Source organism: Flavobacterium sp. (assembly GCF_044341265.1).
In the GTDB taxonomy this organism is placed as follows: Bacteria; Bacteroidota; Bacteroidia; order Flavobacteriales; family Flavobacteriaceae; genus Flavobacterium.
Map to the genome: position 1 here is coordinate 1 of NZ_JBIISA010000011.1, position 57671 is coordinate 57671.

The window sequence follows — 57671 nt, forward strand, 5'->3', positions numbered from 1 at the left end:
ATTTACTGTATGGACCAAAGCTAGTCTCATTTGGTAACCTAACTGCTACTTGTACAGAATAAATGGCTCCGTTAGGAATTAATCCTGGGAAGTTGTTTAATGTAAAACGATTTAATGTGTTATCAAAGAACGTATCATAATCTACTCCGTTGTAAACTCTAAATCTGTAGGTAGTTGCACCATTAACTCCGTCTGCAATAATTAACTCTGAGTTACTTGTAACTTGATAATTATTACATTGAACCGATCTAACTTGTGTAGTTGGATGAGCTGGCGTATTGATATCACATGGTGTACCATAAGGTAAGAAGGTACCATCGGTATTTCTTAATGAAACTTCTACTCTATAAGTACTATCAAACAAGATACCTGACAATTGAGTCATATTAAATCTATTCATACCTTGAGTAGTTTCTTGAGAAGTTCCTGTTGGAACACCTGCAATTACTCTTGTAACTCTAAATCTATAAGCAGTAACACTAGAAACTGCTCCTGCATTTATCCATTGGTTCATAGCAGTTAAAGTACTTCCACATTGTGCTCCAATTGTTGAAACTGGATTTGGTGTGTTCAAATAACATGGAGCTCCAAAAAATGGTTGCCATACATTGTTGAATCGTACTGCAATTTCAAACATATATCTTGAGTTATAAGTCGTTCCTGGAACGTTAGCCAAAGAAATGTTATTTACTGGTCTGTCAATGGTAACTGATGCAGCAATTGGTAAATTAGTGTTCATATCCACTTTAGTGATTTTGAATCGGTATCCTTGAGCAAAATTTGTCCAGTTTGCAGTAACCGTTGAGAACCATCCTGCAAGAGTTGTACCACATGTTCCTGCTGGCAATGATCCTACAATTGGTGTACAATTGTTATCAATTATACCATTACAATCGTTATCGATTCCATCGTAACATATATCAACTGCACCTGGATTGATAGCAGCACTAGCATCGTTACAATCGCCACCTAATAATACATAGGTTGCACCAGGAGAAGTACAAGAAGTGACTAATGTTGAATCAGTTCCAAATCCATCTCCATCTGCATCATTATACCAATTTACTGGCAAACATAAAGTAGATAACGTTGCAATCGCTGGTACTGAGAATTGAGCCTCTGCAATATTATATTGATACAACCAGTACGTATAATTGGTACTAGGAGTAAGTCCAGAAATAACAAATCCAAAAGGAGCAACGCTGTTTCCATCGCCTGCATTGGATCCAAAAGTATATTCAGTAGCGGTTAATGGATTTGCAGGAGCAGAGATAGTTGGAGAATAAAATAATCTATAAACGATATTTCCATCTACGTTATTAGGACCACATGCTAAGAACGAGGTGGTAGGTGTTGGATTTTGCGCTACAAATCCTACCGGCTGCGCTGGTGGAGGAGGAAATGCAAAATTTACAGTATAAGTAAATTGAACAGAAGTATCTTCAGCAGTAACAACAACAGTTGCACTACCAGGTAAAGAAGTAGCTTGGTTTATAACAGCCACAGCTGCCGCATTACTTACAGTTGCAGATGTTATCTGAGGAATAATTGTTGTTCCAAAAGGTACAGTATAGGTATACGTTTGTGTTGAAGGACTAAAACCACTTACTGTAGCAGCATCTACTTGCAAATCACTTAAAGTTGCATCCGTACTTACACCAGGGTTTTTCCAAAAATAGATATTATCTAAATAGATGTCTGCAGGTGTAGTACTTCCTGGACCATTAGCAGCAAATTTCATTTGAAAAACGCTATCCCATGTCATCCCAGTAAAAGCAGCTTTAGGTATATCCACACTAACCCATTGTCCTTGATTTTGATTTATAGTAACTAAAGTCTCTGCTGCTCCAGTACCATTGTTAATAGGGCTTACTTGAATTATTGCATAAGACGATGGAGCATTTGTCCATAGGTCAACATGCAAAAATTCCATATCAGATAGGTTAGTAGCAGTAAGTTCAGTACCCTGGTAATTAAAATTAGCATAATGTAAAATAGTATTACCCGAACCTGGAACAGCCTCAAACGCTTGATTTAAAACGCCAAAACCTGATTGTCCCCAATTTGGATTATAATTTGTTGCTACATTAGAATATGTATTACTATATACTGAAACAACATTAGCAGGATTACGCGTAGGCACTGGTGCATTAGTTGTTGGTGGTATCAGCACTGGTGGTGCAGTTAATGTTGTATTAGACGCTATAGTAGGAAGGGAATATACACTAGTTGCAGTATTAAATTGATACAGCCAAAAAGTATAAGGTGTTGCCGGAGTAAGACCACCTATATTAAATCCAAAAGCATTAGTACCATTACCATCACCAGGAGTAGTTCCAAAAGCGTATTGCGTTGCCGTTAAAGGGTTTGCTGGAGCTGTGGCTGTTGGTGAATAGAATAATCTATAAACTATAGTTCCACCCAAATTGTTAGGGCCAACAGCTAGACGTATACTCGTTGAAGTTCTTGGGTCGGTTGCAACGAAGCCAACAGGTTGCGGTACGCTAGCTGCTGATGTAGTTGTAGCTGTTACTGCAGTTGGAGGAGAATATAAACCTAAAGTAGTATTGTATTGATACAACCAAAATGTATACGGTGTTCCTGAATTCAGACCGGTTAAAACAAATCCAAATGCACTAAGACCATTTCCATCTCCTGGCGTACTCCCAAAAGTATATTGAGTGGCAGTAGTAGGGTTTGCTGGAGCTGTGGCAGTTGGGGAATAAAACAATCTATAAACAACATCACCACTACCTGCATTATTTGGCCCACAAGCCAAAAACACACTAGAAGATGTTGGACTATTTACGACAAGTCCAACTGGTTGCGGTGGACTAAGAGAAATTACTTCAAAAGTTGCTGTAGTCGATGTTGCGGCAAATGTTCCATCAGAAACTTGAGATGCAGTAATGGTGCAAGTTCCACCAATACCTACCTGTACTTCATTTCCGTTAATAATGTTTGCTATAGCATTATTGCTACTTGAATACGTGAATGGACTCGTATTATTAGAAGTTGGAGGTGTTAAGAAAAAATTAGGGTCTCCAGCATTCTTAGTGGGTACGCTAAAAGTACCAACTGTTGCAGGAGGAAGTAAAGAAGGCTCTCGTATATTATCGACAAAAAATGTTCTTGGTGGAGTAGGACAAGTTGTTGGAGAAAAGAACTGTGTTCTGCCAACTTCCCAATAAGCATGAATCACAAAACCTGAGTAGGTACCAGAAGGACTAGCCGCTTGATTGTCTAATGAGGTATTAAATGTAAATGAAAGGGTTTGCCAAGTACCATCACCGTTGTGGGTAACAGGAGCTGCAGCTATAGCACCTCCAGTAGTAACTTTAGCTAAAAATGTGATAGGTGTACTTGAAAGTACGTCTATAGTCATTGTTTTGTTTACGGTCAAATTTATAGGGTTTGTTAAAAACAAATTTATCCCTTGCCATGGTTGACCTGTTGTATTACCATCAATTCTTAGGACTTGGCTGGTGTTGGATCCAGTTCCAGTTACTATTGTTGGTGCTGGCATCCCACCAAAAGGGCCGCCGTTAATCCCACCGGATTCAAATCCTTGTAGTAGGACTTGAGATTGTCCTAAAGAAAAAATCAGTAGGAATAATAATAAGAAGATTTTTTTCATAATTGTTTGATTTTGTTCAATTTCAAACTTACAAGTTAAATTTTCTCAATTAATAAAGTGTTAGTGTATAAAAACTATACGAAATTTGAAATGTTAAAAAAAACTATAAAAAATTAGATTATTATTCAGTTTCAACTATCATTGTTTAGATACTTATTCTTAACAATTAACCAATTATTATTATAATGTTGTACTAATGTATAGGTAAAATATCTTTAATCTTATGTTAATACAACGTTTGAGTTGTGTATTGTCTAAAAAAATAACAATAAAAATATCAATATTATAATTATTGTTATTGGGTTTTATTAATTATATAAAAATTTAAAAGAAAATATTTTTAAAACGCACCAATCTTTAGCATGCATAAAAGTAATATGTCACAACAATTATTTTGATAAGTTTTTGTTATGCAATTTTCTGTTTCCAAAATATTATCCAGAGTTATCATCTGAGAAAATTTTGACAAATAATGGATTGATGATGAAGATTTATAATTAGAAGTAAGTTTTTGCCAATCCAAATCCAGAAAGTTTATTGATTAAGCGGCAAGACCAATATCTTTTTTAGAAAAGTAATTCTCGTTTTTTTTTTTGACTTATTTTAACTGCTTAATCTCAAAATAACTTTTCCCAATATAAGCATCAATTGTTGAAGGTGCATTTCCATTAAAAATATATATTTCTAAATAATCACCAGGAATTAAGTTGATGGTACAGTTAATGATTCTTGAAATCAACTTGTCTCCATAATGATGTGAAGAAGTTTCTTGATATTCTACACCATTTTTATAAACGGCAATACCATAATATTCAGCATCTGATTTATTGAAAGTATGAAAACCGGCATTTACTTCATAATAGCCAGCTTTTGTTGCAGTAAATCTATTGTTAGTGGTGTTAAATTCAGAGTTGGTATCAAAAGCAATAGTATTAAAAGCGATTTTTTGCCAACCAGTTGATGCAACATTTTGATTTGCAGATAAATTAGTTCTTACTAACGATAAGCTATTTACTGAATTAGCCCAACTTGTTCCACCAGCGCCATCAGTTTGAAGAACTTGACCCACAGTTCCTCTTGATGTAGGAAACGAATAACCAGATGTGGCAGGATTGCCTACCTGAATTGTACCATTAGTTCTAACAATTCTATTATTGAATTCACCATAAATTAAAGCATTATCTATACTTGAGTCAGTTCCGTTTGCAGCAGTAGACATCTCAATATATAATTTATTACTTCCGGTTTCGTTATAACCAGCTTGATGTCCAATTGCAACATTATTAGTTCCAGTTGAATTTTGACGAAGTGATGCAAAACCAAGCGCGGTATTATTATTAGCATTAGCGCTTGTTAAAGCATTTCTTCCAAGAGCTACATTTTCATTTCCTGATGAATTAGAATATAAAGCGCCAACACCAATAACCGTATTAGTATTTCCAGTCAAGTTTGAAAACATGGATTGGTCACCAATAGAAACGTTTAATTGTCCTGTAGTATTGCCAGGCATAACATTGGTTCCGATAGCTGTATTTCGTATTCCTGTTCCGGCTGCATTTAAAGAATTTGCCCCAAATGAAGTATTCTTATTACCAGAAGCTATAGTAGGGTTTCCAATAAATCCGCTACGAATGTTATTTCTTCTTATCACTAAATCTACATCATCTGTAGTACCAATAAAATTAGTTGCTGAACTTGTTCCGCTATTACCAGAAATCGTCCAATTTGTATTATTTACTGTTGCTAATTGAACCCAAAGCGAACCATTCCAGTAATAATAACCGTTTGGCGCAAACCCTGAATTATAAACTAATAATGAAGTTGTTGGAGATGCTATAGTTGTTACATCGGAAGTACTTGTTAAGGACACTCTGGGAATAAGTAAACCTTTATTACTAGAAGTAATATCCAACATAGAAGTAGCATTGGGACTAACTGTTCCAATACCGACTTGAGCTTTAGAAATAAAACTGATTAAGAAAATACAAACAAATAATATTTTTTTAATTTCCATTGTTATTCAAATTATTTTGAAAAATATACATTCAACAATTGCAAAGGTTATTAAAAGAATTGGGGCTACAAATTTCACTAAATTATCTCATTAAATAAAATATTTTTTTTTCATTTAGCTAATTATCAAAACTTTATCGCAAATGGCGTAAATCACTGATAAAATGTATCAAATAAGTTGTTATTTTTGTAAAATGCTTAGAGTTCAAGACATAATTTTTTCTTATTCGAAAGAAGTTACCATTAAAAAAAGTGCTTTTTCAATCCATAAAGGTCATAATGTTTCTATAATTGGCGAGAGTGGTTGTGGAAAAAGTACGCTTCTAAAATTAATTTATGGTTTGCATGACTTGAACGACGGAAATATTTTTTGGAATGATATAGAAGTTTTAGGACCAAAATACAATTTGATTCCAGGCATGGATTTCATGAAATATCTCGCACAAGATTTTGATTTGATGCCTTACATTACAGTAGCTGAAAATGTTGGTAAATATTTGTCAAATATCGATTCTGAAAAAAAATGGAATAGGGTAAAGGAGCTTTTAGAAATTGTAGAAATGGAAGACTTTTTCGATATAAAAGCCAAAAATCTTAGTGGTGGTCAGATGCAAAGAGTTGCAATTGCTAGAGTTTTAGCCTTAGAGCCAGAAGTTTTATTGCTTGACGAACCTTTTAGTCACATCGATAACTTTAGAAAAAACAGTTTGCGAAGAAAATTATTCGCCTATCTAAAGGAAAAACAAATTACTTGTGTAACAGCGACTCATGATAGCACTGATGTTCTTTCATTTGCCGATGAAGTTTTAATAATGAAAAATGGAGAAATCATTGAAAGTGGAACTCCAAAAGCAATTTTTGAAAATCCAAAATCTAAATATATTGCCTCACTTTTTGGAGATGTGAATGAAATTAATATTGATGGTAAATTACAATACATTTACCCACATCAAATTAAAGTTGTAGAAAATTCTGATATAAAAGTTGAGGTTTTAAACTCCTATTTCAGAGGAAGTCATTACTTGATTGAAGCAAAATTGGATAACGAAATTCTATTTTTCGAACACAATTCAGAGATTCCCAAAACAACACAAGTATATTTAAAAATAAAATAGACCTTCAAATTTACTTCAAAGGTCTATTAACTATTCACTTATTACTAATCACTCTTCACTAATTCTTCAAATACTTCTCTAAAAACTGATCTTGTTCCCAAAGTAGGTGAAAGATATTTTCTTTAGCAGCATATCCGTGTGATTCTTTTGGTAATAAAACCAATCTTGCTGGCGCACCAAGTCCTTTAAGAGCTTGAAAATAACGTTCAGATTGTAAAGTAAAAGTACCAGGATTATTATCGGCATCACCATGAACTAAAAGTAAAGGCGTTTTCATTTTATCTGCATTCATAAAAGGAGACATTCCGTTGTAAATTGTAGGTACATCCCAGTAATTACGTTGCTCACTTTGAAATCCAAAAGGCGTTAAAGTTCTGTTGTATGCTCCACTTCTTGCAATTCCACAAGCAAATAAATTAGAATGTGATAATAAATTAGCAGTCATAAAAGCTCCATATGAATGCCCGCCAACTGCAACTTTTTTACGATTGATATATCCTAAATTATCTACTGCATTTATTGCAGCTTCTGCGTCATCAACCAATTGCGTTATAAAAGTGTCATTTGGTTCTGTAGTTCCTTCACCAATGATAGGAAAAGAAGCATCATCAAGAACAGCATAACCTTTAGTTACCCAATAAACAAACGAACCATAGTTTGGAAATGTAAATTCATTTGGATTTTTATCATTTTGTCCTGCTGAGTTTTTGTCTTTAAATTCTGCTGGATAAGCCCAAATCAATAAAGGTAATTTTTCTTTTTTAGTTCTGTCGTAACCTGCTGGTAAATATAAAGTTCCAGACAAATCAACGCCATCTTTTCTTTTGTATTTAATTACTTCTTTATAAACATTTTTAATGCTTTCAAATGGATTTTTAAAAGCTGTAATTGGTGTTAGTTTACCAGATTTAATGTTTCTAAAATAGTAATTAGGATAATCATTTTTAGATTGCATCATCACTAAAACATCACCTTTTTTATAATCTTCAATAGACATCAAATCTTCTTTTTTGTCCATTATTTTTGAAGTGTAAAGACGTTTTGTTTTTAATGTTTTCAAATTCAATTCATCAATGAAAGGAAATTGACCTTCTTTAGTATGTCCGTCACCAATTAAATAAGCATTGCCATTTTCGGTTGCGATTACATATCTTCCAAATTCATTCTTTTTGGTTTCAAAATTTCCTGGATCTGAATAGATGTCTTGCGAGTTTCTATCCGAAATTACTTTTGGAGTTTCATTTGGATTAGATGGATTTAATAAATAGGTTTTAGCATTTCTTGTATCATACCAACTGTCATAAGCTATTGCAAAAGTGTCATTTCCCCAATTGATTCCGCCAAAGCGTTGTTGCGTCTTCATCATAGAAGTTGGTGCCGAATTGAAAGGCGCATTCCATTGAAAAACTTCGTCTCTATAATCTACTTTTTTAGCTTGATCACCTTCATCAAGAGCTTCTACATAAACTAAAGTTGCCGGTTTGTCTGCTCTCCAACTCATGCTTCTTTTTCCTTTTCTTACAGAAGAGAAACCTTTTGGCATAATTTCCGTTAAAGGTACTTCATTTACTTGTTTGATTTCTTTTCCATTCAAATCATAAACTACAGATTTTTGTGGAAAACGACTCAATGGGACTATATAAGAATAAGGTTTTTGAATTGTAGTAATCATCAAATAATTTCCATCAGGTGAAAAACTTTCTCCAGCATAAATGTCTGCTGGTTTGAATAAAGTTGAAGCTCCAGAAATCGTTACTTTATATAATTCTGATGTTACTAAAGCATCAAAATTAGCTTCGTCATTTTTGTTTTTCAACAAATCTTGATAGGTTCTATTTTGTGATTTTGAACCATCACTCATAGAAACGGTTGGTCCTTTTGGTAAATCTTTTTTCTCATTGATTAAAGCCGGACGATTTTTTGGCAAAACTTTCACCAATAACGTCTGATTGTCATTCATCCAACTATAAGGACTTCCTAAATTGGCATTCAAATTGTCTGATGTTATTTTTTTTGCCGAAGCTGTTGCTACATCAATTATCCAAAGTTCAACTCCAGAATTCGTAGTATTCGTAAATGCAATTTTCTTTTCGTCTGGCGACCAAGAAATGTTGGTTAGTCTCGCATTTTGAGGAAGACCTGATACTTGAGTTTCATCTTTAGCAGCAATTTTTCTGATTTTTAAATTGCTGATATACGTAACAGTACTCGAAATATTAGTTACAGGATTAATACGTAAACCACCCAAACGCATTTCTTCTTGATTTAAATCGTCAAGCGTTTTGTAAGTATTTCTGTAACTTAAAAGCATGTATTCTTTTTTAGAATCCATACTTACAGATGGTGCTCTTTCATAATCGGCAAGAGCTAAAATCTCTGCTGAAGGCTTTTGGTAACTCAGATTTTCTTGAGCAAAAGTGAAGCTAATAACTCCCAAAAACAATAATGCAATAAATCGTAATTTCATAAAGTTTAGTTTTAGTGAAAATTTATTGGACTAAAGTAAAACAAACTTGTTACATAATTGTTTTGGTTTGTGTTAAAAATATCCTTAAAAAAAGTTATCAATTTTAAGCTACAGCCAATTAATTTTATAATTTTATGCAAAATATTGATTGATGAAAAAATTCTACTTTTTATTGCTGATTTCTTCGTTTGCTTCGGCGCAATTAACATGGTCACCACTTCCAAATGCTGCTGTGAACACCAACGGACAACGATTTGATGATGTTTTCTTTTTGAATGAAAATTTAGGTTGGGCAGCTAATGGATTTTATGCTGCAGTATACAAAACAACCGATGGTGGTTTAAATTGGAATCTACAAACCAATAATGCCCTACTTGGTAGCAGTCATTATTTTAGAAATATCGAGTTTCTTGACGCCAATATTGGTTTTTTAGGAAGTTTGAATGGTAAATTTTACAAAACTCTTGATGGTGGTGCCACATGGAATTTGGTTACCATAACCCCAAATCCAGCTGCTATTTGTGGATTGGATTGTGTTGGAACTTCAACAATTTATGGCTGTGGAGCTTATTTTTCTCCGGCATACATTATAAAATCTACCGATAGTGGTGCTACGTGGCAATATATTGATATGAGTGCTCACGCAAATACACTAGTAGAAGTATTATTTTTAGATGAAAATACAGGTTATGCGGCCGGAAATAATGCTACTGGAGCAGTAATCTTAAAAACTACTAATGGGGGAACAACATGGTCAATTCTTTACAATGGCTCTATTCCAGGTGAATATGTTTGGAAATTACAAACCTTACACAATAATACCAATGTAATTTTTGGTGCTGTTTCTTCAGTCGCTCCAAATAATGGAAAATTAATAAAATCTATTGATAATGGTGCTACTTGGACAACAAAAGTTGCTCCAGAAGTAGATGTTCAAGCAGTTGGTTTTGTAGATGAAAATCATGGTTGGATGGGTGGTCAGGCCACGGGTTTTTACGAAACTATCAATGGTGGCGATACTTGGACAAACACTACGGTTGGAAGTAACTTGAATCGAATTTTTATTTTAAATAATGATTTGGCTTATGCTTGTGGAACTACAATTTACAAAATGACTAATAATTTAGCAGTCAATCAATTTCAAGAGCAAGCTAGAATACCATTAATCGTTAGGGTTGCACCAAACCCAATAAAAGACAAATTGAATTTAGAAATTGATTTTAAAGGTGTAGATCATTTAATGTTAGGATTATACTCCAATACAGGACAACTTATAAAACAACTAAAACTTGATGAAATTGAAGGCGCTATAACCAAAAAGTACACTTTTGATTTTCCTTATCCTGCAGGAATCTATTTCATCAATTTGCACACTAATACTGGAAGACAGTCGGTTAAAGTAGTGAAGTAGTAAAAAGATTGCAGATTTATTTGTTTTTAAATATAGTTATTCCGCAAAGTCGGGTTTTAAATTATTTACATGCTCTAACTATCAATACAATACCCCACATTATTAGTATAAAACCTGCATTCTGAATTCGAGAAAAATATAAGCCTTGCTTTTTTATTTTAATTGATTGTTGATAGTATACTATCAACAAAATCCCTAGAATAGTAAGACTTAAGCCTAAAACAATGTTATAAAAATCCATTTTTTTTCTTTTCTTCTATAGTACTTTTTGTACCAGTAAATACAGTATTAATAATTTATTTTTTGCTTTTATGATTAATTGCGCTGAGGTTTTTTCTCGTAATAAGGAATAAATTCTTGAATATAGCAAGCCTTATCTGTCCTAAAAAGACCTCTTTCAAAGGCTAATTTGTGTAATTTTTGCAATTTTTTAAATCTTTTTTTTCGAAGTCTATCCACTTTTCTTAGACTTATAAAATCATGAGTTCCGCTTGAAATCATAATAATTTCAACTTCTTTACAATTATCTGTAAGTTCTATATTTGAAGGCTCCAAACCAATAAATCTAAATGATAATTTATTTTCGGAATCAGGAATTACAATTTCAAAAAAACCATTCATATCTGTTTTACCAATTTCAACATTAAGATTATTCAAAATTGAGGTCATTGGCATAAACTCAAATTGTTCATTAATTATTCTTCCTTTAATTGTTTTACTCTGACAATGGAGATTACAAATTGAAAAATAGAGTACAATACATTTGATTAATATTTTTTTCATTTTGCTTTTTTCATTTTGAATTTTACTAACCAAGCTCCACAAAGAGTTCTTTCTAACACTGCGCTGCGAAATGTCGCTGGGATTTATTTGTTAAATACTTTACATTACAATTTTACTGAATAGATTTTTTTAATTTGAAATTGCTAGAATAAAAAAAATTATCGCCATTAAAATAATTCCTAAACCTATAGCTATAAAAAATTTAGGATAATCATATGTTAATATTTTAAATGCATCAGAAAAATACTCCAAGGTATTACCTCTTTTTATGCCATATTCAGGTCTTTTCTTATTCTTATTTATTTTATTATACATGATTAGACCGATTAACAAAAATGATAATCCTATTGGTAAGCCATATATAACTCTTTCAAAGTATTCAGTTGTACTCATTTAATGGTTTATTTGCCTTTTTATATGCTACATCAAATATATTAAAAAAAATAGCAAAGTCAGGAGATATTTATGACTCTTTAAAACAAGAACTTTTGATAAATCATTTATTTCTGTTGGACTTTTTAAGGAGTTTGTTTTTTAATATCAAATGAATCTATTTCATCAATCTGTACACTAATACTGGAAGACAGTCGGTTAAAGTAGTGAAGTAGTAAAAATAAGACAGATGTTATTTGTTTATTTTAAAAAAAACTTTTAATTTTATTAAAATTTTAAATAAAAAACTAAAACATAAATCATGGGAAAATTTGTAATCACAACAAGAAAAAATGGTGAGTTTCAATTCAATTTAAAAGCAGGAAATGGGCAAACTATTCTTGCAAGTGAAGGTTATACTACAAAAGCAGCATGCTTAAATGGTATAGAATCGGTTAGAAAAAATTCGCAAGACGATGGCCGTTTTGATAGATTGGAAGCTAAAAGCGGACAACCTTATTTCAATTTGAAAGCTGGTAATGGTCAAATCATTGGAAACAGTGAAATGTACGAAAGTGTAGCTTCAAGAGATAACGGAATTGAATCAGTAAAGAAAAATGCACCAGATGCAACTGTTGATGATCAATCGGCATAATCAATTTTGAAAAATAAATAAAAAACCAGTTTTACGACTGGTTTTTTTGTTTTATAATGGTTTATTAAACTATTAAATTCAAAATTTATAGCGATAAATGATGTGCTTTTTTAAAAGATGACTAAATTTGTGTTACTAAAATTGATAAAACGATAATACATGTATAATTCCAAAATAATAGGTTTAGGATATTATGTTCCTGATAATGTGGTTACTAATGATGATTTGTCTAAAATTATGGACACCACAGACGAGTGGATTCAAGAACGCACTGGTATAAAAGAACGTCGTCACATAGTAAGAGGTGAGGATACGACAACTTCTATGGGAGTAAAAGCTGCAAAGATTGCTATTGAACGTTCTGGTGTTGCCAATGATGACATTGATTTCATAGTTTTTGCAACAATTTCACCAGATTATTATTTTCCTGGACCAGGAGTTGCATTGCAACAAGAATTAGGATTGAAAACAGTTGGAGCTTTAGATATTAGAAATCAATGTTCTGGATTTATCTATGCACTTTCTGTTGCCGATCAATTTATTAAAACTGGAATGTATAAAAATATCCTTGTGGTAGCTTCAGAAGTACAATCACTTGGTTTAGACATGACCGATAGAGGTCGTGGTGTTTCAGTTATTTTTGGAGATGGAGCAGGAGCAGCAATGGTATCAAGAGAGGTAGATACTACCAAAGGAATTCTTTCTACACATTTACATTCTGAAGGTCAACATGCAAAGGAATTGGCAGTTTTAGCACCAGGAATGGGCGGAAGATGGATTACAGATATCATTGCCGATAACAATCCAGATGACGAAAGTTACTTTCCACATATGAACGGTCAATTTGTGTTTAAAAATGCTGTAGTTCGTTTTAGCGAAGTTATCAATGAAGGTTTGCAAGCCAATAATCTTCAAGTTTCTGATATAGATATGTTGATTCCGCATCAAGCTAATTTGAGAATTTCTCAATTCATTCAGCAAAAGTTTAAATTGACTGACGACCAAGTGTTTAACAACATTCAGAAATACGGAAATACAACCGCTGCGTCTATTCCAATTGCGCTTACTGAAGCATGGGAATTAGGTAAAATAAAAGATGGTGATACTGTTGTTTTAGCAGCTTTTGGTAGCGGATTTACTTGGGCAAGTGCCATAATTAAATGGTAGAAAATGATTTTTTTACTGATATTAATCTGCCCAATACTTCTAGGTTATTACATTGATAAATTATTTTTTTCAGAAAAAAACGAAGAATCAAATATTTCGTATTGGATTTTATTAGTTATCAATTTTTCGGCAATTTGCTATGCAATTTATGAGTTAGGTTACTCTGTTGAAGGAGCTATTGCTAGAGGTATAGTAGGATTATTAAGTTTTATAATTTTTCTTGTTGGAATTCCAAAAATTTTCAAATTAAAAAATAGTTCTACAGAAACTAAATTAAAAATAGCTATTACATTAATAGTTTTATTAATTATTGGTTTTGGATTGTGTACATCAGAAGGATTATTCTAAATGATTTTGAAATAAAATAAAAACCCCGATTTGCACTTCGGGGTTTTTTAGTTCAAATGCATTACAATTTGAATCATAAAAGCTGTTTTCTGTTGGGGCAAAAAAGGCGCTTAATTTATTAATGTATTTAGTTAGGTTTTTGTTTCAATAAAAGTAACATCATTAGATGAATTTTATTTAGCCCGATAAATATTATACAAAAAACGATAAAAAGCAAATAAAATCGTTTAAATATATATTTTTTATTTATTTGTATTTATATTCTTATATTTTATGTAAATTTAATTCTACAATAAAACAATTCAAAAAATAGTTATCCTACTCAAATTTTATAAAAACTTTTTCCAATTATATTCTATCTTTGCAACCTCAAAAAATAATAAAAATGACTTTACAACAAATCTTAACTCCAGCCATTATTGAAGCCGTTCAAAAACAGTTTGATATCACTATCGACAAAATTGAATTTCAGGCTACGAGGAAAGATTTTGAAGGCGATATTACTATGGTAATTTTTCCGCTATTGAAAGTTATTAAAGGCAATCCTGTAGAAATTGGAACCAAAATTGGAACTCATTTAGTTGAAAATTTAGCCGAAGTTGAAAAGTTCAATGTAGTTGCCGGATTTTTAAATATTGTAATTTCTGATGCATTCTATCTTACTTTTTTTAACGGAATAAAAGATAATAGTTCTTATGGATTTGTTGAAGCTTCATCAAGTTCAAAAGCGGTTATGGTGGAATATTCTTCGCCAAATACCAACAAGCCTTTGCACCTTGGTCACGTTCGTAATAATTTATTAGGATATTCAGTTGCCGAAATCATTAAAGCTTCAGGAAAGAAGGTATACAAAACTCAAATCATCAACGATAGAGGAATTCACATTTGTAAATCGATGTTGGCTTGGCAGAAATATGGTAACGGACAAACTCCAGAAACTTCAGGTTTAAAAGGAGATAAGTTGGTTGGAAATTTTTATGTTGCTTTTGATAAAGAGTATAAAGTTCAAATCAATGAGCTAATGGCTCAAGGAAAGACAGAAGAAGAAGCTAAAAAACAAGCACCAATTATTTTAGAGGCACAACAAATGCTTTTAGATTGGGAAGCAGGAAAACCAGAAGTTATTGAGCTTTGGAAAACTATGAACCAATGGGTTTATGATGGTTTTGCTCAAACGTATAAAAGTTTAGGTGTTGATTTTGATAGTTATTATTATGAATCAAATACCTATTTGTTAGGAAAAGAAGTAGTTCAATTTGGTTTAGAAAAAGGAATTTTCGAAAAAGATCCTGATGGTTCGGTTTGGATTGATTTAACACCAGATGGATTGGACAGAAAAATCGTGCTTCGTTCAGACGGAACTGCAGTGTATATGACTCAAGATATTGGAACTGCAATTCAGCGTGTAAAAGATTTTCCAGATGTTGGAGGTATGGTTTACACTGTTGGAAATGAGCAAGATTATCATTTTAAAGTCTTGTTCTTAATCCTTAAAAAACTTGGTTTTGATTGGGCTGATAGTTTGTATCATTTATCTTATGGAATGGTAGAATTGCCTTCTGGAAAAATGAAATCTAGAGAAGGAACTGTAGTTGATGCCGATGATTTAATGGAAGAAATGACTACAACAGCCAAATCAATTTCGGAAGAATTAGGAAAATTAGCTGGTTATTCTGAGGAAGAGAAAGCTAAATTGTATAGAACAATTGGTCTTGGAGCCTTAAAATATTACATGCTAAAAGTAGATCCGAAAAAGCAAATGATGTTCAATCCAGAAGAATCAGTTGATTTTGCAGGAAATACTGGTCCATTTATTCAATATACTTATGCTCGTATTCAATCGATTTTGCGTAAAGCAGAATTTGATACAACGATGTCTGTTTCAATTGAATTGCATCCAAAAGAAAAAGAGCTACTTAAACAAATTGCACTTTTCCCAGAAACTATTCAAGATGCAGCTCGTAATCATAGTCCGGCTTTAATAGCCAATTATACTTATGAATTGGTAAAAGAATTCAATTCGTTTTATCAAAATGTATCTATACTTGGAGAAGAAAATCAAGATAAAAAAGTATTCAGAGTTCAACTATCTAAGAAAGTTGCCGATACTATAAAATCAGCCTTTCAATTATTAGGAATTGAAGTTCCTGAGAGAATGTAATCAATTTTATTAGAAATTCAGTCTAACTAACAAATTTGGAGTTCTTTCAATTGAAAAAATATTTACTTTTTCAATAGAATTACTGTTTTGATTAATTCTGAAGTATTCATTGATTACGTTTCTATTATTTAGAATGTTTTGTATAGAAGCACCAACTACAAGATTGATTTTTTTGTTTATTGTAATGCTATAATTTGATGATATATTTAGTTGTAAATAATCATTTAATCTACTAGAATTTGGTGAATCAAAAACGATTTCGCCATTTTTTATAGTATTATTGGTTGGTAAAGTTGTTGGTTTCCCTGAATGCCATCGACCACCAAAAGCTACTTTTATTTTTTTATAGTCATAAATTATGCCACCATTAAGTTGATGTCTGTTCTCAAAATTGTTTGAAAATGTTGGTGGAACATAATCATTAAAAGTATAATCATTGATGGTATAGCAATAGGTAAGCCATGAAACTAAATGATTAAATTGTTTTTGAATCAATACTTCGCTTCCAATCGCATTGTATTCGCCATTTATTTTTATAAATTCTAATTGATTTTGAAAGCTTTGACCTTGTGAAGTGATTCCTGTGGCTTTTTTATAAAAATTTTCAATTGATAGTAACCAATTTTTCTTTTTGAAAGTCAATCCTATAGAAACTTGATTACTCTTGATGATTGGTACATCTTCATTATTTGATAATATCCATCTTCTTTTTTCAATTCCTAAAAAATCTTGATGTAAGTCAATTATTTGAGAGCTAGTTTGGTTTTTAATTTCTGCTAAAAAATCAATTTGAAACGTCGTATTTATTGGATAATTTACCTGAACTCTAGGTTCAAAAATAAACTTACTAAATTGAGAAATGTAATTCTGACGAAAACCTAAAGAGGAATTAAAGCCACTGTTTTTTGATTTATAATTTAGTTCACCAATTAATGCATGAATGTGTAATACATCTTTTATTCTTCTGGAAAATAAAGGTGAATTTACTTTGTCATAGTTACCAATTCCAATTTCATTAAATTGATAACCATTGTTAAATGTAATTTTATCGTTTATTGTATGTGTATTTCGTAGTTGTATTTTAAAATCTAGGACACTATTTTCTTGATTAGAAATCTGGTTGCTACTTATAGACTGATTTTCAGATTTGATATCATAATAAGATACATATGAAACTATTTTTGAACTATTTTTTTTATTCCATTTAGTTTCCAATTCAACACTTCCAGCGTAAGAATGTTGATTTAAAACATTATTTCTAATAGTTTTAATATTGTTTTGAAATCTATCTTGATCTACATCCAATTGATTAGAGATGGCAATAAGATTTACTCTAAGATTTGTTTTTTTCTTTATCTTTTGATTAAATGAAACAGTTCCATCAAAAAAGTAAAAATTCACATTCGACTTATAGTCAACATTTTGGTTTTCTGAAAGATTGGTTACAACTGTGTTTTGAAAAATTCTATTATAATAACTTTTGTATGTTGGAGAGTTAAATAAATCAGTAAATGAGCGTCTTCCACTTATTTGTAACGATGAATTTTTAGATGTTTTTAATGTTGTGTTAAAATCAAAATTTATCATGTTTGATCCAAATGATGAATTGCTTTCTTTTGAATTTGTCGATGTAGATATATCAACTACACTTGAAACACTTTCACTATAAAATGCTGAAGTACCATTTTTACTGATACTTATTTTTTGTCCTAAGTTTGGATTTAAAACCGAAATTAAACCATAAAAATGACCAGTTTGAAATAAGCGGATTCCATTCCAAAGAAATAGATTTTGGTCATGAGTTCCACCTCTCACATTAATATTAGAAACCGTTTCATCAACGCTTAATATTCCTGGTAATTGTTGCATAGTTTGAAAAACGTCTGCTTCAACTAAGCCAGGCAATAATCCAAATTTCTGTGGTTTTATTTCAAAAGTACCATTTGTTTTTTTTGAAATTCCTTTGGTTAAATATATAGGAGTTATAACTTCATCAAGCTGATTTATAACATTTTTTAGTTTTATTTTTGGACAATTCTCTTTATACAACTCTAAAGCAGTAATAACAATTTTCTCATAATTTACATGAGTGATTTCTATTTGATTTGGAGATTTTTGATTGAGTTCAAAATATCCTTTTTCATCACTTGTTGTATTGTAAGGTGTGTCTTTTATATGAATATTTGCATAAGCAATAGGCTGATTATCATTATAATCGATTAGATAACCGCACAATGGTTTGTCAAGATTTTTATTGTTAATAACTGATATTTGTGTTGCAGTAATTATTTTGAATTCTAATTTTGTTTTAGATTCTAGGTAATCAAGTTTTTCAATTAAAGTAAGTTTTTTATCAGGTGGAATTATTTTAAAAATTGAAATTTCATCTTCAAGGTAATTAAAATTTACAAAATGCTGTTTTGCTATCTTTTCTAAAACTGTTTTAAGCAAAACTGTTTTGTCTTTGTTCTGAGCATTTAAGTTCAAAGCAAAGACAAAAAATAAGATTAAAGAGTAAATACCTTTTTTTAATTTCACTTTATTTCTTCAAAAGTATAATTCGATTTTTCTGTTTTTGAATATTTTAAATGATAGATTGAGGTAATGGTTTGTAAAGCAACATCTAGATTGTTAGTAGGTAATTTTCCAGTAAATAGTTGCTTGTTTTCAATTTCTTTTTGGTTAATTGAAATGTTATATTGTCTTTGTATTTCGTCTAAAACATTTGACAAACTTTCTTTATTAAAATTAATTTCAGAAGAAGTCCATGATGGTTTTGTTTCAGAAACATTTTCAAAAAGAATTTTGTTGTTATTTTCAAAGGCAACAGTTTGTCCTTTGGTTAAAATCACTTCTTGTTTATTGTAATTTACTTTTACTCTTCCTTCAAAACAAGTAACATCAAAACGATTTTTTCGAGCTTTTACATCAAATTGAGTTCCAAGAACACTTACAGTTCCTAAATCGGTTTTAACTTCAAATTTTTTGCCTTTTGCAACCTTGAAATATGCTTCTCCTTTTAGATTTAAATTTCTATTGGAATCCCAGTTCCATTTTTTATAACTTATTTCCGATCCAGAATTTAAAACAACTTCTGAATTATCAGGTAAAGAAAATGTTGTTTTTAAACCATTAGCTGCAATTTCATTAGTTGCAGAAAAAGTATTGTAGCTAAAATATAATCCCAATCCAATTACCAATACTGCAGCAATTCTTAAAAACCAATTTTGTTTCAAAGGAATTACTTTTGGCGCTTGATTCTTAGATGCAATAACCTTAGATAGTAGCTTCTCTTCATCAAAGTTAGTGGTTTCTAAATCTGATGAATAAAGTTTAATTTTTTGGTACAAATGGTAATCCGATTCTGATTGAAATTCTTTCAACTCTTCATCAGTCATCTCATCATTCAACCACTTCGCTAATTTGTAATTTTCTTCCATAATCTTCTTTCACTTATGTAAAAACAAAATAAAGTTATTTTACCCTACTTAAAATTTTTAAATTCTTTTCTTAATTCTAACAAAGCAATGTGAATACGTTTTTCAACTGCTTTAACACTTATATTTAATTCTTCAGCAATTTCAGCATATTTCTTTCCGTCAATGCGGTGCATCAAAAAAGCTACTCTTTGAGTTTCATTTAAATTTTCAATTGCAGTAAGAAGTTTATCTTTAAATTGTTTTTCTTCTAATAAAAATTCAGGACTTTCATTAGAACGGTCGTTTGAAGTATTAGTTTTTTGGTAATTAAGTTTTACTTTTTGATGTGCAATTACATTCAATGATGAATTATTAGCAATTGTGTATATGTATGATTTTGCTTTTTCTAGAGGAACATCTTTACAATTTTGCCATAATTTAATAAAAGCTTCTTGAGCAATATCTTCGGCTTGTTCTTCATTACCATATTTATAAGTCAGAAAATTGCGTAACGATTTTATATGATTTTTAAAAAAATGTGAAAATACATTTTCCTGGCAAGTTTCTGAAATTGTATAATTAGACATGATTGTTTTAATGTTTTTTTGTAAAAATAAAATAATTTTTTTAATGTGGTAGGGTAAATTTGTTTTACTTTGTTATTACATTATTAGGAATCAAAAAAAGCATAAGGTTTATGAAAGAATTTAAAATTTTAATTTTGTTTCTCTTCATTTCTTTGTTTACCTCTTGTCAAAAAGAAGAAGAAGAAATAATAGATGATTCTCAGAATCCTGCTCCGGCCAATTTGGTTGTGGGAACTCCGTTAGTAAATTTGTTAGCTAGGACTTCTCAATTTCCTACAGGAATTGATAATGTTTTAGATAACTCAAGTTGCTTTTATGTACAATTACCAGTTACTATAACTGTAAATTCGCAAAATGTTACTGTTTCAAATCAAAGTGATTATCAAACGGTTCAAAACATCAAAGACGCAAGCTCATTGGATAATGATATTGTTTTTTTTACATATCCAATCACTATAAAATTTCAAGATTTTACTTCCAAAGTTATTAATTCTTTGGGTGAATTAAATAATGAAATTAATGATTGTGATGATGATGATGATCTTGACGAAATCGATTGTATTACAATAAATTATCCTATTTCAATAAACATTTACAATACTGATAATCAAATTGCAAACACAATTACTCTTCAAAATAATTCACAATTTTTTAATTTTATTGATAACTTGTCTTCTTCTGTTATTGCAGCAATAGTCTATCCAATATCAGTTACAGATTCAAATGGGAATAATGTAGTTGTAAATAGTAATTCTCAATTAGAAACCTTGATTGATGATTCTATAGATGATTGTAACTCTGGTTCTGGTGGCCCAAATCTTGTTTTTTCATCTGTTGTAAGTTCTGGCACATGGAGAATAACTTATTTCTATGATGATGGAGATGAAACTTCTGATTATGCCGGATATAATTTTACTTTCAATACCAATGGAACATCGATAGCTACAAAAAATTCAACTTCAATAAATGGAACTTGGTCAACTTATCTTGATAGTGGAAATACAATATTCGACTTGTTGTTTAATGGAGATACTTTAGATGAAATTGAAGATGATTGGAGAGTTGTAGAATTTTCTTCAACTATCATAAGACTTAAAGATTCAAGCGGAGGAAGTAACGATACTGATTACTTGAATTTTACTAAAAATTAACCAAATAAATATTTAAAAAAGAACTTTATGAAAACACTAAAATTAATACCAATCCTACTTTGCATTTTTATGCTAAACGTTGCTTCTATGTGCAGTAACGATGACAATAATTCAAATTCACCTGCTGATCCAACTCCTGTAATAAATACAGTTAATCAAGGAACATGGAGAATAACTCTTTACAACGATTCTGGAACAATTAAGACCTCAAATTTTACTGGATATAACTTCACTTTTGGAACAGGAAGTGCTTTAACAGCATCTAATGGTTCTAATACTTACAACGGAACTTGGTCAGTAACTTCAGGTGATAGTAATAATGATAATCCAAGTAATGATTTAGATTTTAATATCGGATTTTCTACTCCAGCCAATTTTGCAGACCTTACTGATGATTGGGATATTGTAACCTACACTGCTTCAAAAATCGAATTAAGAGATGTTAGCGGTGGAAATGGAGGAACTGATTTATTAACTTTTGAAAAAAATTAATACTATCTAAATAGAATCCTAAATATTGTTTAAAAACCCATTTTGGAAACAGAATGGGTTTTTTTATGTTAAATTTTAAATGGAGCTTCCATTTTTTATGTGAGTAAATATAATTAGTTGGATTTTTAAAGATTAACAGTAGATTGGATTTAATTTAATTGATTATTTAATTTAAATATGGAGATGAAGTTTTTATGAACAGAACTATAAGTTTTAATTTAGTTCATTAAATGAATAACAAAGTGATTACCTACTTTGTAATAAGCAGTTTCTTTTTTTGAGTTCCTATTATTGTATATTCAATACATTACTTGTGCATAGAACATTGGTTTTATACTATTTAATGATTTAAAAATCAGGGTTATGTATTATGTTTAGTTGCATTATAAATACTAAAAAGTTATGCATAAAAAAAAACTGCCCAGTTATCTGGGCAGTTTTGTAGGTTAAAAATTTGGGTCTTTTTTTAAATTTAATTAATCATCTAAATCGCAAGAATCTTTAATTTTATCTTTAATTAAATTGGCTAAACTTTGATTACCATCAGTATCATTAGGATTAATTTCTATAATTCCGTCTCCATCGTTATCTGTAGCAGAACTAAGATCAACACTATTTAATGCTGAGGTCAAATCGAAATCAAAAATTATTGAAGTGGAGTTATTAGATACAACAATGTTTTGATTTGTGTCGTCATAGTCAATTTCAAAATCTTCCTCAACATTATGCCAAAATTCAAATGGTACTCCATTTATAGTTCCTTTTATTTCAATTGATTTGTTATACATATCACTACCAATGGTTCTATTTTTTGCCATCTTAAATTCAACCTCTTTATAAACTCCACTTGGAACATTTAACGATGTTATCTCATAGGTACCATTTAGTAAATTTAATTCAAAAGGTCCTTTTAATTCGATATCATCATCATCACCATAAAACCCATCACCTGAAGAAGAATCCTCCATTTCAAATTCAATTTCTTTTAAATTGATTTTAAATGAAGTTAAATTAACGTTGCTGTTGGTTTTTTGTTCTAATGATCTATTGGCCAAGTAGCTAGATCTCGCTTTGATAGTTAAGTTGTCTGAATTTTGTTCATCATCTTTACTGCATGATACACTTATTAAAGAAATGCAAAATAAACCGATTAATAATCCTTTGTTTTTCATAGTTTATAAATTTAAAGTTATTTAATTTTAATACTAAACAAGTAATTCAATATTTACCCTACCAAACTTTTATTTTGATTAAATCTTAATTTGAAACTTTATAACTTTAAGTTATATTTGCACTTCTAAAAACACCATTATGTTCAATAATTTAAGCGATAAATTAGATAAAGCATTCCATATCCTAAAAGGACATGGAAAAATTACAGAAGTAAACGTTGCAGAAACTCTTAAAGAAGTTCGTCGTGCCTTACTTGATGCCGATGTTAACTTTAAAATTGCTAAAGATTTTACTACATCAGTAAAAGAAAAAGCAATGGGACAAAATGTATTAACTACATTAGAGCCTGGACAATTAATGGTGAAATTGGTTAAAGATGAATTAACCGAATTAATGGGTGGTGATGCTGCAGGAATCAATCTTTCAGGAAATCCTACTGTTATTTTAATGTCTGGTTTGCAAGGTTCTGGTAAAACAACTTTCTCTGGTAAATTAGCCAATTATCTTAAAACTAAAAAGAACAAAAAACCACTTTTGGTTGCTTGTGATATTTATCGTCCTGCGGCTATCAATCAGTTGCATGTTGTTGGTGATCAAATAGGTGTTGAGGTTTATTCTGAACCAGAAAACAAAAATCCTGTTGATATTTCATTAAAAGCTATTGCTTACGCTAAAGCAAATGGTTTTAATGTAGTAATTGTCGATACTGCTGGTCGTTTAGCTGTTGACGAAGAAATGATGACTGAAATTGCAAATGTTCACAAAGCTATTCAGCCACAAGAAACGTTATTTGTTGTTGACGCAATGACAGGACAAGATGCTGTGAATACTGCAAAAGCCTTCAACGATAGATTAAATTTTGACGGAGTTATCCTTACAAAGTTAGATGGTGATACTCGTGGTGGAGCAGCGATTACAATTAAATCGGTTGTAAATAAACCAATCAAATTTATTGGTACTGGTGAAAAAATGGATGCAATCGATGTTTTCTATCCATCACGTATGGCTGATAGAATTCTTGGAATGGGAGACGTTGTTTCGCTTGTAGAAAGAGCTCAAGAGCAATATGATGAGGAAGAAGCAAGAAAAATTCAGAAGAAGATTGCTAAAAATGAATTTGGTTTTGATGATTTCTTAGCTCAAATTCAACAAATTAAAAAAATGGGTAGCATGAAAGACTTGGTTGGAATGATACCAGGTGCTGGAAAAGCACTTAAAGATGTTGAAATTGAAGATGATGCATTCAAACATATTGAAGCAATAATCCATTCTATGACACCAATAGAAAGAACAAAACCTTCAATAATTGATATGAAAAGAAAAACTAGAATCGCAAAAGGTTCTGGTAGAAAGATAGAAGAAGTAAATCAATTGATGAAGCAGTTTGACCAAATGAGCAAAATGATGAAAATGATGCAAGGTCCTGGAGGAAAAAACATGATGCGCATGATGGGCGGAATGAAAGGTATGAAATAATGGAAAGACGCGATTTATCGCGTCTTTTTTGTAACTATAACAACAACACAACACACAACTACAATGACCATTTTAGACGGAAAAAAAGTATCTGAAGATATTAAGAATGAAATAGCAGCTGAAGTTCAAAAGATGAAAGACAAAGGCGAAAAAGTTCCTCATTTAGCAGCAATAATTGTTGGAAATGATGGAGCAAGTTTGACTTATGTTGGAAGCAAAGTAAAAGCATGCGAAAGAGTTGGTTTTGAATCTACATTGATAAAATTACCAAGCACAACATCTGAAACAGAACTGCTTAAGAAGATTAATGAATTAAATCAAAATGATGATATTGATGGTTTTATAGTGCAACTACCACTGCCAAAACAAATTGATACACAACAAATCATTAATTGTATTGATCCAAGTAAGGATGTTGACGGTTTTCACCCGGAAAATTTTGGAAAAATGGCTTTAGATATGAGTACATTTATTCCGGCAACTCCTTTTGGGATTTTGGAATTGTTAGAACGATATAATGTTCCAACAGATGGAAAACATACCGTAATTATTGGAAGAAGTCATATCGTTGGGCGTCCAATGAGTATTTTGATGGGAAGAAATCACTTTCCAGGAAATTCAACAGTTACATTGACACACAGTCACACTAAAAATATAAACCAAATTACAACACAAGCTGATATTATTATCACAGCCCTGGGAGTTCCAAATTATTTAAAAGCCGAAATGGTTAAAGATGATGTAGTTGTAATTGATGTTGGTATCACTCGTGTTGTTGACGAAACTTCTGAAAAAGGATACAAAATTGTAGGTGATGTTGACTTTGAAAATGTTTCTAAAAAAGCATCATTTATAACTCCAGTTCCAGGTGGAGTTGGACCAATGACTATTGCTATGTTATTGAAAAATACACTTTTAGCAAGAGAACAAAAACGCCTAAAAAAATAATATGAATATTGTTGTTGCCACTAAAGAACAATTAGCAATAGTTAAAAATTTGGCATATATAATTTGGCCTAATGCTTACGAAACTATTCTTTCAAAAGCGCAATTAGACTATATGTTAGAGATGATTTATTCTATCGATTCTTTAGAAAAACAATTTGATAATGGACATATTTTTCTATTGATTGAGGATGATCAAAATTTTATAGGTTTCGCATCTTATGAATTAAATTGTAACAATTCAAATAAAACTAAGCTTCAAAAATTATACGTCTTACCTGAAATCCAAGGAAAAGGAATCGGTAAGCAAGTAATAGGTTATATTAAAGAAAAAGTTGTTCTATCGAATAATTTAGCTTTGTTTTTGAATGTGAATAAATTCAATAAAGCCAAAGACTTTTACCAAAAATATGGTTTCCAAATTACAAAAGAAGAAGTAATCGAAATAGGGAATAACTACATTATGGACGATTATGTTATGGAAATTAAATGCTAAAAAAAACTCCAACTGAAAAGTTGGAGTTTTTTTATTGTCTTTTTCTAAAATCTCTACGAGGTTGAGATGAAATTTTCGGAGTTACTTTCGGCAAACTTGCTTCTTCAGTTTTACTTGAAGGCTCTATCAATTGATTTAATTGTGTAATTTCTGCTTCAGTAAGTTCACGATACCTTCCTAATGGAACATCCAATGAAATATTAATAATTCGAGTTCTTTTTAGAGCAGTTACTTCATAATCAAGATATTCACACATTCTACGAATTTGTCTATTTAGTCCTTGCGTAAGTACAATTCTAAATACGTATTTGCTAACTTGTTCAACTTTACATTTTCTGGTAACCGTTTCAAGAATTGGAATTCCATTAGCCATTCTATCTATAAACCTATCAGTTATAGGTCTATTTACAGTTACTATATATTCTTTTTCGTGATTGTTTCTAGCTCGAAGAATCTTGTTTACAATGTCGCCATCATTGGTCATAAATATCAATCCTTCACTGGCTTTATCTAATCTACCAATTGGAAAAATACGTTCGTGATAATTGATGTAATCTACAATATTATCTCTTACTTCAAGATTGGTTGTACATTCAATTCCGGGTGGCTTATTGAAAGCAAGATAAACGCGTTTTTTATTATTTTCTCTAACCAGTTTTCCATCAACACGAACTTCATCTGTTGGTGCAATTTTAGTACCCATTTCTGGCACAGTTCCATTAATGGTAACTCTTCCTTGCTCAATTAACTTATCTGCTTCACGACGTGAGCAAAATCCAGTTTCTGATAGAAATTTGTTGATGCGAGTTAGATTTTCTTCCATAATGCAAAGATAGATTTATTTTTCAGATTTCAGTCCCGAGTCTTCGGGATTAGAATGTTTGATAAAATAATTTGTAGAAAAATTACTTCTGAACAAAATCTACAATAGTTTGATACAAATAGGCATCATGCATGCTGTGTCCAAGTCCTCTTGTTTCAATAAATTGTGCTTTTTCCCAAGCTTTTGAAATCTTTTTTCCTTCTTCAAATAGTACTACTGTATCTTGAAGATCATGAGCTACAATTCCTTCAATTGTACTATTCTTTAAGAATTTAGAAGCCGAAAAGTCATCTATAGTTAGATTGAATCTTTTCTTAGTGTAATCAATTAAAGATTGATGAATACGTTTGTTAAGGCTCAACATTTTAATGTAATTATTTAAAATCACTTTAAAATCAGAAGGAGCACCAAGTAAAACTATCTTTTCAAAATTATGATTGTAGTGCGCTTGGAAATAGGCAATTGCATTTCCGCCAATAGAATGTCCAATAGCAATTTTTGGATTGTATTTTTGAACAACAACATCAATGAATTCGGCATAAGTAGGAACATTAAATTCTTTTCCGCTACTTTTTCCGTGAGCTGGACCATCAATTGCAATAATGGTTTTTCCAGTTTTCTTTAAATGTGATAGTAATTTCTTCCAACGTGATGCATTACTTTCCCAACCGTGAATCAGTAAAATGATATCTTCATTACCTTTCCAAATGTAAGTCTGAAATTCATGTTCATTGTGCTTGTGGCTAACATGTTCTGCTTTAAGTAATGTTTTTGGAGTTTTGTGTTCCGTAATTCTGCCTTTTCTAGGTTGACTAAAGAGTTTATACGCTAATGCGAATGCTTTTTTTGGAGCAATATAACTAAGTGTATTGATGTACAATCCAACACTTTTTACAAGAATAAATTGAATAGTTTTGTCCATAAAAAAATCCCGACGTTAATCGGGATTCAAGATATTACATTTTTGCGAATATTTTTTCCATTTTTTCTCTTTCTTCATCTGCCAACGATGCATCAACTAAAATTCTTCCTGAATGTTCATCAGTGATGATTTTTTTTCTTGAAGCAATTTCAACTTGCGTTTGTGGTGGAATAGTAAAGAATGAACCTGCAGATGCTCCACGCTCAATAGAAACTACAGCCAAACCATTTCTAACGCTAGAACGGATTCTTTTGTAAGCAGCTAATAAACGCTCTTCAATTTGTTGCTCATATTCAGCTGATTTTTCTGTCAAGAAAGATTCCTCTTTTTGAGTTTCAGCCATAATGTCGTTCAATTCAGCTTTTTTGTGCTTTAAGTGAGTTGTTTTTTGTTCTAATTTTTCTTTAGAATTTGAAACCACTTCTTTTTTGTGCTCAATTGAAGCTTTCAATTCTTTAATTTGCTTTTCAGCTAATTGAATCTCAAGTTCTTGAAATTCTACTTCTTTAGTTAAAGAGTTGAATTCTCTGTTGTTACGAACATCTTTTTGTTGTTCAGTATATTTTTTGATTGCTGCTTGATGATTTTCAATAGCATTCTTTTTAGCTTTAATACTATCTTCAATAGTTACTAAATCGCTTTGTAGTTTTTCTAAACGAGTAGTCAAACCTGCTACTTCATCTTCAAGATCTTCCACTTCTAAAGGCAATTCACCTCTTACATTTCTGATTTCGTCAATTCTAGTATCGATTATTTGTAAATCGTAAAGCGCTCTTAATTTTTCTTCAACGCTCAATTCTTTTGTAGTAGCCATATTTTATAAGTACTTAACTGGATTTGTATTTTCTTCTGATAAAACGATTGCAAAATTAGTAATTTTTTCTTTAAGAAAATCAACAATATAATTTTTTGTATATCTTTCGCTTTCAAAGTGTCCAATATCAGCTAAAACTATCTGATTTTCAGCTTCATAAAAGTTGTGATATTTCAAATCAGATGTTAAAAAAACGTCAACATTGGCTTGAATTGCGTTTTTTATAGCAAAACTACCCGAACCACCAAGAACCGCAATCTTTTTAACTTGTTTTCCAAGTAATTGCGAATGACGAATTCCTCCACATTGCATTTTGTCTTTTACAAATTCCAAAAAGTCAATTTCAGACATTGGATTTTCGAGTTCACCAATCATTCCTAAACCAATATTTTGATGGGAATTTTGTAAATCGTAAATTTCATAAGCTACTTCTTCATAAACATGATTAGAAAAAAGAGCTTTCAGAATTTTACTTTGCAAATGTTTTTCAAAAGTAACTTCGATTTTAATTTCTTGTGCTTCGACAAATTCAAATCGTTCTCCAATTTCGGGATTGCTATTTTCATTTCCCATGTAAGTTCCAATTCCTTGAGAGTTGAAACTGCAATCTTCATAGTTGCCAATTTTTCCAGCACCAGCATCAAATAAAGCATTGCGTACTTTTTCAACATTCTCTGGAATAGTATAAGTTACCAACTTTTGAATGAAATTTTGCTTAGGAACTAACACTTTAGTATTCTTCAAACCCAAAGCATTACAGAAAATTTTGTTGACACCATTCTTATGATTATCCAAAGCAGTGTGAACGGCATAAATGGCTATATCATTTTTTATGGCTTTTAAAACAGCACGTTCTACATAATTTTTTCCAGTAATTTTCTTCAAACCACTGAAAAGAATAGGATGGAAGCAAACTACCAAATTACATTTTTTCGCAATGGCTTCATCAATAACGCTTTCAAGAGCATCATGACAAACTAAAACTCCAGTAGCTTCATCGTTTTGATTTCCAACCAATAATCCTACGTTGTCAAAATCTTCAGCATAAGCCAAAGGAGCCATTTCTTCAAGAATTGTGAGTATTTCTTTTATTTTCATAATCTTATTGTATCTTCTTAAATCTGCAATCTAAATCAAGTTGCCCATTCATTTAAAACTTCTTTTATATTCCAAACTCCATTGGTATTTTCAAATAAGAAAAAGCTTCCTGAATTATGCTCAATACTTCTATAAAAAGCCACTTTTACTAAACAATATTTTTGAGCAAAATACATGGGTTTGCTAACTATCATTAATCTTTGATTGTTGTCGTGAAACCTATCGGAAACTTTCTGAAACTCTTCCAAACTCAAACAATTATTGACTTTACTTTTCAAATACTGATTTTGATTTGTAAAAAGTAAATCAAATTCCTTTGACCAATTTTCGTTTAGTTTTATATTAATTTGATTTTTAATTTCTTGAGCATTTTTCTTTAGTAAATCGTTTTTAGCAATTACTTCTAAAGTTTCTTCATTATTGGGTGCTTTGTTGCAATAAAAACTCAATAATTGCAATCTGTTTTTTACTATAACTTTTTCGTTGGCGTAATATTTTGATAAAAGCACTTTTAAAATTGCAACATCGTTGTTTTCTTGGCTAAATCCAATTTGAAAACAAAAGATAAAAGCAAATAATAATTTAATTCTAAAGTTCATTTTGTAAAATTAATTTCAATTCAAAGATAAAAAATTATACTTTCGTACTATGATTATTTTAAGGTATTTACTTTTTCCTTTTTCAATTCTTTATGGTTGGATAACTTCCATCAGAAACTTTGTTTTTGATAAAGGAATTTTGAAATCCTATTCGTTTGATATTCCTATAATTGCTGTCGGAAACCTTAGTGTCGGTGGAACTGGTAAAACACCTCAAATTGAATATTTAATTCGTTTGCTTTCTCCAAATTATAAAATTGCTACCTTAAGTCGCGGTTATAAAAGAAAATCGGATGGTTTTGTTTTGGCAGATTCAAATTCAAATGCAGAAATTTTGGGTGATGAACCATTTCAAATTCATCAAAAATTTCCAAATATTCATGTAGCAGTTGATGCTCAAAGAAAAAATGGAATCGAGCAATTATTAAAATTAGATAATAAACCAGAAGTTATTTTATTAGATGACGCTTTTCAGCATAGAAAAGTCAAAGCTGGATTTTACATTTTACTTTCTTCATTTGATGATTTGTATTTTAATGATTTTATGCTACCAACAGGTAATTTAAGAGAGAGTAGAACCGGTGCGAAAAGAGCCAATGTGATAATTATCACTAAATGTCCCAAAGATTTATCGGAACTTGCACAACAAAATATAATTAGAAAGATAGGATTAAATGTTCCAATCTTTTTTAGTTTTATAGATTATGATTCAGAAGTTTATAATGAATTTGAATCTGAAAAAGTTGAGGAAATAATTGATGTTGATAAATTACTTTTAGCAGGAATAGCAAAACCCGAACCCTTTTTTGCATATTTGCAGGCTGAAAAAAATGTAAAACTAGTTTATCCAGATCATCATCATTTTTCAGAAAAAGATATTGAAGAAATTAAAAATAAAGCAAACAATAAGTTAATTATCACAACAGAAAAGGATTACGTTAGATTGAAAAATCAGAATTTGAAATCACTTTTTTATTTACCTATTAAAAGTAGTTTCATTTCTAAAGGTGATGATTTTAACCAAACAATTTTAAATTATGTGGGAACAAGTACAAGAAACCGTTAATTACATCAAAGAAAAAACAGGTTTCACACCAGAATATGGAGTAATCTTAGGTTCAGGATTGGGAAGCTTTACAGATGATATTGCAATTGAATTTACGTTACCTTATTCTGAAATCCCTAATTTTCCTGTTTCAACCGTTCAGGGTCATAAAGGAGCTTTAGTTTTTGGAACAATTGGTGATAAAAAAGTTGTTGCAATGCAAGGAAGATTTCATTTCTACGAAGGTTATGATATGAAGCAAGTAACTTTTCCTGTGAGAGTTATGAAATATTTAGGTGTTACTAAATTGGTAGTATCTAATGCTTCAGGTGGCGTTAATCCTAATTATGAAGTTGGCTCAATAGTTTTGATAAAAGATCATATCAACATGATGCCAGAACATCCATTACGTGGAAAAAATGATGAACGTTTCGGACCAAGATTTGTGAACATGAGCGAACCTTATAGTTTGAAAATGATTGCAAAAGCAAGAGAGATTGCAAATGAAGCCAATATAGAAGTTCATAATGGAATTTATATGGGTTTGCAAGGACCAACTTTTGAAACTTTAGCAGAATACAAGATGGTAAAAAATATTGGTGCTGATTGTGTTGGAATGTCTACTGTGCCAGAAGTTATTGTTGCACGACACATGGAATTAGAAACTTTTGGTCTTTCAGTTATTACAGATATGGGAGACGAAGAAAATATTGAAGAAGTTAACCACGAAGAGGTTCTAAAAGCTGCTCAAAAAGCAGAACCAAGTGTAAGATTACTGATAAAAGAACTAATCAAACAATATTAAAAAAGAAAGACGCTCATCAAAAGCGTCTTTTTTTTATAATAAATTTTCTGCAATGATTTTGTAAAATTGTTCTGGATCAAATGGTTTGGTGATTACATCATTCATTCCATAAGAAAGGAGCATTTCTCTATTTTCATTTAATGAAATTGCTGTAAGCGCAATAATTGGAATTTCGGTATTGAATTCTCTAATTTGTTGCGTTGCTATTGTGCCATTTATTCCAGGTAAGTGAACATCCATTAAAACTAAATCATAATTATGCTTTTGTCTTAAATAGGTAACACTATCTTCACCATTGTCTAATATTTTGCAGAACATACCTTTGTTTTCAATCATCTTCTTGGTAATCATTTGATTGATTTTATTATCTTCTACCAATAAAATTTTCTTGTTCTCAATTGCGGCATTATCTATGGCTTGTTCTTTTATTTCTACAATTTCATTTTTACCAACTTCGAATGGAAGCGAAAATGAAAAAGTGGTTCCCAATCCAACTTTACTATTAATTTGAATTCTTCCACCCAATAATTCTATTAATCGTTTTACAATGGCTAGTCCAAGTCCTGTACCACCATATTTTCTATTAATTTCTATTGAACCTTGAGAAAAGCTTTCAAAAATTTCGTTTTGCTTATCTTCGGGTATTCCAATTCCATTATCAGAAACTTTAAATTGGATTTGTATTTTTTTGTCTTCAACTTTTTCAAGTTTAGCAATTAGTTTTACATAACCATTTTTAGTAAATTTTAATGAATTACTAACAAGATTAATGAAAATTTGCGACAGTTTTGTAGGATCACAAATTAAATTATCGGGTATAGTATCTTCAATTTCTAAGATAAATGTATTATTATTTTCATGTGCAATTTCTTTGAAAGATTTTTGAATATTAGATAATTGAAGTTTTAAGTTGCAATTAATTTGTTCAATAGGTATTCTTTCTGATTCAATTCTATTAATTTCTAATATATCATTTATAAAAGTTATTAAATAATTTCCAGAAAATTTCAATGAATTAAGGTAATTCAATTGGCTATCTTTTGGATTCTCTTCTAATAATAAATGCGTAATTCCATTAATAGCATTTAAAGGAGTTCGCAATTCGTGACTTACCGTAGAAAGAAATTCTGAACGAGCTTTGGTTGCTCTTTCGGCATTTTCTTTTGCAATTTCAAGCTCTTTGTTTTTTTCTTTTAGTAAAGCATTAGATTCTGTTCTTAATACATTGTTTTTATACAAAGACAAACTTAAGAGTGACAAAATAGAGATTAGTGCAATAGCCAATATGCTTATAAGCTTAGCAAAAGTATTCGCTTTTTCTTGACTCTTGTTGTCTTTATCAATTTGTTCAATCAGTTTTAATTTTTCGGAATCTTTGAAAGAAGCAAAATCTTCATTCCCTATTTTTTTATCATTTAAATAGGTTAAACTATCTTTCAATCTTAGATATTGTTTCAATAAATAATGTGATTTTTCAATATTCAATGATTTTTCAAAACACTCACTAAGTGCCAAAATTATATTAGCTTTTTGTTCTAAATTGTTTTTGTTTATTTCAAGAGCTCTATTGAAATAATTAATAGCTAAATTATATCTCTTTTTCCCAAATTCAATTGTTCCTACTTGATATAATGCTTCAGCTTTAGTTTTATAAGTATCGCTAGTGTCTTTTTTTATAATAATATTTTCAAATAAAGGCATTGCTAAGTCAATTTTGCCTTTTTCTTTATAAACAATTCCTTTTTGAAGATTTAGCATTTCAATTGCACTAGGAATTTTAATTTTCTCATAAATTCCTCCAGCCGTATTGAAATTTTTTTCAGCCATGGCTAAATTATTTTTTTCAAGATAGCAAACACCAATGCTATAATGCGCTAGTGCTTGTTGAGAGGATAAAGGTAAAGTGGTATAAATTGCAATACTTTTTACTAAAACATCAATAGCATCATCAATTTTTTTTAATTCTAAGTATATAACTCCTAGGTTAGAATAACTATCAGCAATAGATTTTTGATTGTTGGTTTTATTCGCAAAATCCAATGCTTTTTGAGAATAAACAAGGCAATTTCTATAATTGTTTTTTTTCTGGTTAAACTTCACTAAATCAATATAATAACTAGTGCTATCGATTTTCTCATTTGGTTTTTTTTGAGAAAATGAAATTATTGGAAGTAAAAAAAATAAAACAAAAATATGCCTCATAATAGGAAAATTCCTTTTTTGTGAGGTCTAAAATAAAGAAATTATTTTTGAATAAGTAATATTAAATCAATTATTCTCGATGAATAACCAATTTCGTTGTCGTACCAACCCACAACTTTTACCATTTTATCGATTACAGAAGTTAATTGTGAATCAAAAAGACAAGAATTTCGATTGCCAAGAATGTCTACAGAAACGATAGGATCTTCTGTATAATCAAGAATTCCTTTTAAATTTGTTTTAGATGCTTTTAAGAATGCTTCATTAATTTCTTCAATAGAAACAGCTCGTTTTACATTGAAAGTTATGTCGGTCAATGAACCATCAGGAACAGGAACTCTAATGCCACAACCTCCAATTTTTCCTTCCATTTCCGGAAAAATTTTAGTCAATGCTTTTGCTGCACCAGTAGTTGTAGGTACAATGGATTGGCTTGCACCACGAGCACGACGTAAATCTTTATGTGGTTGGTCGTGAAGGCTTTGGTCAGTTGTGTAAGAGTGAACAGTTGTAATGTAGGCTTGCTCAATACCACATAAATCATTAATAACTTTCATCATTGGAGCTGCATTATTAGTAGTGCAACTTGCATTGGAAATAATTTTTTCTGTTCCGTCAAGGATGCTTTCATTAACTCCAAGAACCACAGTTTTTATTTCGGAAACTTCTGAAGGTGCAGAAAGAATTACTTTTTTCGCACCAGAAATGATGTGAGCATTAATTTCGTCAAATGTTTTATATTTTCCTGTAGATTCAATTACAATATCGATTTCATTCCAATTTAGATTTGAAATTTCTTTTTGGTGATAAAAGGCATATGATTTTCCATCAACGATTATTGATGTTTCATCAAATGAAACTTGATAAGGTAAAACACCATGAATGCTGTCATATTTTATTAAATGTGCCATAGTTCTATTATCAGCAATATCATTTATGGCAACAACTTCAATGTTTGGATGATTGATAAGTAACCTGAAAAGATTTCTTCCAATTCTTCCAAAACCATTTATGGCAATTTTTGTTTTAATCATTGGGTTCTATGTGTATTAAAACGTGACCTAATTGTGGAATTTCTTCACGCAAAGTATCTTTTAAACGATGTGAAATATCATGACCTTCTTTTACAGAAATATTTGAGTCAACAATGGCGTGTAAATCAACGTGATATTTCATTCCAGCTTTTCTTATGAAACATTTTTCAGTGTCAATTACACCTTTCACTTTATGCGAAACTGTTCTTATTTCTTCAACTAAATCATCATATAAATGCTCGTCCATTATTTCGCCCAAAGCAGGTCTGAAAATTAAATAGCTGTTGTATAAAATAAAACCTGAAGCAAAAAGCGCCGCCCAATCGTCTGCAGATTCGTATCCTTTTCCAAGAAATAGAGCAATAGAAATTCCTATAAATGCAGCAACAGATGTTATTGCGTCACTTCTATGATGCCAAGCATCTGCTTTTAGTGAAGAACTATTAGTTTCGATGCTTTTTTTCATAACTAATTGAAAAGAGATTTCTTTCCAAACAATTATTAATCCTAACACAATTAAGGTCCAAGATTTCGGCAATTCATGTGGTGTTCCAATATTTAAGATGCTTTCGTAGGCAATAATTGTTGCTGATGTTATTAGAAAACCAACTACAATAAATGTTATCAAAGGTTCTGCACGACCATGTCCATAAGGATGATTTTCGTCTGCTGGTCTACTGGAATATTTGATTCCAAATAGCACTAAAAATGAAGAAAAAATATCGGTTGTTGATTCAATTGCATCAGCAATTAAAGCATAAGAATTACCAAAAAAACCTGCCAATCCTTTAATTACAGCTAAAGATGCATTGCCTATTAAACTAAAATAGGTTGCTTTGATGGCTGCTTGTTGGTTGGCTAAATCTCTTGACATTTATTTATAAAATATGTTTTTCAGCATGATAAGAAGAACGCACTAATGCTCCACTTTCTACATGACGAAAGCCCATTTCTTTACCTAATTTTTCGTATTTTTCAAATTGTTCTGGAGTGATGAACTCTTTTACAGGTAAATGTTTTTTACTTGGTTGTAAATATTGTCCAATAGTAATGATATCTACATTTTGGTTGCGAATGTCTTGCATAGTTTCAATAACTTCTGCTTCAGTTTCACCTAAACCTAGCATAATTCCGGATTTAGTTCTTTTAATTCCTTTTTCTTTCAGATATCTTAAAACTTCTAAACTCTTATCATATTTAGCCTGAATTCTAACTTCACGAGTTAAACGACGAACCGTTTCCATGTTGTGAGAAACAACTTCTGGATTGGCTTCAATGATTCTATCGATATTTCTAGTATTTCCTTGAAAATCTGGAATTAAAGTTTCTAATGTAGTGTTCGGATTCATTCTGCGAATGGCTTGAACAGTTTCTAACCATATAATTGAACCCATATCTTTCAAGTCATCTCTGTCTACACTAGTGATAACAGCATGTTTGATGTTCATTATTTTTATAGAACGCGCTACCTTTTCTGGTTCGTCCCAATCAACATTTTCTGGACGTCCAGTTTTTACGCCACAAAATCCGCAAGAACGCGTACAAATATTACCAAGAATCATAAAAGTAGCTGTTCCTTCACCCCAACATTCACCCATATTTGGGCAACTTCCTGAGGTACAGATAGTATTTAGTTTGTATTTGTCAACTAATCCACGAAGTTCGGTATATTTTTGACCAATAGGTAACTTAACTTTTAGCCATTTTGGTTTTCCAATTGGAAGGTTATTTTCGGTAGCCGTTTCCATATTCACTTTTTTTGAAATGCAAAGATACGAATGTAGATTCTAGATTTTGAATATTCTATTTCAGATTTTTGATCATTAAGAAATATTTATACTTTGTTTCAAAAAAAAACTGCTTTGTTTTGGCAAAGCAGTTCTCACATTTATTAACTTGAATTACAAGTCAGGAATCAATAATTATAGCATTACAGTAATTGGTAGCGTAAATTGAGTTCTTACAGGTTCTCCATTTTTAATTCCAGGAGCCCATTTAGTTTTTAAAGATTTTAAAACTCTGATAGCTTCTTTATCAATTTCTGGAGTTGTTTTTCTTGTTACTTCAATATCTGTCATTGCTCCATTTTTCTCAATTACAAATGAAACTAAAACTCTAATTGATTGACCTTCTTCTTCATCATTATTTTGTTTTTCAAAATTTGTTCCAACATACTCGTAGAATTTTTTAATTCCACCAGGAAAAAAAGGTTGTTTGTCTAACTCTGCAGGAGTTACTGGACCGGTTGGAATAATTACCACTGGTTTTGGTTCTGTTCCGCCACCATCAATTCCACCTGGTGTTCCCGGAGTTCCTGTTCCTGGAGTACCAATTGGAGTGTTAATTTTTGGTAATTCAGAAGTTATTGGAATAGGCTCTTTTGCATCAACTGTAGGAGCTACAACAAAATTTTTGTTAATAGGAACTTCTTCTATAGGAGCAGTATTATTAGTAACTGGTTCTGCAGTTTTTGGCTCATCTATGATTGGCTCAATATAATTATCTACTCTGATAATTGTATCAAAAGGTTCCTCTGGTAAGATTACTGGTTTAGGTCCAAATGAACTTAAAAGCATACCCATTCCTGATACAAAACCAAGGAATAGAATTCCAGAGAAGAATGCAATAATGGTTGTTTTGGTGCTGTCTTGACGTAATTTGTATGCACCATACTCTTGGTTTTTGCCTTCAAATACAAGGTCTAACCACTTTTTTTCAAAGATACTTAAGTTTGACATAATTTATAGTTTTAATTGTTAAGTATCGATGTTACATAAGCTTTAGATATTAGATTTCAGATATTAGATTTTAGATTTCAAAAATTTTGTAAAATTATTCTAATCTGTTTCTTGTTTTAATAACGCAAAGATTATTCCAATATTGTGTGATTTTTGTAAGAAAATGTAATTTATTATAATGTATTGTTTAAAAATTGAAATTAGAGATGCGTTTTTGATAATCTGAAATCTATTCAATACATGGACTAGCTAACCCTGATTACTTCACAGCGTGTTTTTTTTATTTGAGTTCAGTGAATGCAAAGCATTTGCAATGGAAATCCTTTGTTGATAAACAAAGATTGTAATGGAAAGCAGGAAAATGGAAACCAAAAGGAACCAAGCCATTCGTTTCCAGAAATAATTATCGTTTTGTTTGGATGATTTCTGCCAAGAGTTTTTTGGCGCGAAGGAGTTTGATTTTGACGTTGCTCAAAGGTTCTTCAAGTTGTTCGGCAATTTCTTGGTAACTCATTTCTTGAAAGTAACGAAGTTGTATTACTTCTTGATAGTGAGGTTTTAATTCTTTTATAAATTGTAAGAGTTGCGATAAATTTTGCTCTGTAATCAATTCATCTTCAGCCGTTGGAGATGTGTCAGCTATATTGTAAGCTTGTTGATCTTCTTCGTCAGTAATTTCTACAAAAAGGGTTGATTTTTTTTTGCGAAGTAAATCAATGTGAACGTTTTTTGCAATGGCTATTAACCAAGTATTGAACTGAAATTCAGGATTGTAAGTGGTTAATTTGTCGAATGCTTTAGAGAACGTTTCTATGGTAATATCCTCGGCATCGGTTTCGTTTTCTGTGCGTTTTAGCATAAATCCATAGACCTCGTTCCAATAATGGTCGAGTAGGTAAGTGAAGGCTACTTGATCGCCTTTTTTAGCTTTTTCTATGTACGGATTTATTTCCACTGAACGGGTTTTGAAAAGGTATTGGTGATGAAAACGTTAAGTTGCGTGAATATTAAAACGATTTCAATAATTGGAAACCAATACATTACGTCTTTTTCTTTTAGTTTTCCGGCTGCAAATCCAAGTGATAACCATGCAAATAGATAACGGAAACCAATCAAACTTAGTACAATAATCCACTGAAATTGAAATGCTAAAAGGATTATTGGTAAAATTAGAAATAATAATTGGGTAGCATAAAAAATTGCCAATTGCGTTCTGTCAGATGCTTTGTAATGTTGTGCAGTGGCAACGTGTCTTCGTTTTTGTGTAAACCAATCTTTAAAAGTAGTTTTTGGCTTAGAAAAAGTAAAACTTTCTGGTGTGTAGCAAACGGTCGTATTCTTGGCATTTGCCGCTTGATTAATGAACAAATCATCATCTCCAGAACGAATTTTCATGTGATCCATAAAACCGCGAACTTTGAAAAACTCTTCACGTTTGTAAGCCATATTTCGACCAACACCCATGTATGGTTTTCCTAATTTTGCCCATGAAAAATATTGCGTTGCCGTCAATAAGGTTTCAAAACGGATGATTTTATTTAGAAACGAATTTTTAATTTTTTCGTAAGCGCCATAACCTAACACAATCGTTTTTTGTTGGGTAAATTGGGCTGACATTTCTTTAATCCAATCGTTAGATTTTGGGTAACAATCGGCGTCTGTAAAAAGTAGGTATTCGTTTTTTGCAGCTTTGATTCCAAGTGTTAAAGCAAATTTTTTATTTCCCCAAAAAGCTTCGTTATTTTCTACTTTTACTAATTTAACATTAGGATATTGTTTTTCAAAAGCTTCAAATACTTCTAAGGTTTCATCGCTCGAAGCATCGTCAATAAGTACTATTTCGTAATCTGGATAATTTTGTTCAGCAAGTAACGGAACGAAATTTTTCACATTTTCTTCTTCGTTTTTGGCACAAACAATTACTGAAATCGGAACTCTTTTTGGTGTAGAAGTTTGTGGTTTAGCAAAAGAAAATTTACCAAAAAACACTACATAATATAGGAATTGAACAACTACAACAGCAATGAATATACAAAGTAAAGTTAGTAACATAATGGCTTTATGGTCTTATTTAAAAACGATTGCAAAAGTATGAAATTCAATTTATAGATTTCAGATTTTAAACAGTAGTTTTTAAATTTAATATCTAAAATCTAAAATTTGATGTCAAATCACATTCACTTCCGCCTCAATAGCAATTCCGTACTTATCGAAAACCGTTTTTTGAACGTATTTTGATAAATTTAAAATATCTTGTCCGGTTGCATTTCCGTAATTTACTAAAACAAGTGCTTGGTTTTTATGAACTCCGGCATCGTCTTTTCGATAACCTTTTAATCCTGAGTGTTCAATTAGCCAACCAGCTGGAACTTTAACTTCTGTTTGTGAAACTTCAAAGAATTTTACCTCTGGAAATTTTTGTTGTACTTTTTCAAATAATTCTTTTGAAATAATCGGATTTTTAAAGAAACTTCCGCTATTTCCAAGCTCTTTTGGATCAGGTAATTTACTTTGACGGATGGCTATCACAGCATTGGAAACGTCTTTTAATGTTGGAGTTGTAACGTTTTGTTTTTCCAATTCTTTTCTAATATCACCATACGAAGTATTGATTTTGTGATTGCGTTTTGTGAGTTTGAAAACCACAGAAGTTATAACATATTTATCCTTAGCTTCTTGTTTGAAAACACTTTCTCTATAGCCAAAATTGCAATCTTCTTTTGTGAAGGATTTCATTTCTTGTGATAGAATATTCATAGCTTCACACGAAACAAAAGTGTCTTTGATTTCGGTTCCGTAAGCACCAATATTTTGAACTGGAGTTGTACCAACATTTCCTGGAATCAACGACATATTTTCTAATCCACCAAAGTTTTGATTGATGGTCCAAAGTACAAATTCGTGCCAATTTTCGCCTGCTTGACTTTCAACCCAAACGAAATCGTCGTCTTCTTTAATGATTTTTTTTCCTTTCAAATCAACATGAATTACCAAAGCATCAATATCTTGAGTTAAAAGCATATTGCTTCCACCACCAAGAATGAATTTTTTATCTGAAGCGTGATTTTCTAGAATAGATTTCAAATCTTCTAAATTATGAACGGCTACAAATTGTTTGGCTTTGGCTTCAATACCAAAAGTGTTGTATTTTTTTAAGGAGAAATTATTGTGGATTTGCATTTGTTTGAAATTTTACCGCAAAGTTCGCAAAGTTTTTCGCAAAGTTCGCAAAGAGAAAATTGGAATTTGGTATTTCTTTTTTGGGATTTTAATCCGTTGTTTCTAAAGCTCTTCTCAAAAAGTCATTCATCGGTTTTAGTGCGATTAGTTTTTGAGCTACTATTTTACTAAAATCTTTATCAGTAAATAGTTTTTCATCGATTTTATGTGAAGCGGTAAAGCTTTTCAATTTTAAAAATTCAATCGCTGGATGATTTGGATCAAAATCTTTTGGTGCTTTTTTCAAAGTATTGCTTTCATCTCTAGTCAGTTCTTTAAACTCATTTTTAAACGTTTTATCAGCAACTATGGCTTCTAAATCGTCGTGAAAAAATTCAATTTCCTTACGAATTAACTTTAACTCACTAGGTTCTGGACACCAAACGCCACCTGCGATGAAGCAATTTCCTTTTTCAAAATGAATGTAATAACCAGGAGCATTTTTGCTATTTTTATTTTGAGACATCCAAACACCCATATTGGTTTTATAAGGCGATTTATCTTTAGAAAAACGAATGTCACGATTGATACGAAATGTACAATTTTTAACTTCCAAAGGTTCAAGCGATTTGTCTAATGGCTTCATTTCATTGAGAATAGACGCAATGAAGTTATGATAGTCTTTCTTGTAACTTTCATATCTTTTTTTGTTCTCATGCATCCATTCCGTATTATTGTTTGCAATTAAATCGGCTAGAAATTGAAGCGCTTCTTTTGTTATCATTTTTTATAGTTTCTAAAATCAAAAATCGTTAATCTTCAATCGTTAATTTATAGCTGTTTTCTCAAATCTTCTTCAGATAAAAAACCTAAATGTCTCCAAGTTTCTTTACCATTTTCATAAATCAAAATTACAGGTAATTCATCAAGTTTCATAGTTTCCAACAAAGTTTTGTTTTCATCGGCATCTAATCTAATTAAGGCGATTTTACCTTTTAATTCTTCTTGCATTTTGGTTAAATAAGGAGCCATTTTTTTACATGGCGCACACCATTTTGCTGAAAAATTAATGATTACTTTTTTATCGGAATTGATTAATTTTTCAAATTCTGAAACCGATAATCCTTTTGGAGTTGCAGCTACATTTGAAGTTTTCTTTCCTTGCCATTTCATGATTCCTCCATCTAAATTGTAGATTTCTTTGAATCCAAGTTCTAAAAGTTTTATGGCAGCTTGATTACTTCTTCCGCCCACTTTGCAATAAACGAAAACAGGTTTTGATTTGTCTAATTTTTCAACTTTTGCAGTAAAATCACTTCCGTTCCAATTAACGTTTGAGGCATTTTCAAGATGTTCAACTGAAAATTCTTCAGGAGTTCTAACATCTAATAATTGAGGATTTTTTGTTCCTAATAATTTTGTTTCATAATCAATTCCTGCTAGGGTTTTGATAGGTTCATTTGATTCTGCAGATTCAACAGATTTACTTGTTTGTCCTTGACAACTAATAAATAGGATGGATAACGATAGTATTGATAGAATTTTTCTCATAATATTTTTTGAAGCAAAATTAAAGAAGTAAAAATAGAACAATATAACAAATGTTACAAACTAAATATTTTATAACTTTGATGTGTTGTTTTTACAATACTTTCTGTGCGTTCTGGATGTGTGTCAGAAATAAATAATTGTCCAAATTCCTCTTGGTTGACCATTGCTACAATTTTACTCACACGCGTTTCATCTAATTTATCAAAAATATCATCAAATAATAAAATGGGTTTTTCGCCACTTTGTTTTTTTACAAATTCAAATTGGGCTAATTTTAAAGCAATTAAAAACGATTTTTGTTGCCCTTGAGAACCAAATTTTTTGATTGGAAAACCATCAATTTGAAAGGCTAAATCATCTTTGTGAATTCCAACAGAAGTATATTGTAATGCTCTGTCTTTCGACAAGTTTTGTTCTAATAATTGCAATGTTGTTCCTTCAAATAAATGACTTTCATAAACCAATTGCACTTTTTCTTCTGAACCAGAAATAGCTTGATGATGTTTGTTAAAAATCGGTAGAAAATCATCAATGAATTGTTTTCTCTTTTCAAAAATTTTCTGACCTAAATCGTTCAACTGCTCATTGTAAATTGATAAAGTATCGGTTTCAAATACATGATTTAAAGCAAAATATTTCAGCAAAGCATTACGTTGACTGATAATTTTTTGATATTGAATCAATTCTTGCAAATAGGAGGAATCCAATTGCGAAATAACACTATCAATAAATTTTCTTCTGGTTTCACTTCCCTCAATAATTAAGTCATTGTCTGCTGGTGAAATAATTACAAGCGGAATAAATCCAATATGGTCTGAAAATTTCTCGTAAGGTTTTCCGTTTCTTTTCAGAATTTTCTTCTGACCTTTTTTGAAACTACTAACAATTTGCTCATTTCTTTCCGATTTTTCAAATTCGCCATCAATTACAAAAAACTCTTCATTGTGTTTAATATTTTGAACCGCTAATGGATTAAAATAGCTTTTTCCATACGCTAAATGATAAATTGCATCAAGCACATTGGTCTTTCCAATGCCATTTTTTCCAACGAAACAATTGATTTTGGAATCAAATTCGAAGGAAGCTTCCGAAAAATTTTTATAATTGAATAAAGAAATTTTTTTTAAAAACATTTGTAATGGCTTGAAAACACTATAATCAGCGACTTTGAGAGTGTTTTTTTTTAAGTGGGTGCAAATTATTGAAAATTATCGACAAAATGACTTTCAATTTTTTTCTTTTTAATTTATTTTGCCCAAGGTAGAAAGAACCTTTGATAAAAAAAATAATTTAAAATTTAAATGATTTTTTTTATGTCGGTTTGAATAAAAATTTTATTTTTGCGCACACTAAATTAAATTTAAATGGCAACTTATAATAAGAGAGGTTACAAAACACCAAAAGAAAAAGAAGAAAAAGTAGACGCTAATTTTATTGAAGATACTCCAAATGTTGATGCTAAAGATAGTACAACTGCAAAAGCATTTGACGCATTAGATGAAACAGCTTCGAAAACAGAAGATTTTGTTGCTAAAAACCAAAAATATATTTTAGGATTTTTAGGAGCTGTTGCTCTTGTAACTATTGGTTATTTACTTTATCAAAAGTTTATTGCTGAGCCAAAGCAAGTTGATGCTACTGAAGATTTATTTGTTGCTCAACAGAATTTTCAATTAGCTACTGATGCTACTGATGCTAAAAAACAAGATTCATTATATACTTTAGTTCTTAAAGGTTCTGAAGGAAAACAAGGAGCTCCTGGTATCGCTGACCAATATTCTGGTACTGATTCTGGAAATATAGCTAACTATTATGCAGGTATTGCTTCTTTGAATCTTAAAAAGTATGATGATGCAATTAAATATCTTGAGAAATTTTCATCTAAAGATGCTTTCTTAGGTGCTATTGCAACTGGAGCTATTGGTGATGCTTACGCTCAAAAGAATGATACACAAAAAGCTTTAGATTTTTACGTGAAAGCTTCAGAACAAAATGTAAATGAGTTTACAACTCCAAGATATTTATATAAAGCAGGACAAACGGCTCTGGCTTTAGGTAAAAAATCGGATGCTTTGAAGTATTTTACTCAAATCAAAGAAAAATATGAGACTGCACCAGAAGCACAACAAATTGATGCTTTAATTGGAATGGCTCAATAATTAGTATTCAGTATTCAGTGTTCAGTTAGCAGTTTGTTGCTGAACACTGTAAACTGAGCACTGAACACTAATAAAATGGCTACAGCTAATAAAAATTTATCCAATTACGATAAAAACACAATCCCAAATGCGAAGAATTTTCGGTTTGGGATTGTTGTTTCAGAATGGAATGACCACATCACAGAAGGACTTTATAAAGGTACAATTGAGGCGCTTTTAGATTGTGGTGCTACTCAAGAAAATATTATTCGTTGGAATGTTCCAGGAAGTTTTGAACTGGTTTATGGAGCACAACGCATGATTGTAACACAAGAAGTTGATGTTGTAATTACGATTGGTTGTGTTATTAAAGGTGAAACAATGCATTTCGAATTTGTTTGCGAAGGTGTAACTCAAGGAATAAAAGATTTGAATGTTCAAACTGATGTTCCTGTGATTTTTTGTTTGCTTACTGATAATAACGAGCAACAATCTATCGATAGAAGTGGAGGAGTTCATGGTAATAAAGGAACAGAAGCTGCAATTGCTGCTATAAAAATGGCTGATTTAAGAAGAAATTCTGAAAATAAGTAATTCTTACTCAAGTTATAAAACATAAAATTTAAACCTACTTTTTCAAAGAGTAGGTTTTTTCTTTTTTAGTATGTTGTTAACTATAATAAACAATAGATTTTCCTTAAATTTGCTAACTTTGGTTTTTAACCATGAAAATAAACTCCAAACCATATACAAATAAATGTCTAGCATAATTCAATTACTTCCCGATCATGTTGCCAACCAAATTGCCGCTGGTGAAGTGGTGCAACGTCCTGCTTCTGTAGTAAAAGAATTACTAGAAAATGCTGTTGATGCTGGAGCAACGGATATAAAATTAATTATAAAAGATGCCGGAAAATCGTTAGTTCAAGTTATTGATAACGGAAAAGGAATGAGTGTTACCGATTCGCGTTTGTGCTTTGAACGTCATGCCACTTCCAAAATTCGTCAAGCGGAAGATTTATTTTCGCTTCATACCAAAGGTTTTCGTGGTGAAGCTTTAGCATCGATTGCTGCTATTGCTCATGTGGAAATGAAAACCAAACAAGAGCAAGACGAACTTGGAACTCATATAATTATTGAAGGAAGCAAATTTGTTTCGCAAGATCCATCAGTTTTGCCAAAAGGAACTTCGTTTGCTGTGAAGAATTTGTTTTTTAATATTCCGGCACGACGTAATTTTCTTAAATCGGAAACAGTTGAATTTCGTCATATTGTTGATGAATTTCAACGTGTAGCGTTAGCACATCCAAACATTTATTTTACAATGTATCACAATGGAAGTGAAATGTTTAATCTTCCAAATTCTAATTATCGTCAGCGAATTGTGAATGTTTTTTCGGGTAAAACCAATGAAAAATTGGTTCCAATTCAAGAAGAAACTGAAATTGTAACTATTGAAGGATTTGTTGGAAAACCTGAATTTGCTAAGAAAAATCGAGGCGAGCAATTCTTTTTTGTCAACGATAGATTCATAAAAAGTGGTTATTTGCATCATGCTGTGATGGCTGCTTACGAAGGTTTGTTGCCCAATGGTTCGCAACCAACGTATTTTATTTACTTAAATGTTCCGCCAAATACGATTGATATCAATATTCATCCTACTAAGACAGAAATTAAGTTTGATGATGAGCATGCTTTGTATGCGATTTTGCGTTCCACAATCAAGCACAGTTTAGGACAATTTAATGTAGCGCCTGTTTTAGATTTTGACAGAGATCCAAATCTAGATACGCCTTATCAATATCAAAATAAAACTGCAGAATATCCAACAGTTCAAGTTGATAGTACCTTTAATCCATTTGCAGACGAAAAGCCAAGTAAACAATTTTCAGGAGGTTCTAATTCTTATAAAAAACAAGAAGTTGCTGGTTCTAATTGGGAAAGTTTGTATGTAGGATTGAAAAATGACACTTCAGAAGTGGAAACTTTTTCATTTGAAAGTGAAGAAGTGACCGCATCATTATTTGATGAAAAAGAAGAAGAACAAACCATAAATAGAACGTATCAAATTCATAAAAAATACATTGTAAGTCCAATAAAGTCTGGAATGGTTATTATGGATCAAGGTCGTGCGCATCAACGTATTTTGTATGAACAATTTCTAACGAATATGACGGTTCATCAAGCTTCAAGTCAACAGTTGTTGTTTCCTTTACAAATGTATTTTTCAAACAATGAATTAAAATTAATAGCCGAATTGCAACCTTCTTTAGAAAACACCGGATTTGTTTTTGAAGCTTTTGATACGGATTCTATTCATATTTCTGGAATTCCTGTAAATACTACAGAAAGTGAAATTTCAATGGTTTTAGAGCAATTACTTTCCGATTTGCAAGACGGAATTCCTGATAGTAGTTTTAGTCAAAATGATACTATTGCTAAGTCTATGGCCAAAAGTTTGGCTGTAAAAACAGGAACTTATTTAACAGAAAAAGAACAGGAAAACTTGGTTAACAATCTTTTTGCGTGCAAAGAACCGAATGTTTCGCCATTTCAAAAACCAACTTTCATTACGATGCGTGTGGAAGATATTGATAAACGATTTGCCTTATGATGAATATCACACCTGTTGTAAAACAACTTTTGATAATTAATATTATCTTTTTTATTGGAAGTCAAATAGTTCCACTTGCAGAAAGTTATTTTGCATTGTACTATTTTGAAAACCCCATGTTCAAGTTCTGGCAACCATTAACACACATGTTTATGCATGGAGGGATTGCACATATTTTCTTTAATATGTTTGCATTGTATTCCTTTGGAAGTGCTTTAGAGCATTTTTGGGGTGGAAATAAGTTCTTGTTTTTTTATATTTCATGTGGACTTGGAGCGGCTTTGTTGCATAGTTTTATTAATTATTTAGAGTTTAGAAATGAACTTTCGTATTTACTAGATTCTGGTTTTAAAAAAGAGGATGTACTTAGTTTACTAAATCAAAATATGTTTGACAGAAGATGGTTAGATATAATTGGACAAGATGGAGTTGATGTATTAAGTATTTCTTACCATACTCCAGCCGTTGGTGCTTCAGGAGCTGTTTACGGCCTTTTAGTTGCTTTTGCTTTTATGTTTCCAAATGCTGAATTAGCATTGATGTTTATTCCAATTCCAATAAAAGCCAAATATTTTGTACCTGGGATTTTAGCAATTGATTTATTTTTAGGTTTCAAAGGAAGTTCAATTTTTGGCGCAGGAAGTACAGGAATTGCCCATTTTGCTCACATTGGTGGTGCATTAACAGGTTTTATAATGATGTGGTATTGGAAGAAAAATCAGTTTAATCATAAACGTTGGAACTAAATGAGTAGGATTTTTGACGATATAAAATTGCAATACAAAATTGGCGACATCACTAATAAAGTAATTTATTGGAATGTTGGAATGTTTCTATTGTCGTTAGTGCTTTTTTTTAAGTTTAAGGAATATCAATTTGATTATCCTTCATGGTTAGCTTTATCATCAAATCCAAATGATTTTTTGATATTTCCTTGGACATTTTTGACTTATGCTTTTCTTCATTCTGGATTTTGGCATTTGTTTTTTAATATGGTAATGCTCAATTTCTCAGGAAGATTGTTTTTGACGTTTTTTACACAAAAGCAGTTTTTAGGATTGTACATTTTGAGTTCCATTTTTGCAGGTTTGGTTTTTGCTGTTTCTTATTTTTTGATGGGAATTAATGCGCCAATAGTTGGAGCTTCTGCAGCTGTTTTATCTATATTAGTTGCTGCAACAACATATCAGCCTTTGATGGAAGTTAGGTTATTATTAATTGGAAATGTAAAACTTTGGCACATAACAGCAGTAATTCTTATTTTAGATATTATGCAGATTTTAATAGAAAATACTGGTGGACACATCGCACACATTGCTGGTGCTTTTTTTGGAGTTATTTATATCAAGTTACTTCAAAGCGGAACGGATTTAAGTAGAATTGTAACCATAGTAATTGATTTTTTTGTTAATTTGTTTCAACCGAAGAAATCGACACCATTCAAAAAAGTTCATGTTAATACTAAAAAAGCTAATACCACAACTAAAAGTAAGATAGTAGTAAAAGATAAAACGCAACAGCAAATTGATGAGATTTTAGATAAAATAAGTCAATCAGGTTATGATAGTTTAACCACAGAAGAAAAGGAGTTTTTGTTTAAAGCTGGTAAATAGTAATCAGTGTTCAGTTTTGCAGATTAAAAAAAATTAACTTTGTGTCTTAGTGCCTTTGCGGCAATGTAATATGAAGAAACTTTCATGGTTTAATAAAGTAATGTATTTTTTCAATATAGTGTTGACTGTATTGACTTTTCTTGCTTATGTTTTGCCGTTTCTTGCGCCAAAGTTTTTTCCGTTTTTATCAGTTTTGACACTTATATTGCCTTTATTTTTAATACTTAACGGATTGTTTTTTATATATTGGTTGTTTCAAATAAAGAGACAAATGATGCTTTCTGGCATTGTATTAATTCTTGGAATTACTTTCGTAAATAAGTTTTACAAGTTTTCTTCTAATGAAAAAACTTTTGAAGAAAAGGATTTTGTGGTTATGAGTTATAATGTTCGACTATTCAATCTTTTTCAATGGTTGCCTAAGGAAAATGTAGGTGATGAGATTAAGCAATTTATTAATGATCAAAATCCAGATATTCTCTGTATTCAAGAGTATTCAGAAACTGCTAATGTAGATTTACGAGTGTACAAGCATAAATTTATTTTTATGCAAGGAAATAAAATTAGAACAGGTCAAGCGATTTTTTCAAAATATCCTATTATTGATAAAGGCAATATTGAATTTCCAGAATCTAATAACCTAATCGTTTATGCCGATATTAGAAAAGGAAAAGACACAATAAGAGTTTATAATATGCATTTGCAATCCATTAAAATATCGCCAGATGTTAACGAAATGCAAGACAATGTTGATTCTATAAACCAACACAAATCGGAATTAGTTGTAAAAAGAATTAGTAAAGCATTTACAAAACAACAATTGCAAGCAGAGATTTTAGTCAAACACAAAAAAGAGTGTTCGTATCCAATGATTATTTGTGGCGATATGAATAATAGTGCCTTTTCGTATGTTTATAGAAGTATTAAAGGAAATCTTAACGATTGTTTTGAAGAAGTAGGAAATGGTTTTGGTCAAACCTATAACTTCAAATATTATCCTGCACGAATTGATTATATTTTTGCTGACAAATCAATTCAAGTTAAGAGCTTTCAAAGCTTTCCAAACTTTAAAAATTCTGATCATTATCCAATTATTGCTAGGTTAATGATTGAGTGATTACAAGGATTGATTTTTTAAATAATCTAAAGCATAACGACCTTCATTAAAAAGCAAATCGAGGACACTCAAATTGTTTATAAAACCATGTTTGTCATCAAATACTTGTGTGTATGGAGTAATGATGGTGGTATCTTTTTTTCCGTTAGCCAAATCTCTAAAGTCTTTGAAGTTTGGAACTTCTTGGAAATATTCAGTAGTTTCAGTATATGTTAATGGCATTCGCAAACATTTTGAAACCAAAGTCATGGTATCAAAATTTAAATCTTTTAAAAAATCATATTTTTTTTCAAAAATAGGTATTATTTCATCTTCAAAATATTCAAAGAAAGGCGAACTTCTATAACCAGCTTCTAGCGATTTAAAATGTTGTTTTTGCCAATCAAAGTCGTTTTCAATCCTTACATCTTTTGTCTTTTGATGACGTTCTTTACTATGTTTGATAGGAACATTCAACATTTGCAAGCCATTCGGACTGTATATATACATTCTATTACGATTGGTTTGTTTTTGGAAATTGTCTTCCATTTCAAAAGTAATCGAATCTGCTTGTGCCATTGCAATAAACTGACTTATTGATGGGAAATAAGTAGGATATAAAATTATATGATTCATTGTTTATGGTTTGTTGTTTATGGTTCACAAACTATGAACCATAAACTATAAACTATTCTGTTTTTTTTGCTTTTCTCTTAGTCCAGAAATATTCACCGACGAAATAGGCAGCTAATAAAAATAAGAAATATTTAAAATAAGATTGAGGTTGTCCTTCACCACTTACAGTTGTAAACAATCGTTCCCAACGAATTTTATTCATAATTCCTTTACCATTTGAATCCCAACTCATCCAAATAAAGATTGGTTTTCCTACAATATGATCTTCTGGAGTATAACCAAAATAACGAGCATCTAAAGAATTATGGCGATTATCTCCCATCATCCAATAGTAGTTTTGTTTGAACGTGTAGGTTGTTGCAATTTTGTCATTTATATAAATATCATTACCAACAACCTTCAATTTATTTCCTTCATATTCTTTGATAATAATCTTGTAGAATGGAAGAGATTCTAAAGTTAATGCCACCGTTTTACCAGCTTGTGGAATGTAAATAGGACCATAATTATCGCCACTCCAAGCAATTTTGTTCTCATCTGCACCGTCGTGATGTTTGCATGGGAAAATTCCATTTTCACGACCTTTTCTGATATTTCTTTTTATAGAAGTAATTCCAGAAATTGTTTTTAGTTTTTCTGCATTTTCAAATGTAAGCGCACGAATAGTTAATGAATCTCTGTCTGCAGTTTCAAATCCATATCCATCTGTTATATTTAAATCTTTGAAAACAGCGTCAAAATCGGTTGTAGATTTTGGATCTAATGTTACTTTATAAGAATATTGAGGTTTAGCTCTATCTGGTAAAATCAATTCTTTTCCATTGATAAAAACAATTCCGTCTTTGATTTGTAGGCTATCACCAGGAATTCCAACACAACGTTTTACATAATTTGTCTTTTTATCGATGGGCTTGTCATATCTTTTATCGGCAGGAAGATACATATGGAATAAGGTGTCTCTTGGCCAATTGAAAACTACAATATCATTATTTTTTATTTTTTCAAAACCAGGAAATCTAAAATAAGGTAATTGCGGAAAAGTAGAATATGATTTTGTCTTTATAAATGGTAAGGTATCATGAACCATTGGCGCTGCAATAGTTGTCATAGGAGTTCTTGCACCATAATTTTGCTTACTTACAAATAGGAAATCACCAATTAACAAAGATTTTTCTAAAGAGGATGATGGGATTACAAAAGGCTGAATAAAATAAGTATGAACAAAAGTTGCAACAATGATTGCAAAAAGCAAAGAACCTATTGTATCACCAGTTTTGGTTGCTGGAGTTAAACTTCTATCTTTTATATATTCTACATTCTGAGTGTAATTGATGTAGTAGATGTAAAACCCACAAGTTATCACTCCAAGAAAAGTGTCAGTTGAAGAATTTTTACCAAAACTTCTCAGGGTTTCTACCCAAACAATAGGAAACATCATTAGATTGATTACCGGAATAAACAATAAAAATGTCCACCAAGTAGGTCGATTTATGATTTTCATCAAAACTATCGAATTGTAAACTGGAATAAATGCTTCCCAAGATTTTCTTCCTGCTTTTTCATATAATTTCCATGTTCCCAATCCGTGGATTAGTTGAACAATTAGGAAAAACACAAACCATTGATATGCTGTCATTTTATATTTGTTTAAAAGTTTATGAGTTTAAAAGTTTAAGAAATATCTTAATTCATTTAATCTTCTATATCTATTTTCTTTATTCTAATTCTAAAACGTCTTTCATTGTAAAAACACCTTTTTTTCCTACTAACCATTCGGCAGCAATTATTGAACCTAAAGCAAACCCATCGCGATTATGTGCTGTATGTTTGATTTCTATAGTATCTACTTCTGACGTGTAAAAAATACTATGTGTTCCTGGAACATTTTCTATTCTTTTAGCATCAATTTGAATTTCGTTTTCCTTTGGATTTTCTAAAGTCCAATTGCTATAATTTGAATTTTCTATAACTCCTTTTGCTAATGAAATAGCAGTTCCACTTGGAGCATCTAGCTTTTGAGTATGATGAATTTCTTCCATCGTAACTTTATATTGATTGAACTTTGACATCATTTTTGCCAAATAATTATTCAATTCAAAAAATAAATTTACTCCTAAACTAAAATTGGAACCATAAATAAAGGCGCCATTTTTTTCTTCACAAAGTGTTACCATTTTATTGTAATCTTCCAACCAACCTGTAGTTCCTGAAATTACTGGAATTCCGTTATTCAAACACTCAGAAATATTTGTGACAGCAGAACTTGGTACACTAAAATCTATGGCAACATCAGCATTATCTAGTCCATCAAAAGAAGAAGCACTTGATTTTCTTAGTACGATTTCATGACCTCTTTCTAAAGCAATTCGTTCAATTACTTTACCCATTTTTCCGTATCCAAGAAGTGCTATTTTCATGATGAGTTAGTTAGCTTGTGATGTTGTTTGTTACAGTTTTAAGAAAACTTTATAATTTTAAAGTTACAGAAATACCAAGATTTTGTCTTGAAGTGAAGTCATTTCTGTAAATATCTGGTTTTACAGTAAGTTTTTCATTTACATTGAATTGCATTAAGTGAGCATCAACGTTAGCATCGACAATATTTAAAATGTAAAACAATCCAGTGATAAGCATCGATAAATCTCGATTTCTTTGATAGAATTTTTGTGCGGCAATAAGTCGGGAATCATCTAAATAAGAAAATTCATCTCCAGTATAACCTTCTAATCGACTTTTATAGGCATCGCGATATTGATGGTATTTTTTATTATTACTAATATAGAAATAAATACTAGTTCCCATAGCTCCATAAACAATAGGAATTTTCCAATATTTCTTATTATAAGCTTGTCCTAAACCGGGAAGAACAGCTGAATAAAAAGCTGCTTTTGCAGGTGCAAGCGGATTGATTTGAGATTTGCTAATAGTATCTAAAGCTACTAAATCTTTACCCAATTCAGTTTGGCTAAACGACAAATTGCTTCCCAAAAGAAGTAAGAATAATGATATGTAAATCGACTTAATCACTAACCGTTGATTAATTTTACAATTCTATTAAAATCCTCTTCTGAATGAAATGGAATTGCAATTTTACCTTTTCCTTTTCCGTCAACTTTTACATCAACTTTTGCTCCAAAGAAATTAGTAAAGGCTTTCTTTTGGTCGTCTGCAATAGAAAATGAACTTGCTTTTTTTGCTTTCGCAGTAGTAGGTTTTAATCCGTCTTGATGTTTTTTTACCAAAGCTTCTGTATCACGAACAGAAAGGTTTTGGCTTACAATTTTTTGATAAATATCAGTTTGAACATCTTGGTCATCTATATTAATCATTGCACGACCATGTCCCATACTAATAAATCCATCACGAATTCCTGTTTGAATAATCGGATCTAATTTTAAAAGACGAAGATAATTTGTGATTGTAGAACGTTTTTTTCCAACTCGTTCACTCATTTGTTCTTGAGTTAGTTGAATTTCTTCAATCAAACGTTGGTACGATAAAGCAATCTCGATTGGATCTAAATCGTGACGTTGAATGTTTTCAACCAATGCCATTACCAATGATTCGTTATCATTAGCAATTCTGATGTAGGCAGGAATTGTTGTCATTCCAACTAATTTGGAAGCGCGTAAACGGCGTTCACCAGAAATTAATTGGTATTTATTGAAATCTAATTTTCTTACAGTAATAGGTTGAATAACACCAAGTTCCTTGATTGATGAAGCTAATTCTTTTAATGCTTCTTCATTAAAATTAGATCTAGGTTGAAACGGATTTATTTCAATAGAATCAATTTCAATTTCAAGAATATTACCAACAACTTTGTCAGCATTTTTATCATCAATTGATTTAATATCGTTATCAGGATCTTTTAACAAAGCAGACAATCCTCTTCCTAAAGCTTGTTTTTTTAGTGCCTTCGCCATAAATTAGTTACTGTTTTTTTTAATAATTTCTTCTGCTAAACTCAAGTAATTCATAGCTCCTTTGCTAGTTGCATCAAAAGCAATGATACTTTCTCCAAAACTTGGTGCCTCGCTTAATTTTACATTTCTTTGAATTATAGTTTTGAAAACCATATCGTTAAAATGTTTTTGAACTTCTTCTACAACTTGATTTGAAAGGCGTAAACGCGAATCATACATTGTTAAAAGTAATCCCTCAATATCTAAGTTTGGATTATGAATTTTTTGAACGCTTTTTATTGTATTCAATAATTTTCCTAAACCTTCTAAAGCAAAATATTCACATTGAATAGGAATTACTACAGAATCGGCTGCTGTTAAAGCATTTAATGTTAGTAATCCTAGTGATGGTGCACAATCAATTAAAATATAATCGTATTTATCTTTAATGCTTTCTAAAGCTTGTTTAAGCATATACTCACGATTTTCTTTGTCTACCAATTCAATTTCAATGGCAACAAGGTCAATGTGCGCAGGAATTATATCAACATTTGGTGAAGTAGATTTTACAATTGCTTCTTCAGGAATATTACTTTGTTCAATAATTTGATACGTTCCAATTTCTACACTTTCTACATCAATGCCTAAACCCGAACTCGCATTGGCTTGCGGATCGGCGTCGATTAATAAAACTTTCTTTTCTAAAACTCCTAGTGATGCAGCTAAATTAACCGAAGTAGTCGTTTTTCCTACACCACCTTTTTGGTTGGCGATTGCAATGATTTTACCCATTTATTTGATTCAAATTTTGAGTGGTAAAAATACAATTTTTTATGGTTTATAAAAGTGTTATTTGTTAACAATCTTGTAAAATTTAGTTTTCAGTGTTCAGTACTAAATTGTTAGACAATAATTCTTTTTCAAATAAAAAAGTCAGATAGAAAATTCTAACTGACTTTTTTGAAAAGGTATTTTACTGGCCACTGAATACTGACCACAGAATACAATTACTTACTTCCTTTATTTTTAATCATTGCTTCAAGCATATCCCACATTTCTTGTGGAATTTTTTCTAGAATATTAAATTGTCCTGCGCCTTGCAACCATTCGCCACCATCAATAGTTACAACTTCTCCATTGATATAGGCAGAAAAATCGGAAACTAAATAAGCAGCAAGATTTGCCAATTCTTGGTGATCACCAACTCTTCTTAATGGCACTTTTTTAGCCATGTCAAATTTTTCAGCTAAGTCACCTGGCAATAGTCTGTCCCAAGCACCTTTGGTAGGAAATGGACCAGGTGCAATAGCATTCATGCGAATACCATATTTTGCCCATTCTACTGCTAAACTTCTTGTCATAGCTAAAACTCCAGCTTTTGCTGTAGCACTCGGAACCACATAACCAGAACCTGTCCAGGCATAAGTTGTAACAATATTTAAAACATTGCAATTGGTTTGTTTCGTTTCAATCCAATGTTTTCCAAAAGCTAAAGTGCAATTTTTCGAACCTTTCAAAACAATATCAATAATAGTATCAAAAGCATTTGCAGATAATCTTTCAGTAGGAGAGATGAAGTTTCCTGCTGCATTGTTTAGAAGAACATCTACCTTTCCAAAAGTTTTTAAAACTTCTGCAAGCATAGCTTCTACTTGGTCGTAATGTCTTACATCACATTGAATAGGTAAACATTTACTACCAGTTTCTTTTTCTAATTCTGATGCTGTAGTTTTTAATTTTTCCAAATCTCTTGAAGAAATTGCAACATTAGCACCTAATTCTAGAAAATATTTTGTCATTGCTTTTCCCAAGCCACTTCCGCCACCGGTTACTACAATTGTTTTACCTTTTAGTGCATCGTCACGAAGCATTTTTGCTGAAAAATCCATAGTTTAGTTTGTTTTAGAAGTGTAAATATAGAAAATAATTTATTATGCACGCATAATATTATAATTTTAACAATCGATTAGTTGCTTCTATCAAAGTATTATCATCTTTGGCAAAACAAAAACGAATGCATTGTGTTTGGTTCCCATCTGCATAAAATGGAGAAAGTGGAATGGTAGCCACTCCAAATTCAGTAACCAAGCGCTTTGTGAAATCCAAATCTGTTTCATCAGAAATAGCAGCATAAGAAGCTATCTGAAAATAAGAACCCTCACATGGAAGTAGTTCAAATTTTGAATTTTGCATTAAGTTTCTAAATAAATCTCGCTTTTGTTGGTAAAAATTTCCAAGTTCAGAAACTTGCACCAAATCCATATAATCATTGATAGCATATTGAGCAATACTGTTGACACTGAACACTAAAAACTGATGTACTTTTTTAATTTCTATCATTAAATGTTCAGGAGCAATTAAATAGCCAATTTTCCAGCCAGTTATGTGAAATGATTTACCAAATGAGGAAACGCTAACACTTCTATCTCTCAGTTTTTCTCTATGATGTATCGAAATATGTTTGTTTTCAAAGGTGATGTATTCATAAACTTCATCGGAAAGAACCAAAACTTTTGGATGCAATTCTAATAATTTTTCGAGTTGTAGAAAGTCGTTTTCATTCCAAGTTTTTCCAGTAGGATTATGAGGATTATTAATGATAATCATTTTGGTTTTACTATTCATAGTAGCTCCAATAAGTTCCCAATTTGGAGAGAAATCATTGTTTAAATTGATGCGTTTTGGAATAGCATTACAAAGTAAAATAGGCGTTTCATAACAGTCATAACTTGGGTCCAAAATGATAACTTCTTCTTTTGGTTCCACCAATGCTTGTATGCTTGCAAATATACCTTCTGTAGCTCCAGCAGTAATCAAAATATCAGTTCTCGGATTCACTTTTCTACCATACGAATTTTGTGTTAGTGTGGCAATTTTCTCAAGTAGTGGAGGAAAACCAGCCATCGGCAAATATTGATGAATTTCTTTATTTGACCATTGAGCGACCAAGTTTTTTAAACGTTCATCGACAGGAAAATTCGGAAAGCCTTGCGATAAATTTATGGCTTTAT

General features: G+C 31.1%; 52 protein-coding genes (1 of these 52 running past the window's edge). 19 read left to right on the forward strand and 33 right to left on the reverse strand.

Features of this window, described 5'->3' with window-relative positions; genetic code table 11:
* Together ACIQ06_RS07290 and ACIQ06_RS07295 are read right to left on the reverse strand one after the other, a co-directional pair.
* Positions 1 to 3637 (reverse strand): MopE-related protein (locus tag ACIQ06_RS07290; RefSeq protein WP_396144972.1); only part of this gene is annotated, 3637 nt, incomplete at its 3' end.
* A 598-nt stretch (positions 3638 to 4235) separates the two neighbouring features.
* A complete protein-coding gene (locus ACIQ06_RS07295) occupies positions 4236 to 5651 on the reverse strand; it encodes a hypothetical protein (RefSeq protein WP_396144974.1) in 1416 nt (471 codons plus the stop codon).
* A 193-nt stretch (positions 5652 to 5844) separates the two neighbouring features.
* Here ACIQ06_RS07295 and ACIQ06_RS07300 point away from each other — a divergent pair, with 193 nt between their 5' ends.
* Positions 5845 to 6765, forward strand: coding sequence for an ABC transporter ATP-binding protein (locus ACIQ06_RS07300; RefSeq protein WP_396144976.1), 921 nt, complete (start codon positions 5845 to 5847; stop codon positions 6763 to 6765).
* A 58-nt stretch (positions 6766 to 6823) separates the two neighbouring features.
* Here the strand turns inward: ACIQ06_RS07300 and ACIQ06_RS07305 are convergent, their stop codons facing one another.
* Positions 6824 to 9232 carry a prolyl oligopeptidase family serine peptidase gene (locus tag ACIQ06_RS07305; RefSeq protein WP_396144978.1) on the reverse strand — a complete coding sequence of 803 codons (2409 nt, stop codon included), beginning with the start codon at positions 9230 to 9232 and terminating at the stop codon, positions 6824 to 6826.
* 151 nt (positions 9233 to 9383) lie between these two features.
* On the opposite strand from ACIQ06_RS07305, the gene ACIQ06_RS07310 reads away from it, so the two are divergent.
* Positions 9384 to 10643, forward strand: coding sequence for a T9SS type A sorting domain-containing protein (locus ACIQ06_RS07310; RefSeq protein WP_396144980.1), 1260 nt, complete (start codon positions 9384 to 9386; stop codon positions 10641 to 10643).
* A 315-nt stretch (positions 10644 to 10958) separates the two neighbouring features.
* On the opposite strand, the gene ACIQ06_RS07315 is transcribed toward ACIQ06_RS07310, so the two are convergent.
* Positions 10959 to 11426, reverse strand: coding sequence for a hypothetical protein (locus ACIQ06_RS07315; protein ID WP_396144983.1), 468 nt, complete (start codon positions 11424 to 11426; stop codon positions 10959 to 10961).
* Between the two features lie 129 nt (positions 11427 to 11555).
* Positions 11556 to 11819, reverse strand: a complete 264-nt coding sequence (locus ACIQ06_RS07320) for a hypothetical protein (RefSeq protein WP_396144986.1) — start codon at positions 11817 to 11819, stop codon at positions 11556 to 11558.
* 301 nt (positions 11820 to 12120) lie between these two features.
* Between ACIQ06_RS07320 and ACIQ06_RS07325 the strand changes: the two genes are divergently transcribed.
* From ACIQ06_RS07325 to argS, 4 genes are all read left to right on the forward strand, one after another.
* Entirely contained in the window at positions 12121 to 12453 is a 333-nt protein-coding gene (locus ACIQ06_RS07325; protein WP_298307712.1) for a YegP family protein, read from the forward strand.
* A 159-nt stretch (positions 12454 to 12612) separates the two neighbouring features.
* Positions 12613 to 13620 (forward strand): beta-ketoacyl-ACP synthase III, encoded by a 1008-nt coding sequence (locus ACIQ06_RS07330; RefSeq protein WP_344815081.1) that lies wholly within the window; start codon positions 12613 to 12615, stop codon positions 13618 to 13620.
* A 3-nt stretch (positions 13621 to 13623) separates the two neighbouring features.
* Entirely contained in the window at positions 13624 to 13968 is a 345-nt protein-coding gene (locus ACIQ06_RS07335) for a hypothetical protein (protein ID WP_396144987.1), read from the forward strand.
* Between the two features lie 385 nt (positions 13969 to 14353).
* On the forward strand, positions 14354 to 16129 hold the full coding sequence (gene argS / locus ACIQ06_RS07340; RefSeq protein WP_396144988.1) for an arginine--tRNA ligase: 1776 nt from the start codon (positions 14354 to 14356) through the stop codon (positions 16127 to 16129).
* Positions 16130 to 16138: 9 nt separating this feature from the next.
* Here argS and ACIQ06_RS07345 read toward each other — a convergent pair whose 3' ends face one another.
* The 3 genes from ACIQ06_RS07345 to ACIQ06_RS07355 are packed head-to-tail and all read right to left on the reverse strand — an operon-like array spanning position 16139 to position 20135.
* On the reverse strand, positions 16139 to 18667 hold the full coding sequence (locus ACIQ06_RS07345; protein ID WP_396144990.1) for a carboxypeptidase-like regulatory domain-containing protein: 2529 nt from the start codon (positions 18665 to 18667) through the stop codon (positions 16139 to 16141).
* Positions 18664 to 19569 carry a FecR family protein gene (locus tag ACIQ06_RS07350; protein ID WP_396144991.1) on the reverse strand — a complete coding sequence of 302 codons (906 nt, stop codon included), beginning with the start codon at positions 19567 to 19569 and terminating at the stop codon, positions 18664 to 18666. Before ACIQ06_RS07350 ends, ACIQ06_RS07345 begins: the two co-directional genes overlap by 4 nt.
* A 44-nt stretch (positions 19570 to 19613) precedes the next feature.
* On the reverse strand, positions 19614 to 20135 hold the full coding sequence (locus ACIQ06_RS07355) for an RNA polymerase sigma factor (RefSeq protein ID WP_396144992.1): 522 nt from the start codon (positions 20133 to 20135) through the stop codon (positions 19614 to 19616).
* 110 nt (positions 20136 to 20245) lie between these two features.
* Here ACIQ06_RS07355 and ACIQ06_RS07360 point away from each other — a divergent pair, with 110 nt between their 5' ends.
* Positions 20246 to 21286: a hypothetical protein gene (locus ACIQ06_RS07360; RefSeq protein WP_396144994.1), complete on the forward strand. Its 1041-nt coding sequence runs from the start codon at positions 20246 to 20248 to the stop codon at positions 21284 to 21286.
* 27 nt (positions 21287 to 21313) lie between these two features.
* Complete coding sequence (locus tag ACIQ06_RS07365) at positions 21314 to 21778, forward strand: hypothetical protein (RefSeq protein ID WP_396144996.1); 465 nt, start codon at positions 21314 to 21316, stop codon at positions 21776 to 21778.
* 476 nt (positions 21779 to 22254) lie between these two features.
* Here the strand turns inward: ACIQ06_RS07365 and ACIQ06_RS07370 are convergent, their stop codons facing one another.
* On the reverse strand, positions 22255 to 22950 hold the full coding sequence (locus ACIQ06_RS07370) for a DUF4382 domain-containing protein (RefSeq protein ID WP_396144998.1): 696 nt from the start codon (positions 22948 to 22950) through the stop codon (positions 22255 to 22257).
* 139 nt (positions 22951 to 23089) lie between these two features.
* Here ACIQ06_RS07370 and ffh point away from each other — a divergent pair, with 139 nt between their 5' ends.
* The 3 genes from ffh (at position 23090) to ACIQ06_RS07385 (ending at position 25868) form a co-directional block, all read left to right on the forward strand.
* Positions 23090 to 24427: a signal recognition particle protein gene (gene ffh, locus ACIQ06_RS07375; protein ID WP_345089798.1), complete on the forward strand. Its 1338-nt coding sequence runs from the start codon at positions 23090 to 23092 to the stop codon at positions 24425 to 24427.
* 63 nt (positions 24428 to 24490) lie between these two features.
* Positions 24491 to 25375: a bifunctional 5,10-methylenetetrahydrofolate dehydrogenase/5,10-methenyltetrahydrofolate cyclohydrolase gene (locus ACIQ06_RS07380; RefSeq protein WP_396145001.1), complete on the forward strand. Its 885-nt coding sequence runs from the start codon at positions 24491 to 24493 to the stop codon at positions 25373 to 25375.
* A 1-nt stretch (position 25376) separates the two neighbouring features.
* Positions 25377 to 25868, forward strand: coding sequence for a GNAT family N-acetyltransferase (locus ACIQ06_RS07385; protein ID WP_396145003.1), 492 nt, complete (start codon positions 25377 to 25379; stop codon positions 25866 to 25868).
* 31 nt (positions 25869 to 25899) lie between these two features.
* On the opposite strand, the gene rluF is transcribed toward ACIQ06_RS07385, so the two are convergent.
* The 5 genes from rluF to ACIQ06_RS07410 all read right to left on the reverse strand — a co-directional run bounded on the left by rluF (position 25900) and on the right by ACIQ06_RS07410 (position 30124).
* Positions 25900 to 26691: a 23S rRNA pseudouridine(2604) synthase RluF gene (gene rluF / locus ACIQ06_RS07390; RefSeq protein ID WP_396145005.1), complete on the reverse strand. Its 792-nt coding sequence runs from the start codon at positions 26689 to 26691 to the stop codon at positions 25900 to 25902.
* Between the two features lie 82 nt (positions 26692 to 26773).
* Entirely contained in the window at positions 26774 to 27613 is an 840-nt protein-coding gene (locus ACIQ06_RS07395) for an alpha/beta fold hydrolase (protein ID WP_396145007.1), read from the reverse strand.
* A gap of 34 nt (positions 27614 to 27647) precedes the next feature.
* Positions 27648 to 28427 (reverse strand): zinc ribbon domain-containing protein, encoded by a 780-nt coding sequence (locus tag ACIQ06_RS07400; RefSeq protein WP_396145009.1) that lies wholly within the window; start codon positions 28425 to 28427, stop codon positions 27648 to 27650.
* A gap of 3 nt (positions 28428 to 28430) precedes the next feature.
* Entirely contained in the window at positions 28431 to 29525 is a 1095-nt protein-coding gene (locus ACIQ06_RS07405; protein WP_396145011.1) for a Nif3-like dinuclear metal center hexameric protein, read from the reverse strand.
* A 35-nt stretch (positions 29526 to 29560) separates the two neighbouring features.
* Positions 29561 to 30124 (reverse strand): hypothetical protein, encoded by a 564-nt coding sequence (locus ACIQ06_RS07410; protein ID WP_396145013.1) that lies wholly within the window; start codon positions 30122 to 30124, stop codon positions 29561 to 29563.
* 49 nt (positions 30125 to 30173) lie between these two features.
* On the opposite strand from ACIQ06_RS07410, the gene lpxK reads away from it, so the two are divergent.
* Both lpxK and ACIQ06_RS07420 read left to right on the forward strand, forming a co-directional pair.
* On the forward strand, positions 30174 to 31190 hold the full coding sequence (gene lpxK, locus ACIQ06_RS07415; protein WP_396145016.1) for a tetraacyldisaccharide 4'-kinase: 1017 nt from the start codon (positions 30174 to 30176) through the stop codon (positions 31188 to 31190).
* A complete protein-coding gene (locus ACIQ06_RS07420) occupies positions 31162 to 31974 on the forward strand; it encodes a purine-nucleoside phosphorylase (RefSeq protein ID WP_396145018.1) in 813 nt (270 codons plus the stop codon). Before lpxK ends, ACIQ06_RS07420 begins: the two co-directional genes overlap by 29 nt.
* A 33-nt stretch (positions 31975 to 32007) precedes the next feature.
* Here the strand turns inward: ACIQ06_RS07420 and ACIQ06_RS07425 are convergent, their stop codons facing one another.
* The 11 genes from ACIQ06_RS07425 to recF all read right to left on the reverse strand — a co-directional run bounded on the left by ACIQ06_RS07425 (position 32008) and on the right by recF (position 43791).
* Positions 32008 to 34176: an ATP-binding protein gene (locus ACIQ06_RS07425; RefSeq protein ID WP_396145020.1), complete on the reverse strand. Its 2169-nt coding sequence runs from the start codon at positions 34174 to 34176 to the stop codon at positions 32008 to 32010.
* A 41-nt stretch (positions 34177 to 34217) separates the two neighbouring features.
* Positions 34218 to 35207, reverse strand: a complete 990-nt coding sequence (gene gap / locus ACIQ06_RS07430; protein WP_396145135.1) for a type I glyceraldehyde-3-phosphate dehydrogenase — start codon at positions 35205 to 35207, stop codon at positions 34218 to 34220.
* Complete coding sequence (locus ACIQ06_RS07435) at positions 35203 to 36084, reverse strand: cation diffusion facilitator family transporter (protein WP_396145022.1); 882 nt, start codon at positions 36082 to 36084, stop codon at positions 35203 to 35205. The genes gap and ACIQ06_RS07435 overlap by 5 nt, the downstream gene beginning before the upstream one ends.
* 4 nt (positions 36085 to 36088) lie before the next feature.
* Positions 36089 to 36958 carry a lipoyl synthase gene (gene lipA, locus ACIQ06_RS07440; protein ID WP_344815068.1) on the reverse strand — a complete coding sequence of 290 codons (870 nt, stop codon included), beginning with the start codon at positions 36956 to 36958 and terminating at the stop codon, positions 36089 to 36091.
* A gap of 174 nt (positions 36959 to 37132) precedes the next feature.
* On the reverse strand, positions 37133 to 37948 hold the full coding sequence (locus ACIQ06_RS07445) for an energy transducer TonB (protein ID WP_396145024.1): 816 nt from the start codon (positions 37946 to 37948) through the stop codon (positions 37133 to 37135).
* Positions 37949 to 38351: 403 nt separating this feature from the next.
* Positions 38352 to 38903: an RNA polymerase sigma factor gene (locus tag ACIQ06_RS07450; RefSeq protein ID WP_298308368.1), complete on the reverse strand. Its 552-nt coding sequence runs from the start codon at positions 38901 to 38903 to the stop codon at positions 38352 to 38354.
* Positions 38894 to 40000: a glycosyltransferase gene (locus ACIQ06_RS07455; protein ID WP_396145027.1), complete on the reverse strand. Its 1107-nt coding sequence runs from the start codon at positions 39998 to 40000 to the stop codon at positions 38894 to 38896. The genes ACIQ06_RS07450 and ACIQ06_RS07455 overlap by 10 nt, the downstream gene beginning before the upstream one ends.
* 114 nt (positions 40001 to 40114) lie before the next feature.
* A complete protein-coding gene (gene murB / locus ACIQ06_RS07460; protein WP_396145028.1) occupies positions 40115 to 41128 on the reverse strand; it encodes a UDP-N-acetylmuramate dehydrogenase in 1014 nt (337 codons plus the stop codon).
* A gap of 88 nt (positions 41129 to 41216) precedes the next feature.
* Positions 41217 to 41891 carry a DUF2461 domain-containing protein gene (locus ACIQ06_RS07465; RefSeq protein ID WP_396145030.1) on the reverse strand — a complete coding sequence of 225 codons (675 nt, stop codon included), beginning with the start codon at positions 41889 to 41891 and terminating at the stop codon, positions 41217 to 41219.
* Between the two features lie 47 nt (positions 41892 to 41938).
* Positions 41939 to 42658: a thioredoxin domain-containing protein gene (locus tag ACIQ06_RS07470; RefSeq protein ID WP_396145033.1), complete on the reverse strand. Its 720-nt coding sequence runs from the start codon at positions 42656 to 42658 to the stop codon at positions 41939 to 41941.
* A gap of 53 nt (positions 42659 to 42711) precedes the next feature.
* The gene (recF, locus tag ACIQ06_RS07475; protein WP_396145035.1) at positions 42712 to 43791 is read right to left on the reverse strand and encodes a DNA replication/repair protein RecF; all 1080 of its coding nucleotides are present in this window, start codon (positions 43789 to 43791) and stop codon (positions 42712 to 42714) included.
* A gap of 231 nt (positions 43792 to 44022) precedes the next feature.
* Here recF and ACIQ06_RS07480 point away from each other — a divergent pair, with 231 nt between their 5' ends.
* The 6 genes from ACIQ06_RS07480 to ACIQ06_RS07505 all read left to right on the forward strand — a co-directional run bounded on the left by ACIQ06_RS07480 (position 44023) and on the right by ACIQ06_RS07505 (position 50140).
* Positions 44023 to 44817 carry a tol-pal system YbgF family protein gene (locus ACIQ06_RS07480; protein WP_396145037.1) on the forward strand — a complete coding sequence of 265 codons (795 nt, stop codon included), beginning with the start codon at positions 44023 to 44025 and terminating at the stop codon, positions 44815 to 44817.
* A 75-nt stretch (positions 44818 to 44892) separates the two neighbouring features.
* Positions 44893 to 45390, forward strand: coding sequence for a 6,7-dimethyl-8-ribityllumazine synthase (gene ribH / locus ACIQ06_RS07485; RefSeq protein WP_396145039.1), 498 nt, complete (start codon positions 44893 to 44895; stop codon positions 45388 to 45390).
* A gap of 163 nt (positions 45391 to 45553) precedes the next feature.
* Complete coding sequence (mutL, locus tag ACIQ06_RS07490; RefSeq protein WP_396145041.1) at positions 45554 to 47410, forward strand: DNA mismatch repair endonuclease MutL; 1857 nt, start codon at positions 45554 to 45556, stop codon at positions 47408 to 47410.
* Positions 47407 to 48156 (forward strand): rhomboid family intramembrane serine protease, encoded by a 750-nt coding sequence (locus ACIQ06_RS07495; RefSeq protein ID WP_396145043.1) that lies wholly within the window; start codon positions 47407 to 47409, stop codon positions 48154 to 48156. The genes mutL and ACIQ06_RS07495 overlap by 4 nt, the downstream gene beginning before the upstream one ends.
* Positions 48157 to 49023, forward strand: a complete 867-nt coding sequence (locus ACIQ06_RS07500; RefSeq protein ID WP_396145046.1) for a rhomboid family intramembrane serine protease — start codon at positions 48157 to 48159, stop codon at positions 49021 to 49023. It abuts the gene before it with no gap.
* 70 nt (positions 49024 to 49093) lie between these two features.
* Positions 49094 to 50140 (forward strand): endonuclease/exonuclease/phosphatase family protein, encoded by a 1047-nt coding sequence (locus tag ACIQ06_RS07505; RefSeq protein ID WP_298308334.1) that lies wholly within the window; start codon positions 49094 to 49096, stop codon positions 50138 to 50140.
* On the opposite strand, the gene ACIQ06_RS07510 is transcribed toward ACIQ06_RS07505, so the two are convergent.
* The 8 genes from ACIQ06_RS07510 to ACIQ06_RS07545 form a co-directional block, all read right to left on the reverse strand.
* Complete coding sequence (locus ACIQ06_RS07510) at positions 50141 to 50755, reverse strand: WbqC family protein (RefSeq protein ID WP_396145049.1); 615 nt, start codon at positions 50753 to 50755, stop codon at positions 50141 to 50143. It lies immediately after the preceding gene.
* Between the two features lie 52 nt (positions 50756 to 50807).
* Entirely contained in the window at positions 50808 to 52391 is a 1584-nt protein-coding gene (gene lepB, locus ACIQ06_RS07515) for a signal peptidase I (RefSeq protein WP_396145052.1), read from the reverse strand.
* A 79-nt stretch (positions 52392 to 52470) separates the two neighbouring features.
* Complete coding sequence (gene dapB / locus ACIQ06_RS07520; protein WP_396145054.1) at positions 52471 to 53172, reverse strand: 4-hydroxy-tetrahydrodipicolinate reductase; 702 nt, start codon at positions 53170 to 53172, stop codon at positions 52471 to 52473.
* A gap of 49 nt (positions 53173 to 53221) precedes the next feature.
* Entirely contained in the window at positions 53222 to 53779 is a 558-nt protein-coding gene (locus ACIQ06_RS07525) for a DUF5683 domain-containing protein (protein WP_396145138.1), read from the reverse strand.
* A 2-nt stretch (positions 53780 to 53781) separates the two neighbouring features.
* Positions 53782 to 54681, reverse strand: coding sequence for a ParB/RepB/Spo0J family partition protein (locus ACIQ06_RS07530; RefSeq protein ID WP_396145056.1), 900 nt, complete (start codon positions 54679 to 54681; stop codon positions 53782 to 53784).
* A 3-nt stretch (positions 54682 to 54684) separates the two neighbouring features.
* Positions 54685 to 55452, reverse strand: coding sequence for a ParA family protein (locus ACIQ06_RS07535; protein WP_396145058.1), 768 nt, complete (start codon positions 55450 to 55452; stop codon positions 54685 to 54687).
* Positions 55453 to 55667: 215 nt separating this feature from the next.
* Positions 55668 to 56549 (reverse strand): SDR family oxidoreductase, encoded by an 882-nt coding sequence (locus ACIQ06_RS07540; RefSeq protein ID WP_298308314.1) that lies wholly within the window; start codon positions 56547 to 56549, stop codon positions 55668 to 55670.
* Between the two features lie 58 nt (positions 56550 to 56607).
* On the reverse strand, positions 56608 to 57671 hold the 3' portion of the coding sequence (locus ACIQ06_RS07545) for a methionine aminotransferase (protein ID WP_396145061.1). Its footprint extends 64 nt past the window's final position; only the last 1064 of its 1128 coding nucleotides appear in the window; the start codon falls outside the window, past its right edge — the gene reads right to left on this strand; it ends in the stop codon at positions 56608 to 56610.

Excerpts from the sequence above, each read along its gene's own strand:
- ACIQ06_RS07295 (WP_396144974.1), bottom strand. The coding sequence starts at position 5,651 with ATGGAAATTAAAAAAATATTATTTGTTTGTATTTTCTTAATCAGTTTT.
- ACIQ06_RS07300 (WP_396144976.1), top strand. The coding sequence starts at position 5,845 with ATGCTTAGAGTTCAAGACATAATTTTTTCTTATTCGAAAGAAGTTACC.
- ACIQ06_RS07305 (WP_396144978.1), bottom strand. The coding sequence starts at position 9,232 with ATGAAATTACGATTTATTGCATTATTGTTTTTGGGAGTTATTAGCTTC.
- ACIQ06_RS07310 (WP_396144980.1), top strand. The coding sequence starts at position 9,384 with ATGAAAAAATTCTACTTTTTATTGCTGATTTCTTCGTTTGCTTCGGCG.
- ACIQ06_RS07315 (WP_396144983.1), bottom strand. The coding sequence starts at position 11,426 with ATGAAAAAAATATTAATCAAATGTATTGTACTCTATTTTTCAATTTGT.
- ACIQ06_RS07320 (WP_396144986.1), bottom strand. The coding sequence starts at position 11,819 with ATGAGTACAACTGAATACTTTGAAAGAGTTATATATGGCTTACCAATA.
- ACIQ06_RS07325 (WP_298307712.1), top strand. The coding sequence starts at position 12,121 with ATGGGAAAATTTGTAATCACAACAAGAAAAAATGGTGAGTTTCAATTC.
- ACIQ06_RS07330 (WP_344815081.1), top strand. The coding sequence starts at position 12,613 with ATGTATAATTCCAAAATAATAGGTTTAGGATATTATGTTCCTGATAAT.
- ACIQ06_RS07335 (WP_396144987.1), top strand. The coding sequence starts at position 13,624 with ATGATTTTTTTACTGATATTAATCTGCCCAATACTTCTAGGTTATTAC.
- argS (WP_396144988.1), top strand. The coding sequence starts at position 14,354 with ATGACTTTACAACAAATCTTAACTCCAGCCATTATTGAAGCCGTTCAA.
- ACIQ06_RS07350 (WP_396144991.1), bottom strand. The coding sequence starts at position 19,569 with ATGGAAGAAAATTACAAATTAGCGAAGTGGTTGAATGATGAGATGACT.
- ACIQ06_RS07355 (WP_396144992.1), bottom strand. The coding sequence starts at position 20,135 with ATGTCTAATTATACAATTTCAGAAACTTGCCAGGAAAATGTATTTTCA.
- ACIQ06_RS07360 (WP_396144994.1), top strand. The coding sequence starts at position 20,246 with ATGAAAGAATTTAAAATTTTAATTTTGTTTCTCTTCATTTCTTTGTTT.
- ACIQ06_RS07365 (WP_396144996.1), top strand. The coding sequence starts at position 21,314 with ATGAAAACACTAAAATTAATACCAATCCTACTTTGCATTTTTATGCTA.
- ACIQ06_RS07370 (WP_396144998.1), bottom strand. The coding sequence starts at position 22,950 with ATGAAAAACAAAGGATTATTAATCGGTTTATTTTGCATTTCTTTAATA.
- ffh (WP_345089798.1), top strand. The coding sequence starts at position 23,090 with ATGTTCAATAATTTAAGCGATAAATTAGATAAAGCATTCCATATCCTA.
- ACIQ06_RS07380 (WP_396145001.1), top strand. The coding sequence starts at position 24,491 with ATGACCATTTTAGACGGAAAAAAAGTATCTGAAGATATTAAGAATGAA.
- ACIQ06_RS07385 (WP_396145003.1), top strand. The coding sequence starts at position 25,377 with ATGAATATTGTTGTTGCCACTAAAGAACAATTAGCAATAGTTAAAAAT.
- rluF (WP_396145005.1), bottom strand. The coding sequence starts at position 26,691 with ATGGAAGAAAATCTAACTCGCATCAACAAATTTCTATCAGAAACTGGA.
- ACIQ06_RS07395 (WP_396145007.1), bottom strand. The coding sequence starts at position 27,613 with ATGGACAAAACTATTCAATTTATTCTTGTAAAAAGTGTTGGATTGTAC.
- ACIQ06_RS07400 (WP_396145009.1), bottom strand. The coding sequence starts at position 28,427 with ATGGCTACTACAAAAGAATTGAGCGTTGAAGAAAAATTAAGAGCGCTT.
- ACIQ06_RS07405 (WP_396145011.1), bottom strand. The coding sequence starts at position 29,525 with ATGAAAATAAAAGAAATACTCACAATTCTTGAAGAAATGGCTCCTTTG.
- ACIQ06_RS07410 (WP_396145013.1), bottom strand. The coding sequence starts at position 30,124 with ATGAACTTTAGAATTAAATTATTATTTGCTTTTATCTTTTGTTTTCAA.
- lpxK (WP_396145016.1), top strand. The coding sequence starts at position 30,174 with ATGATTATTTTAAGGTATTTACTTTTTCCTTTTTCAATTCTTTATGGT.
- ACIQ06_RS07420 (WP_396145018.1), top strand. The coding sequence starts at position 31,162 with ATGTGGGAACAAGTACAAGAAACCGTTAATTACATCAAAGAAAAAACA.
- ACIQ06_RS07425 (WP_396145020.1), bottom strand. The coding sequence starts at position 34,176 with ATGAGGCATATTTTTGTTTTATTTTTTTTACTTCCAATAATTTCATTT.
- ACIQ06_RS07435 (WP_396145022.1), bottom strand. The coding sequence starts at position 36,084 with ATGTCAAGAGATTTAGCCAACCAACAAGCAGCCATCAAAGCAACCTAT.
- lipA (WP_344815068.1), bottom strand. The coding sequence starts at position 36,958 with ATGGAAACGGCTACCGAAAATAACCTTCCAATTGGAAAACCAAAATGG.
- ACIQ06_RS07445 (WP_396145024.1), bottom strand. The coding sequence starts at position 37,948 with ATGTCAAACTTAAGTATCTTTGAAAAAAAGTGGTTAGACCTTGTATTT.
- ACIQ06_RS07455 (WP_396145027.1), bottom strand. The coding sequence starts at position 40,000 with ATGTTACTAACTTTACTTTGTATATTCATTGCTGTTGTAGTTGTTCAA.
- murB (WP_396145028.1), bottom strand. The coding sequence starts at position 41,128 with ATGCAAATCCACAATAATTTCTCCTTAAAAAAATACAACACTTTTGGT.
- ACIQ06_RS07465 (WP_396145030.1), bottom strand. The coding sequence starts at position 41,891 with ATGATAACAAAAGAAGCGCTTCAATTTCTAGCCGATTTAATTGCAAAC.
- ACIQ06_RS07470 (WP_396145033.1), bottom strand. The coding sequence starts at position 42,658 with ATGAGAAAAATTCTATCAATACTATCGTTATCCATCCTATTTATTAGT.
- recF (WP_396145035.1), bottom strand. The coding sequence starts at position 43,791 with ATGTTTTTAAAAAAAATTTCTTTATTCAATTATAAAAATTTTTCGGAA.
- ACIQ06_RS07480 (WP_396145037.1), top strand. The coding sequence starts at position 44,023 with ATGGCAACTTATAATAAGAGAGGTTACAAAACACCAAAAGAAAAAGAA.
- ribH (WP_396145039.1), top strand. The coding sequence starts at position 44,893 with ATGGCTACAGCTAATAAAAATTTATCCAATTACGATAAAAACACAATC.
- mutL (WP_396145041.1), top strand. The coding sequence starts at position 45,554 with ATGTCTAGCATAATTCAATTACTTCCCGATCATGTTGCCAACCAAATT.
- ACIQ06_RS07495 (WP_396145043.1), top strand. The coding sequence starts at position 47,407 with ATGATGAATATCACACCTGTTGTAAAACAACTTTTGATAATTAATATT.
- ACIQ06_RS07500 (WP_396145046.1), top strand. The coding sequence starts at position 48,157 with ATGAGTAGGATTTTTGACGATATAAAATTGCAATACAAAATTGGCGAC.
- ACIQ06_RS07505 (WP_298308334.1), top strand. The coding sequence starts at position 49,094 with ATGAAGAAACTTTCATGGTTTAATAAAGTAATGTATTTTTTCAATATA.
- ACIQ06_RS07510 (WP_396145049.1), bottom strand. The coding sequence starts at position 50,755 with ATGAATCATATAATTTTATATCCTACTTATTTCCCATCAATAAGTCAG.
- lepB (WP_396145052.1), bottom strand. The coding sequence starts at position 52,391 with ATGACAGCATATCAATGGTTTGTGTTTTTCCTAATTGTTCAACTAATC.
- dapB (WP_396145054.1), bottom strand. The coding sequence starts at position 53,172 with ATGAAAATAGCACTTCTTGGATACGGAAAAATGGGTAAAGTAATTGAA.
- ACIQ06_RS07530 (WP_396145056.1), bottom strand. The coding sequence starts at position 54,681 with ATGGCGAAGGCACTAAAAAAACAAGCTTTAGGAAGAGGATTGTCTGCT.
- ACIQ06_RS07535 (WP_396145058.1), bottom strand. The coding sequence starts at position 55,452 with ATGGGTAAAATCATTGCAATCGCCAACCAAAAAGGTGGTGTAGGAAAA.
- ACIQ06_RS07540 (WP_298308314.1), bottom strand. The coding sequence starts at position 56,549 with ATGGATTTTTCAGCAAAAATGCTTCGTGACGATGCACTAAAAGGTAAA.